This window comes from Mycobacterium sp. pW045, assembly GCF_041287085.1.
Lineage (GTDB): Bacteria > Actinomycetota > Actinomycetes > Mycobacteriales > Mycobacteriaceae > Mycobacterium > Mycobacterium algericum_A.
Genome location: NZ_JBGGKU010000003.1, coordinates 395,095 through 451,215, shown reverse-complemented (window position 1 = coordinate 451,215; position 56,121 = coordinate 395,095). Strand labels below are relative to the sequence as shown.

The 56,121-nt window shown below is 68.8% G+C and carries 53 protein-coding genes and 2 pseudogenes (2 of these 55 cut by a window edge); 26 read left to right on the top strand and 29 right to left on the bottom strand.

What is annotated here, in order from left to right; translation table 11 throughout:
* The 3 genes in view from ACAG20_RS07025 to ACAG20_RS07015 are tightly spaced (at most 9 nt apart) and all read right to left on the bottom strand, a layout consistent with a single transcriptional unit that may run on beyond the window.
* Window positions 1-819, bottom strand: the 5' portion of a protein-coding gene (locus tag ACAG20_RS07025) for a TrkA family potassium uptake protein (protein ID WP_013829844.1). 258 nt of this gene lie to the left of the window's left edge; the window shows 819 of its 1,077 coding nt (coding positions 1-819); the start codon lies at window positions 817-819; its stop codon lies beyond the left edge, outside the window.
* A gap of 9 nt (window positions 820-828) precedes the next feature.
* A complete protein-coding gene (locus ACAG20_RS07020; RefSeq protein WP_370492045.1) occupies window positions 829-4,146 on the bottom strand; it encodes an ATP-dependent helicase in 3,318 nt (1,105 codons plus the stop codon).
* Window positions 4,143-7,262, bottom strand: coding sequence for an ATP-dependent helicase (locus tag ACAG20_RS07015; RefSeq protein WP_370492044.1), 3,120 nt, complete (start codon window positions 7,260-7,262; stop codon window positions 4,143-4,145). Before ACAG20_RS07015 ends, ACAG20_RS07020 begins: the two co-directional genes overlap by 4 nt.
* Before the next feature lie 57 nt (window positions 7,263-7,319).
* Here ACAG20_RS07015 and ACAG20_RS07010 point away from each other — a divergent pair, with 57 nt between their 5' ends.
* Both ACAG20_RS07010 and ACAG20_RS07005 read left to right on the top strand, forming a co-directional pair.
* On the top strand, window positions 7,320-8,108 hold the full coding sequence (locus ACAG20_RS07010; RefSeq protein ID WP_370492043.1) for an alpha/beta fold hydrolase: 789 nt from the start codon (window positions 7,320-7,322) through the stop codon (window positions 8,106-8,108).
* A 10-nt stretch (window positions 8,109-8,118) separates the two neighbouring features.
* Window positions 8,119-8,415, top strand: a complete 297-nt coding sequence (locus ACAG20_RS07005; protein WP_112688644.1) for an MGMT family protein — start codon at window positions 8,119-8,121, stop codon at window positions 8,413-8,415.
* Between the two features lie 14 nt (window positions 8,416-8,429).
* Here ACAG20_RS07005 and ACAG20_RS07000 read toward each other — a convergent pair whose 3' ends face one another.
* From ACAG20_RS07000 to ACAG20_RS06990, 3 genes are all read right to left on the bottom strand, one after another.
* Complete coding sequence (locus ACAG20_RS07000; RefSeq protein ID WP_112688642.1) at window positions 8,430-9,284, bottom strand: TIGR02569 family protein; 855 nt, start codon at window positions 9,282-9,284, stop codon at window positions 8,430-8,432.
* Window positions 9,285-9,533: 249 nt separating this feature from the next.
* Window positions 9,534-10,712, bottom strand: a complete 1,179-nt coding sequence (gene moeZ / locus ACAG20_RS06995; RefSeq protein ID WP_370492042.1) for an adenylyltransferase/sulfurtransferase MoeZ — start codon at window positions 10,710-10,712, stop codon at window positions 9,534-9,536.
* A gap of 110 nt (window positions 10,713-10,822) precedes the next feature.
* Window positions 10,823-11,857, bottom strand: a complete 1,035-nt coding sequence (locus tag ACAG20_RS06990; protein ID WP_370492041.1) for a DUF3152 domain-containing protein — start codon at window positions 11,855-11,857, stop codon at window positions 10,823-10,825.
* Between the two features lie 203 nt (window positions 11,858-12,060).
* On the opposite strand from ACAG20_RS06990, the gene ACAG20_RS06985 reads away from it, so the two are divergent.
* Complete coding sequence (locus ACAG20_RS06985) at window positions 12,061-12,747, top strand: TetR/AcrR family transcriptional regulator (protein WP_112688636.1); 687 nt, start codon at window positions 12,061-12,063, stop codon at window positions 12,745-12,747.
* Between the two features lie 15 nt (window positions 12,748-12,762).
* Here ACAG20_RS06985 and ACAG20_RS06980 read toward each other — a convergent pair whose 3' ends face one another.
* Both ACAG20_RS06980 and ACAG20_RS06975 read right to left on the bottom strand, forming a co-directional pair.
* Window positions 12,763-13,020 carry a DUF3107 domain-containing protein gene (locus ACAG20_RS06980; RefSeq protein WP_112688634.1) on the bottom strand — a complete coding sequence of 86 codons (258 nt, stop codon included), beginning with the start codon at window positions 13,018-13,020 and terminating at the stop codon, window positions 12,763-12,765.
* A 100-nt stretch (window positions 13,021-13,120) separates the two neighbouring features.
* Complete coding sequence (locus ACAG20_RS06975) at window positions 13,121-13,816, bottom strand: ferritin-like fold-containing protein (protein ID WP_112688648.1); 696 nt, start codon at window positions 13,814-13,816, stop codon at window positions 13,121-13,123.
* Between the two features lie 255 nt (window positions 13,817-14,071).
* On the opposite strand from ACAG20_RS06975, the gene ACAG20_RS06970 reads away from it, so the two are divergent.
* Window positions 14,072-15,586 carry a DEAD/DEAH box helicase gene (locus tag ACAG20_RS06970; RefSeq protein ID WP_370492083.1) on the top strand — a complete coding sequence of 505 codons (1,515 nt, stop codon included), beginning with the start codon at window positions 14,072-14,074 and terminating at the stop codon, window positions 15,584-15,586.
* A 15-nt stretch (window positions 15,587-15,601) separates the two neighbouring features.
* Window positions 15,602-16,837: a hypothetical protein gene (locus tag ACAG20_RS06965; protein WP_370492040.1), complete on the top strand. Its 1,236-nt coding sequence runs from the start codon at window positions 15,602-15,604 to the stop codon at window positions 16,835-16,837.
* Window positions 16,838-16,926: 89 nt separating this feature from the next.
* On the opposite strand, the gene ACAG20_RS06960 is transcribed toward ACAG20_RS06965, so the two are convergent.
* On the bottom strand, window positions 16,927-17,727 hold the full coding sequence (locus ACAG20_RS06960; RefSeq protein ID WP_165825021.1) for a ParA family protein: 801 nt from the start codon (window positions 17,725-17,727) through the stop codon (window positions 16,927-16,929).
* A gap of 79 nt (window positions 17,728-17,806) precedes the next feature.
* Here ACAG20_RS06960 and ACAG20_RS06955 point away from each other — a divergent pair, with 79 nt between their 5' ends.
* Window positions 17,807-18,412, top strand: coding sequence for an acid phosphatase (locus ACAG20_RS06955; RefSeq protein ID WP_112686199.1), 606 nt, complete (start codon window positions 17,807-17,809; stop codon window positions 18,410-18,412).
* A 53-nt stretch (window positions 18,413-18,465) separates the two neighbouring features.
* Complete coding sequence (locus ACAG20_RS06950; protein ID WP_370492082.1) at window positions 18,466-19,524, top strand: isochorismate synthase MenF; 1,059 nt, start codon at window positions 18,466-18,468, stop codon at window positions 19,522-19,524.
* Here the strand turns inward: ACAG20_RS06950 and ACAG20_RS06945 are convergent.
* Window positions 19,472-19,876, bottom strand: a complete 405-nt coding sequence (locus ACAG20_RS06945; RefSeq protein ID WP_370492039.1) for a hypothetical protein — start codon at window positions 19,874-19,876, stop codon at window positions 19,472-19,474. The genes ACAG20_RS06950 and ACAG20_RS06945 overlap by 53 nt on opposite strands.
* 55 nt (window positions 19,877-19,931) lie before the next feature.
* Here ACAG20_RS06945 and ACAG20_RS06940 point away from each other — a divergent pair, with 55 nt between their 5' ends.
* Window positions 19,932-20,909: a diacylglycerol kinase family protein gene (locus tag ACAG20_RS06940; RefSeq protein WP_370492038.1), complete on the top strand. Its 978-nt coding sequence runs from the start codon at window positions 19,932-19,934 to the stop codon at window positions 20,907-20,909.
* A gap of 245 nt (window positions 20,910-21,154) precedes the next feature.
* On the top strand, window positions 21,155-21,409 hold the full coding sequence (locus ACAG20_RS06935) for a WhiB family transcriptional regulator (protein ID WP_019737187.1): 255 nt from the start codon (window positions 21,155-21,157) through the stop codon (window positions 21,407-21,409).
* A gap of 74 nt (window positions 21,410-21,483) precedes the next feature.
* Here the strand turns inward: ACAG20_RS06935 and ACAG20_RS06930 are convergent, their stop codons facing one another.
* Window positions 21,484-22,971 carry a sensor histidine kinase gene (locus tag ACAG20_RS06930; RefSeq protein ID WP_112686193.1) on the bottom strand — a complete coding sequence of 496 codons (1,488 nt, stop codon included), beginning with the start codon at window positions 22,969-22,971 and terminating at the stop codon, window positions 21,484-21,486.
* Between the two features lie 29 nt (window positions 22,972-23,000).
* Window positions 23,001-23,216 carry a biotin/lipoyl-binding carrier protein gene (locus ACAG20_RS06925; RefSeq protein WP_112686211.1) on the bottom strand — a complete coding sequence of 72 codons (216 nt, stop codon included), beginning with the start codon at window positions 23,214-23,216 and terminating at the stop codon, window positions 23,001-23,003.
* Window positions 23,217-23,486: 270 nt separating this feature from the next.
* On the opposite strand from ACAG20_RS06925, the gene ACAG20_RS06920 reads away from it, so the two are divergent.
* The gene (locus ACAG20_RS06920; RefSeq protein ID WP_370492037.1) at window positions 23,487-23,882 is read left to right on the top strand and encodes a hypothetical protein; all 396 of its coding nucleotides are present in this window, start codon (window positions 23,487-23,489) and stop codon (window positions 23,880-23,882) included.
* Between the two features lie 123 nt (window positions 23,883-24,005).
* Window positions 24,006-24,080 (top strand): 50S ribosomal protein bL37, encoded by a 75-nt coding sequence (locus ACAG20_RS06915; RefSeq protein WP_011728008.1) that lies wholly within the window; start codon window positions 24,006-24,008, stop codon window positions 24,078-24,080.
* Window positions 24,081-24,109: 29 nt separating this feature from the next.
* Here ACAG20_RS06915 and rsrA read toward each other — a convergent pair whose 3' ends face one another.
* From rsrA to ACAG20_RS06880, 7 genes and pseudogenes are all read right to left on the bottom strand, one after another.
* Window positions 24,110-24,406, bottom strand: a complete 297-nt coding sequence (rsrA, locus tag ACAG20_RS06910; protein WP_013829865.1) for a mycothiol system anti-sigma-R factor — start codon at window positions 24,404-24,406, stop codon at window positions 24,110-24,112.
* Window positions 24,403-25,050, bottom strand: a complete 648-nt coding sequence (locus ACAG20_RS06905) for a sigma-70 family RNA polymerase sigma factor (protein ID WP_370492036.1) — start codon at window positions 25,048-25,050, stop codon at window positions 24,403-24,405. Before ACAG20_RS06905 ends, rsrA begins: the two co-directional genes overlap by 4 nt.
* Window positions 25,051-25,287: 237 nt before the next feature.
* Window positions 25,288-25,827 carry an anti-sigma factor antagonist gene (locus tag ACAG20_RS06900; protein WP_370492035.1) on the bottom strand — a complete coding sequence of 180 codons (540 nt, stop codon included), beginning with the start codon at window positions 25,825-25,827 and terminating at the stop codon, window positions 25,288-25,290.
* Window positions 25,828-25,851: 24 nt separating this feature from the next.
* Entirely contained in the window at window positions 25,852-26,169 is a 318-nt protein-coding gene (locus tag ACAG20_RS06895) for an aminopeptidase (protein ID WP_370492034.1), read from the bottom strand.
* A 103-nt stretch (window positions 26,170-26,272) separates the two neighbouring features.
* Window positions 26,273-26,446 carry a CsbD family protein gene (locus tag ACAG20_RS06890; RefSeq protein ID WP_112686187.1) on the bottom strand — a complete coding sequence of 58 codons (174 nt, stop codon included), beginning with the start codon at window positions 26,444-26,446 and terminating at the stop codon, window positions 26,273-26,275.
* Window positions 26,447-26,540: 94 nt separating this feature from the next.
* On the bottom strand, window positions 26,541-27,284 hold the full coding sequence (locus ACAG20_RS06885; protein WP_370492033.1) for a TetR/AcrR family transcriptional regulator: 744 nt from the start codon (window positions 27,282-27,284) through the stop codon (window positions 26,541-26,543).
* A 135-nt stretch (window positions 27,285-27,419) separates the two neighbouring features.
* Window positions 27,420-27,629: pseudogene (locus ACAG20_RS06880) on the bottom strand (muconolactone Delta-isomerase family protein); the annotation flags it as partial.
* Window positions 27,630-27,753: 124 nt separating this feature from the next.
* Between ACAG20_RS06880 and ACAG20_RS06875 the strand changes: the two are divergent.
* From ACAG20_RS06875 to ACAG20_RS06855, 5 genes are read left to right on the top strand one after another with little or no spacing between them, the layout of a single operon-like run.
* Window positions 27,754-28,548, top strand: a complete 795-nt coding sequence (locus tag ACAG20_RS06875) for an enoyl-CoA hydratase-related protein (protein WP_112686185.1) — start codon at window positions 27,754-27,756, stop codon at window positions 28,546-28,548.
* Window positions 28,549-28,570: 22 nt separating this feature from the next.
* Complete coding sequence (locus ACAG20_RS06870; protein ID WP_370492032.1) at window positions 28,571-29,305, top strand: SDR family NAD(P)-dependent oxidoreductase; 735 nt, start codon at window positions 28,571-28,573, stop codon at window positions 29,303-29,305.
* A gap of 45 nt (window positions 29,306-29,350) precedes the next feature.
* On the top strand, window positions 29,351-30,526 hold the full coding sequence (locus tag ACAG20_RS06865; RefSeq protein WP_370492031.1) for an acyl-CoA dehydrogenase family protein: 1,176 nt from the start codon (window positions 29,351-29,353) through the stop codon (window positions 30,524-30,526).
* Window positions 30,527-30,552: 26 nt separating this feature from the next.
* Window positions 30,553-31,695, top strand: a complete 1,143-nt coding sequence (locus ACAG20_RS06860; protein WP_370492030.1) for an acyl-CoA dehydrogenase family protein — start codon at window positions 30,553-30,555, stop codon at window positions 31,693-31,695.
* Window positions 31,695-32,363, top strand: coding sequence for a TetR/AcrR family transcriptional regulator (locus ACAG20_RS06855; RefSeq protein WP_112686177.1), 669 nt, complete (start codon window positions 31,695-31,697; stop codon window positions 32,361-32,363). Before ACAG20_RS06860 ends, ACAG20_RS06855 begins: the two co-directional genes overlap by 1 nt.
* Here ACAG20_RS06855 and ACAG20_RS06850 read toward each other — a convergent pair.
* The 3 genes and pseudogenes from ACAG20_RS06850 to ACAG20_RS06840 all read right to left on the bottom strand — a co-directional run bounded on the left by ACAG20_RS06850 (window position 32,294) and on the right by ACAG20_RS06840 (window position 34,346).
* Complete coding sequence (locus ACAG20_RS06850; protein WP_112686175.1) at window positions 32,294-32,947, bottom strand: CoA transferase subunit B; 654 nt, start codon at window positions 32,945-32,947, stop codon at window positions 32,294-32,296. The two genes, ACAG20_RS06855 and ACAG20_RS06850, sit on opposite strands and share 70 nt — an antisense overlap.
* Complete coding sequence (locus ACAG20_RS06845) at window positions 32,944-33,720, bottom strand: CoA transferase subunit A (protein WP_112686173.1); 777 nt, start codon at window positions 33,718-33,720, stop codon at window positions 32,944-32,946. Before ACAG20_RS06845 ends, ACAG20_RS06850 begins: the two co-directional genes overlap by 4 nt.
* A gap of 49 nt (window positions 33,721-33,769) precedes the next feature.
* A pseudogene (locus ACAG20_RS06840) lies at window positions 33,770-34,346 on the bottom strand (3-oxoadipate enol-lactonase).
* A gap of 226 nt (window positions 34,347-34,572) precedes the next feature.
* Between ACAG20_RS06840 and ACAG20_RS06835 the strand changes: the two are divergent.
* The 3 genes from ACAG20_RS06835 to ACAG20_RS06825 all read left to right on the top strand — a co-directional run bounded on the left by ACAG20_RS06835 (window position 34,573) and on the right by ACAG20_RS06825 (window position 40,302).
* Window positions 34,573-35,448 carry a DUF222 domain-containing protein gene (locus tag ACAG20_RS06835; RefSeq protein WP_370492029.1) on the top strand — a complete coding sequence of 292 codons (876 nt, stop codon included), beginning with the start codon at window positions 34,573-34,575 and terminating at the stop codon, window positions 35,446-35,448.
* Window positions 35,435-38,923 carry a hypothetical protein gene (locus tag ACAG20_RS06830; RefSeq protein WP_370492028.1) on the top strand — a complete coding sequence of 1,163 codons (3,489 nt, stop codon included), beginning with the start codon at window positions 35,435-35,437 and terminating at the stop codon, window positions 38,921-38,923. Before ACAG20_RS06835 ends, ACAG20_RS06830 begins: the two co-directional genes overlap by 14 nt.
* Before the next feature lie 518 nt (window positions 38,924-39,441).
* A complete protein-coding gene (locus ACAG20_RS06825; RefSeq protein ID WP_370492027.1) occupies window positions 39,442-40,302 on the top strand; it encodes an SDR family oxidoreductase in 861 nt (286 codons plus the stop codon).
* 11 nt (window positions 40,303-40,313) lie between these two features.
* Here ACAG20_RS06825 and ACAG20_RS06820 read toward each other — a convergent pair whose 3' ends face one another.
* Genes ACAG20_RS06820 through ACAG20_RS06805 form a run of 4 tightly spaced genes read right to left on the bottom strand, consistent with a single transcriptional unit; the run spans window position 40,314 to window position 44,499 of the window.
* Entirely contained in the window at window positions 40,314-41,240 is a 927-nt protein-coding gene (locus ACAG20_RS06820; protein WP_370492026.1) for a phytanoyl-CoA dioxygenase family protein, read from the bottom strand.
* The gene (locus ACAG20_RS06815; protein ID WP_165825018.1) at window positions 41,237-42,307 is read right to left on the bottom strand and encodes a bifunctional 2-polyprenyl-6-hydroxyphenol methylase/3-demethylubiquinol 3-O-methyltransferase UbiG; all 1,071 of its coding nucleotides are present in this window, start codon (window positions 42,305-42,307) and stop codon (window positions 41,237-41,239) included. Before ACAG20_RS06815 ends, ACAG20_RS06820 begins: the two co-directional genes overlap by 4 nt.
* Window positions 42,308-42,346: 39 nt before the next feature.
* Window positions 42,347-43,759 carry a sensor histidine kinase gene (locus ACAG20_RS06810; protein ID WP_370492025.1) on the bottom strand — a complete coding sequence of 471 codons (1,413 nt, stop codon included), beginning with the start codon at window positions 43,757-43,759 and terminating at the stop codon, window positions 42,347-42,349.
* Entirely contained in the window at window positions 43,756-44,499 is a 744-nt protein-coding gene (locus tag ACAG20_RS06805; RefSeq protein ID WP_234825651.1) for a response regulator transcription factor, read from the bottom strand. Before ACAG20_RS06805 ends, ACAG20_RS06810 begins: the two co-directional genes overlap by 4 nt.
* A gap of 202 nt (window positions 44,500-44,701) precedes the next feature.
* Between ACAG20_RS06805 and ACAG20_RS06800 the strand changes: the two genes are divergently transcribed.
* Window positions 44,702-46,051, top strand: a complete 1,350-nt coding sequence (locus tag ACAG20_RS06800; protein WP_370492024.1) for a PPE domain-containing protein — start codon at window positions 44,702-44,704, stop codon at window positions 46,049-46,051.
* A gap of 5 nt (window positions 46,052-46,056) precedes the next feature.
* Window positions 46,057-47,496 carry a PPE domain-containing protein gene (locus ACAG20_RS06795; protein ID WP_370492023.1) on the top strand — a complete coding sequence of 480 codons (1,440 nt, stop codon included), beginning with the start codon at window positions 46,057-46,059 and terminating at the stop codon, window positions 47,494-47,496.
* 19 nt (window positions 47,497-47,515) lie between these two features.
* Here ACAG20_RS06795 and ACAG20_RS06790 read toward each other — a convergent pair whose 3' ends face one another.
* A complete protein-coding gene (locus ACAG20_RS06790; protein WP_370492022.1) occupies window positions 47,516-48,274 on the bottom strand; it encodes an SOS response-associated peptidase in 759 nt (252 codons plus the stop codon).
* A gap of 16 nt (window positions 48,275-48,290) precedes the next feature.
* The gene (locus ACAG20_RS06785; RefSeq protein WP_370492021.1) at window positions 48,291-49,025 is read right to left on the bottom strand and encodes a class I SAM-dependent methyltransferase; all 735 of its coding nucleotides are present in this window, start codon (window positions 49,023-49,025) and stop codon (window positions 48,291-48,293) included.
* An 89-nt stretch (window positions 49,026-49,114) separates the two neighbouring features.
* Here ACAG20_RS06785 and ACAG20_RS06780 point away from each other — a divergent pair, with 89 nt between their 5' ends.
* The 4 genes from ACAG20_RS06780 to ACAG20_RS06765 all read left to right on the top strand — a co-directional run bounded on the left by ACAG20_RS06780 (window position 49,115) and on the right by ACAG20_RS06765 (window position 53,138).
* A complete protein-coding gene (locus ACAG20_RS06780; protein WP_370492020.1) occupies window positions 49,115-50,164 on the top strand; it encodes an LLM class flavin-dependent oxidoreductase in 1,050 nt (349 codons plus the stop codon).
* A gap of 204 nt (window positions 50,165-50,368) precedes the next feature.
* Entirely contained in the window at window positions 50,369-50,668 is a 300-nt protein-coding gene (locus ACAG20_RS06775) for a PE family protein (RefSeq protein ID WP_193465251.1), read from the top strand.
* Window positions 50,669-50,677: 9 nt separating this feature from the next.
* Window positions 50,678-51,874, top strand: coding sequence for a PPE family protein (locus ACAG20_RS06770; RefSeq protein ID WP_370492019.1), 1,197 nt, complete (start codon window positions 50,678-50,680; stop codon window positions 51,872-51,874).
* Window positions 51,875-51,887: 13 nt separating this feature from the next.
* Window positions 51,888-53,138 carry a PPE family protein gene (locus ACAG20_RS06765; protein ID WP_370492018.1) on the top strand — a complete coding sequence of 417 codons (1,251 nt, stop codon included), beginning with the start codon at window positions 51,888-51,890 and terminating at the stop codon, window positions 53,136-53,138.
* Between the two features lie 60 nt (window positions 53,139-53,198).
* Here the strand turns inward: ACAG20_RS06765 and ACAG20_RS06760 are convergent, their stop codons facing one another.
* On the bottom strand, window positions 53,199-54,797 hold the full coding sequence (locus tag ACAG20_RS06760; RefSeq protein ID WP_370492017.1) for a serine/threonine-protein kinase: 1,599 nt from the start codon (window positions 54,795-54,797) through the stop codon (window positions 53,199-53,201).
* Window positions 54,798-55,096: 299 nt separating this feature from the next.
* Between ACAG20_RS06760 and aroA the strand changes: the two genes are divergently transcribed.
* Window positions 55,097-56,121, top strand: the 5' portion of a protein-coding gene (gene aroA, locus ACAG20_RS06755; RefSeq protein ID WP_112688581.1) for a 3-phosphoshikimate 1-carboxyvinyltransferase. The gene runs 268 nt beyond the window's last position; the window shows 1,025 of its 1,293 coding nt (coding positions 1-1,025); its start codon is at window positions 55,097-55,099; the stop codon falls past the right edge of the window.

The window sequence follows — 56,121 nt, the reverse complement described above, 5'->3', positions numbered from 1 at the left end:
GGCCGTCTCCGAGGACACCACCACCGAATTGGCGCCGGATTGTTCCAGCAGGTGCTGGTTCTCGGCTTCCCGGATGGCCGCCACGATGGTGGCCTCCGGGGCGATCTCGCGGGCGGTCAAGGTGACCAGCGCCGCGGTGTCGTCGCGGCCGGTGGCCACCACGATCGCGGCCGCGCGCTGGGCACTGGCCAGGCGCAGCACATCGGACTTGGTGCCGTCGCCGCGTACCGTCACCAGCCCCTTGCCCTCGGCCTGGTCGAGGACGGCCTGGTCGTTGTCCACCACGACGATGTCCTTGGGCGGCGACTCGTCGTCGCCACGCATCGCGGCGATGGCGGTCTTGCCCTTGGTGCCGTACCCGATGACGATGGTGTGGTCTTTCACCCTTCTCCTCCAACGCTGAATGCGGAACGCCTGCCGCGAATTCTCGGTGAACGCCTCCACGGTCGTTCCGACCAGCAGGATCAGGAACGCGATCCGCAACGGGGTGATGACCAGGACATTGATCATCCGGGAGAATTCGGTGACGGGCGTGATGTCGCCGTAGCCGGTGGTCGACAACGTCACCGCCGAGTAGTAGAGGCAGTCCAGGAAACTCAGCCGGTCGCCCTGCACATCCTGGTAGCCGTCGCGGTCGAGGTAGACCAACAGCGTCGACACCAGCAGCGCCGCAAACGCGATCGCGGTGCGCCGGTAGACGGTGCGTCCGGGACTGGATTGCCGCTGCGGCATGTGCATGCGGCCGACCAGCGCGTAACTGGGCTGGGCGGTCAGCGGTTCATCAAGGCCGCGCAGCCGGCGCCATCTAGCGCTCGCCACGACGAACGGTCACCGGTCAGCCTGACGCACGGACCCACTGTAACCATCCGGGTCGGCACCGGTGAGCAGTGCGGCCAGCTCGGCGGCATCGGGCAGCTCATCGGGGACGACGGTGGTCCCGGTGCGCACGTAGTGGAAGGCGGCCCGCACCCGCGACTCCGGGCAGCCGGTCAGCGCGGCCCAGGCCAGCCGGTAGACGGCGAGCTGGACGGCGGCGTGCCGGCGCGCCTCGGGGCCGTCGGGGGCCGCACCGGTCTTCCAGTCCACCACGGTGACCCCGCCGTCCGGCTCGGCGAACACCGCGTCGATGCGGCCCCGCACCACGGTCTGCCCGAAGGTCATCTCGAAGGGCACCTCGACGGCGGCCGGTGAGCGGGCCGCCCACGGCGAATCCAGGAACGCCACCTGCAGGTCCGCCAGCTCTTCGGCGTCGGTCCGGGCGATGTCGGCGTCGGCGGCACCGGGCAGGTCGTCGAGCTCGAAGAGCCGCTCGGCACCGTAGAACCGCTGTACCCAATCGTGAAATGCCGTGCCCAGCAACGCATGCGGGTCCGGGCGGGTGGGAAGCCGGCGGGTCAGCCGCTGGGCTGCACCGGTGGGGTCGCGGCTCAACTCGACCAGACCGCTCACCGAGACCTGGCTGGGCACCGGCCGGGCCGGTTGCGCTGCCACGCGCGCCCGCTCGGCCAGCAGCGCATCGACCTCGGCAGACCATGAGCCGGCCCGCGATCCGTCGACGGACTCAGCGTCCGGCGGCGGGTCGGCCCGGAGCGCCGCGCTGACCAGCGCCGCGCCACGTTCGACATCGCTTCGCCGGCCGGCCAACGGATCGACCGGCCAGGTCGCTTCGGTGACGTTGTCGCCGAGCGGGTTTCGCTCGCCGTCGGCCGGCGCGTCCACCCACTGCTCAATCGACCCGCACGGAGTCCCGGCGGCCGCCGAATTGTCGATCACCGCCTTGAGTTCGGTCAGGAACTCCGACGGGCCGCGCGGCTTGGTCTCACCGGTGCCCCAGTGGTGACCGGAGACCAGCAGGGTGTCCTCGGCGCGGGTGACCGCGACGTAGAGCAGCCGACGCTCTTCGTCGACACGGCGCTGATCCAGCCGGCGCAGATGCTCGGAGATGATGTCGGACAGCTGTTTTCGATCCGTGACCGCGGTCGTGTCGAGCACCGGGACGCCGTGATCGCCCAGCTCGGCGCGGTCGCCGCGCAGCAGCGGCGGCAGTTCGGCCGCATCCGAGAGCCAGCTGCGGCGCGACGCGGTCGACGGAAACACCCGCGCCACCAGGTGCGGCACCGCCACCACCTGCCATTCCAGTCCTTTCGCGGCGTGCACCGTCAGGATCTGGACCCGGTCGGCGGCCACCGCGGGTGCGGCCGGCGCCAATCCGTTCTCCACCACGGCAGCCGCATCCAGGTAGGCCAGCAGGCCCGGCAGCGATGCCTGTCCCACGCGTCCCTCCACGTAACCGGCCACCACGTCGGCGAACGCATCGAGCTGCTCGGTGCCAGACACTCCGGTCACCGGCTGCGCGGCGAGCATCTCGCAATCCAGCCCCATCACCCGGCGCACTTCGGCGACCAGGTCGGGCAGCGGATGGCACAGGTGGCCGCGCAGCACGGTCAGCTCGTCGGCCAGCGCGGTGACGCGCCGGTATCCGGTGGCCGAATAGCGCTCCGCCGGGCCCGGGTCGGCGAGAGCATCAGCCAGGCACGCGGTGTCGGAATCGGGTCCGGCCTGCGCGGCGATCTCGGCGGCCGACAGCGGCCCGCTCACCTGATCGGTGCGGGCCAGCTCGGCCGCCCGCCGCCACAGTGCGGCCAGGTCGGCGGCACCGAATCGCCACCGCGCACCGGTCAGCACCCGCATCGCCGCGGCACCGGCGGTCGGCTCGGACACCAGCCGCAGCATCGCCACCAGGTCGGCGACCTCCGGCACCGACAGCAGCCCGGCCAGCCCGACCACCTCGACCGGGATGCCGCAGGCCCGGATCGCCTCGGCGAACGGCGCGGCGTCGGCGTTCCGCCGTACCAGCACCGCGGCGGTGGGGGGAGCGACGCCGTCGGCCGCTGCCTGCCGGTAGCGCTGTTGCAGCGCCTCGGCCACCCACCGGTGTTCGGCGGCCACGTCGGCCAGCAGCGCCAGCCGCACCCCGCCCGGTGGCGCATCCGGCCGCGGCCGCAACGTGTGCACGGTGACCGAACGCCGGCGGGCCTCCGCGGAGATCTCATTGGCGACGTGCAGCACCTCCGGCGGGTTGCGCCAGCTGGTCCGCAGCTCCAGCGTCGGGGCCGGGGTGCCGTCGGAGAGCGGGAAGTCGGTGGCGAATCGGGGCAGGTTGGTCGCCGAGGCGCCGCGCCAGCCGTAGATCGACTGAATCGGGTCGCCCACCGCCGTCAGGGCCAGCCCGTCGTCGACGCCGCCGCCGAACAGTGACGACAGCGCGATGCGCTGGGCGTGGCCGGTGTCCTGATATTCGTCGAGCAACACCACCCGGTAGGTGGCGCGCAGCCGCGCGCCGACGGACTCGCCGGCCTGCGCCAGCCGAGCGGCCGTGGCCATCTGCGCACCGAAGTCCATCACCCGCTCCGCGCGCATCCGCTGGTGCAGTGCATCGATCAGCGGTACCAGCGAGGCGCGCTCGGTCTGGGTGTCCAGCATCTTGAGCAGCGACTGGTTGGGGTCGGCTCGCTGACGCGGTCCGGGTGGCAGGGTATGGACCAGCCGCTCCAACTCCAGGTGGGTGTCCCGCAGCGCATCGGTGTCCACCAGGTGTTCGGCCAACTGCCCGGCCAGGCGCAACACCATAGCGGTGATCGCTGCCGGGTCCCGGTCGGTGCGCAGTTCGCCCGGGTAGGCACTGACCACGTCGAACGCCAGCTGCCACAGCCCGGTCTCGGTGAGCAGCCGGGTATCGGGTTCGATCCCCAGCAGCAGCCCGTGTTCGCGCAGCAGCGCACCGGCGAACGCGTGGTAGGTGCTCACCGTCGGCGTTGCCGGACCACCGGCCGATCCGGCGGAACCCGGCTCGGCAATCATCAAGCCGGTGCCGGACAGCCGGGCCAGCCGGGAACGGACGCGGCGCAGCAGTTGGCCGGCGGCCTTGCGGGTGAACGTCAACCCCAGCACCTGGCCCGGATCGGCATAGCCGTTGGCGACCAGCCACACCACCCGGGCGGCCATCGTCTCGGTCTTGCCGGCGCCGGCGCCGGCGATCACCACCAGCGGACCCGGCGGTGCGGCGATGACCGCCGCCTGCTCCGCGGTGGGCTGGTGCAACCCGAGCGCTGCTGCCAGCTCGGCGGGATCGTAGCGGGCTTTCATGTGCCGCTCCCGCCGGTGTGGGCCGGGCAGATCGGCCGGATCGGGCAGTGCCGGCAGCCGTCGTTGACCCGGGCGGTGAACTGCGGACCGGCGGTGGCGGCGGCCGCCGCAGCGATGCGCTCCCGCCAGTCACGCCCGGACTCTGCGGTGAGCGGGTCCTGCTCGCGCGCGGTGGCGCCGCCGGCCGCGGCCTTGGCCGGGTAGACCAGCCGCGCGCCGCCGGGCTGCTCGTCGGAGCCGACGAGGCCGGCCTCCACTGCCAGCTGGTAGACGGCCAGCTGTGCGTGCTGTTGCGCGTCGTCCTTGCTGACCGGCGTCTTGGCGGTTTTGACGTCGACGACCACCAGCCGTCCGGCCGCATCGCGTTCGATGCGGTCGATCCGGCCGCGCAACCGCACCCCCTCACCGGCGTCGATCACGCCGTCGAAGGCGATCTCGGTGCCGACCTCGGTGAGTTCGTCGCGGGTCTGCGCCCGCCAGGCAAGGAACGTCTCGATCATGGTGCGGTGCCGGTCCTGCTCGTTGGCCGAGTGCCACGGCGATTCGAACGGCAGTTGCCGCCAGGCCCGGTCCAACTCGGCCAGCAGCTCTTCTCGGCTCACAGCGGACTCCGCGACCAGGGCGTGCATCAGCGACCCGATTGTCGAGCGCAGGTCACGGCCGTCGGTTCCACCGTGCCGTTCGGCCAGCCAGCGCAGCGGGCAGTCCAGCAGGCTCTGCAGCGCAGACGGCGACAGCGTAACGACCTGCCCACCATCGGCGCGCCACAGCGGTTCCTCGGTGCTCACCGGCGCCGTCCCGTGCCAGTCGGCCGGGTCGGCGCCCGGTACACCGGCAGCTGCCAGCCGAGCTAATTGTGTTGCGGCGTCGGCACGTTCGGAGTCACTGACAACACCGTCGGCAGCACAGACCACCGCCCGCAGCCGCCCGACCACCCCGGCCGCCGACAGCACCGGCGGGGCCGCAACCGGCGGTGCCGGTGCCGGCCCATCGTCGCCGGTGGCGCAGGCTGCGAGTTCGGCGTGGAACTCCGAGGGGAGCTGTTCCTCGGCCGCGCCGCCGTCCCCCTCACCGTCGACGGCGGTGATCATCAACCGATGGCGTGCCCGGCCCATCGCCGCCACCAGCAGCCGCCGCTCCTCGGCGAGCAGCGGCGCCCGGGCCGAGACCTCGTCACCGAGACCGTGCAGGCTGTCCAGCAGACGCTGGGTCCCCAGCACGCCGCCGCGCGGAACGGTATTGGGCCACAGCCCTTCCTGGACACCGGCGATGACCACCAGATCCCACTCGCGCCCGAGTGCGGCATGCGCGCTCAGCACCTCGACCGCCTCGACGCCCGCCGCGGCCTCGGTGCGCGGCATCACCAACTGCATGGCGGTGACATGCTCGATGAGGCCGGTCAGGGTGGCCCCGGCCGTGCGTGCGACATAGTGCTCGGCGAGATCGAACAGCGCGGTCACCGCGTCCAGATCCCGGCCGGCTTGGGCGCCGGCCGGACCGCCGCGCTGTGTGGCCGACAGCCAACGTTGTTGCAGCCCGGACCGATTCCAGGCCTGCCACAGCGTGTAGTGCGGATCCCGGCCATCCTCGTGGCTGCGCGCCGCGGCCTGCAACACCGCGCGCACCCGCCGCAGTGCGCGCGCGTGGGCGACCGGCAGCTGACCGGCCTCACCGCGCAGCACCGCCACCAACCGGCCACCGGGATCGGATTCCGGGTCGGCCGCGGCGCCGCGGCGCAGCACCCGCTGCAGCTGCCGCAACGAGATCGGGTCGATGCGCCCGATCGGGCCGGTGAGCAAGGTCAGCGCCCGGGGACCGTCCACACCCTCGGCCGCGCATTGCAGCACCGTCAGCAGTGCTGCCACCGCCGGCTGCTGGGCCAGCAGGCCGCCGGCGGCGGGAAGGGCCACCGGGACACCGGCGGCGGTCAGCGTGCGAGGCAGTCGGGACGCCGCGCGCGGCACCGACCGGACGATCACCGCCATCTGCGACCAGGGCACGCCGTCCACCAGGTGGGCGCGCCGCAGCGTATCGGCGATCAGGGCGGCCTCGGCATGGCCGGAGACCGCGGTGCGCACGGTGACCGACCCGCCGTCGGGACCGGCGCCCTCGAGGCGCCGGGTGGCGCTGACACCGGGCAGTCGCGCGGCGATGGTGTTGACGGCGTCAGCCACCGCCGGGGCGCAACGATACGAAACCGAGAGCTGCACAACGGGTGGGCCGTCGGAGAGCAGCGCGGCCGGTTCGGCGCCGCGGAACCCGTACACCGCCTGGTCGGGGTCGCCGGCGATCACGGTGCGCTGCGCTCCGGCGGCCAGTACCCGCACCAGCCGGGCGGCCTGCGGGTCGAGTAGCTGGGCGTCGTCGACCAGCAGCAGCCGCAACCGGCTGCGTTCCTCGAGCAGCAGGCCGGGGTCGGCGGCGAAGGCCTCCAGCGCGGCCCCGACCAATTCCGCGGCGCCCAGCGCCGGTGTGGTGGCCTGCGGTGCCGCGGTGCCCACCGCGGCACGCAGCAGCATCACCTGTTCGTACTGCCGGGCGAACCGGCCCGCGGCCGTCCACTCCGGGCGCCGGTACCGCTTGCCCAGCCGGATCAGCTCGGCCGGGTCGACGCCGCGTTCGGCGCAGCGCGCCATCAGATCCCGCAGTTCGGTGGCGAAGCCGTCGGTGCCCAGCGCCGCGTGCAACGACGACGGCCAGGCGCGGGCGCCGTCGCCGGCGAGCAGTTCCCGGATGACGCTGTCCTGCTCGGCCCCGGTGACCAGCCGCGGTGGCGCGGCCTCGGCCCGTCGCGCGGCGCGCTGCAGCACCGCGAACGCGTAGCCGTGCACGGTGCGGACCAGTGGCTCCCTGATCGCCCTGGCGGCCGCCGTGCCGCCCGCGGCCAGCAGCGTCGCGGTCAGTGCACCCCGGGCCGCCGCCGGAAGCCGGCCCGATCCGGTCAACAACAACAGCGAATCCGCATCGGCGCCGGCGGCGACGTGAGCCACGGCCACCTCGATCAGCAGGCTGGTCTTGCCGGTCCCCGGGCCGCCCCGCACCTGCAGCACTCCCCGGCGCAGCGGATCCAACGCCGCGGCGACCTCGCCGGCATACGGCTCCCAGTGCTGCGTCATGACGCCATGACACCACTACCCTCTGACAATCCCGGTGAGGGCTGGCACCATCGACGGGTGAATTCCGATCATCGGCTGCACGTGCACCGCTACGGTCCGGACGGCCCGATACAGCTGTTGGCCGTGCACGGCTTGACCGGCCATGGGGCCCGCTGGCGGCACGTCGCCGGGTATCTGCCTGAAACCACGGTCGCCGCACCAGATCTCATCGGCCACGGACACTCGTCGTGGGCGGCCCCGTGGACTATCGACGCCAACGTGGCGGCGCTGACCGGGTTGCTCGAGGGCGGCGCCGGCGGCCCCGTCGTAGTCGTCGGGCACTCCTTCGGCGGAGCGATAGCGCTGCATCTGGCCGCGGCGCGCCCCGACCTGGTCCATTCGGTGGTGCTGCTCGACCCGGCGATCGGCCTGGACGGCCACTGGATGGCCGAGATCGCCGCGGCGATGCTGGCGTCCCCGGACTATCCCGACGCCGCGGAGGCCCGCGCCGAGAAGGCCAACGGGGGGTGGTCGGACGTGGACCCGGCGCTGCTCGACGCCGAACTCGCCGAGCACCTGGTGGCACTGCCCGGCGGGCGGTGCGGCTGGCGGATCAGCGTGCCGGCGATGATGTCGTACTGGAGCGAGTTGGCCCGCCCCCTCGTGCTGCCACGATCGACGCCGACGACGCTGCTGCGCGCCACCCGCACCTCACCACCGTATGTGGGCACGCGCCTCATCGAGGCCCTGCAGACGCGACTCTGCACCAACTTCCAACTCGTGGACTTTGATTGCAACCACATGGTGGATCAGGCGCGGCCCGCCGAGGTGGCAGCCGTCATCCACGACCGGTTGGCCCGGAACTAGGAGGTCCACGGTGGCGACGGTGACCGACGAGCAGGTCGAGCGGGTACGCGCACTGATCCTCGGTATCCCGGCCGGCCGGGTCGCCACCTACGGCGACATCGCCTCCGCGGCAGGGCTTTCCAGCCCTCGCATCGTCGGCTGGATCCTGCGGGTCGACGGCGCCGACCTGCCGTGGCATCGGGTGATCAGGGCGTCCGGACGGCCGGCAACCCAGCTGCGCACCCGACAACTCGAACTGCTTCGCGCCGAAGGGGTGACTGCGGTCGACGGACGAGTGGATCTGCGCGCCGCGCGTCACCGATTCTGACGGCACCTGCGGTGTCAGAGCGCCAAGCGCACCAGTGCCGCGGTGCGGGCCAGCCCCGGGAATGCCTCGGCCGTCGAACGCGGGTGCAGCGCATGTACGGCGAGTCGGAAAATCAACGCGCGCAACAGCATCTGCGGCCACTCGGGCAGCGAATCCCAGCGTTCGATCAGCCCGTCATCGGCGTCACCCCACGACAGGGCGTCTACCACCACCACTCCGGCGGCCCAGGACGGCGGCCGCCAGTACGGCGTGATGTCGGTGATGCCGGGCGCCGCGGCGCCGGAGAACAGCACCGTGCCGTACAGGTCGCCGTGCACCAACTGACTGGAACCCTTGGTGGGCTTGCGCAGCGTGGCGAGCTGATTGATCAGGTCGATGGACCGCTGCCCGTCCACCGAACCCGGGGCCAACCGGGCGCCGGTCTGCAGTGAGGCGAACGGCTTCTCCTCCCACGCGGCCCGATCGGCGGCGATGAACACGTCGACGTCGGCCCACGGCGCCACCGGCGCCTGGGTGAGGAAGCGGGGTCGTTCCAACTTGGCGGTGGCCTCGTGCAACCGAACCCCCGCCGAGACCACTTCGTCGTGACGGGGTTCGGGAGTGCCCGCCACGAAAGTGTCGGCTCGCCACCCCGACACCACATAGCGTCCGTCGGTGGAGCGCACCGGCCGGGCCAGTCGGATGCCGTCGGCGAACAGCGTTTCGCGCACCTTTGCCGACCAGGCGGCCCTGGCATGGTCGGCAACCATCGACACCACCACTTCCCCGCACTTCCAGCCGTCCTCCCACCCGGCGTCCAGCGGAGTGGGCTCCATGCCGCGAAGGCCGAAAGTCGCCAGGACATGCTCAGGCGGCGGCTCGACAGTCACGCGACAACTCTATGTCGTCAGCGTCCGCGCGTCGGGGAGCCTCGCCGGGGTCATGCGGCGGTCCCAGCTTCGGCTCTCCTCCCTCGAGCCTCGCTGAACCGCCGGGGTTGATACGGCGGTCCCAGCTTCGGCTCTCCTCCGTCGAGCCTCGCTGAACCGCCGGGGTTGATACGGCGGTCCCAGCTTCGGCTCTCCTCCGTCGAACCTCGCTGAACCGCCGGGGTCATGCGGCGGTCCCAGCTTCGGGGGTCAGTACATCACCATGTCGGGCTGCATCGCCTTGGCCCACGCCACAATTCCACCCTGCAGATGGACCGCGTTGGCGAAACCGGCCTTCTTCAGAGTGGCCAGGGCCGCCGCCGAGCGCACGCCGGTCTTGCAGTACAGCACCGGAATCCGGTCCTGCGGCAGCGTCGCCAGCCCCTCGCCGGTGTTGAGCATCGACTGCGGCACCAGCCGGGCGCCCTCGATGTGGTTGATCTCCCACTCCGCCGGCTCCCGCACGTCGATCAGCTCCAGTTGCTGCCCGGAGTCCAGCAGCTCACGCAGCTCGGCCGGGGTGATGGTGGACCCGGCGGCCGCCTCGGCCGCATCCGCGGAGACCACCCCGCAGAACGCCTCGTAGTCGATCAACTCGGTGATCTTGGGCGTGGACGGATCCTTGCGGACCCGAATGGTGCGGTAGCTCATCTGAAGTGCGTCATAGATCAGCAGCCGACCCAGCAACGACTCGCCGATGCCGGTGATCAACTTGATCGCCTCGGTGCCCATCACCGACCCGACCGACGCGCACAGCACCCCCAGCACGCCCCCCTCGGCGCACGACGGCACCATTCCCGGCGGCGGAGGCTCGGGGTACAGGTCGCGGTAGTTGAGTCCCCGGCCGTCCGGTGCGTCCTCCCAGAACACCGAGACCTGGCCCTCGAAGCGGAAGATCGAGCCCCACACGTACGGCCGGTGCGCCAATGCCGCGGCATCGTTGACCAGATAGCGGGTGGCGAAGTTGTCGGTGCCGTCCAAGATCAGGTCGTACTGCTCGAACAGCTGCACGGCGTTCGACGCGTCCAGCCGGAAGTGGTGCAACCGGACGTCGACCAGCGGGTTGATCGCGTTGATCGAGTCGCGGGCGCTCTCGGCCTTGGCGCGGCCGACGTCGGCGACCCCGTGGATGACCTGGCGCTGCAGGTTGGATTCGTCGACGACGTCGAAGTCGATGATCCCGATGGTTCCGACCCCGGCGGCCGCCAGATACAGCAGCGTCGGTGCGCCCAGCCCTCCGGCGCCGATCACCAGCACGCGCGCGTTCTTGAGCCGTTTCTGTCCCTGCACACCGACGTCCGGGATGATCAGGTGTCGGCTGTAGCGCTCCACCTCATCGCGCGTCAGCTCGCCGGCAGGCTCCACCAGCGGCGGCAGTGATCTCGACACCGCACAATCTCCTCGAAGTCGTCTTCGTCATCCATCACAGCAGCTGGTGGCGGCAACGACAAACCCACCACGAAGCTTCCCGGGTCCGGCAGCCGGATCACTCGATCGGTTCAGGCGATGGGGGCCGGCCACGGGTTGAACCTGCAGGTCTTCCCGTCAGGCTTGACCCAGTCCGGGTCGAACTTCGCCGCGTCGTCATTGGAGGTGCCGAACGTCTGCTGCATCATCACCGGCGCCAGACCGTCCTGCCGCTCGCACGGCTCGTGATGCTGATAGCCCAGGGCGTGACCGACCTCGTGGTTGATCAGGTACTGCCGGTAGGAGCCGATGTCGCCCTGGAACGGCACCGCGCCGCGAACCCAGCGCGCCTCGTTGATGAACACCCGCGGTTCCGACCGCGCACCGTAGGACGGGTTGTAGCACGACGCTTCCAGCGGAATCTCGTACCCGCAGCCTTCCCGAACGGTCAGCGGCGAGGTCAGCGAGATCCGGAAGTCGGGTTCGACGCCGCTGGTCGCGTCGACCCGCACGAACCCGATCTGCGGGTTGTGCGTCCACCCCTTGGGGTTGCGCAACGTCTGGTCGACCATCCGGGCGAACGCCTCGTCGCCGCCGAAGGCGGTCGTGTCGATGCCGTTCTCCACCTCGATGGTGTAGGCGAACACCTTCTGGGTGCCCCGGCCGAATACCGGCTGGGCGCCCGGAACGACATGCCAGGTCATGGCGCCGGCCTCGGTGAACGGGCCACCGTCGGGCAACACCCCGGTCGGTAGGTTGACGTCGAATTCGGTGAGCCCCCGCGGCGGCGCGCCGATGATCGAGGTGCCGGCAGATCCGATCGTCGGCGGGCCCTGCACCGGCTCATCGAAGTCCTGGGCGCGTACCCCGGTGCCGGTCACGGTCTGATAGACCACCACCACGGTGAGCACCATCAGGACCGGCAGTGCGTAGGCACGCCAGCCGTAGGTGGACACGAAACTGCCCAGCCAGGTCTGTTTGCGCCACTGCCGATGGACGTCGCGGTCAGACCGCAGCCGGCCGGTGCCGGCGGCGAGTGGATCGCGCTGCGCGCGCAGGGGTTCGCGGAAACGATCCCGAAGTACCGGGGCTCGACCGCCGCCGCGTTGCCCCGGGTCGTAGGTCACCGTTCCAGAATGACACAACCTCTGCGAGCTGGGACTCTTCGCCGCGCCATGTCGGCGGGCCGCCAACCGTGCCGCAACGGGCCGGCGCCGTGTTGGTGGATGTCGCTGGCAGATCTGACGGGGGCAGCGCGTAGTCTCGCTCTCACGCACCGGCCGTCGGGCGCTCATTCCTGCCGGCCGGCCGAACCCGGATTGAGGAGTCGATGAGCAAACCGATCGACACGGCCGAGCGCGGTGGCGGCAAGTCGGCAGGCCGCGGCTCAGCGGCCACCAAGGCGCCGGCGGCCACCAACCGTCGGGGCAGCCGGCTGCCCCGCGACGAACGACGCGGACAGCTGCTGATCGCAGCCAGCGAGGTGTTCGTCGACCGCGGCTACCACGCGGCCGGTATGGACGAGATCGCTGACCGGGCGGGCGTCAGCAAACCGATCCTCTACCAGCACTTCGCCTCGAAACTGGAGCTGTACCTGGCGGTGCTGGCCCGCCACGTGGAAAACCTGGTCTCCGGTGTGCGGCAGGCCCTGCGGACCACCACCGACAACCGCCAGCGGTTGCGGTCGGCGGTGCAGGCGTTCTTCGACTTCATCGAGCATGACGGCCAGGGCTACCGGCTGATCTTCGAGAACGACAACGTCGCCGAGCCCCAGGTCGCGGTCCAGGTGCGGGTGGCGACCGAATCGTGCATCGATGCGATCTTCGATCTGGTCAGCCACGACTCCGGCCTCGACCCGCACCGCGCCCGCATGGTCGCCGTCGGGCTGGTCGCGATCAGTGTGGACTGCGCCCGCTACTGGCTCGACAGCGACCGTCCGATCTCCAAGGAAGACGCCGTCGAGGGGACGGTCGCGTTCGCTTGGGGCGGGCTGTCACACGTGCCGCTCACTCGTTGAGACGAACCGCCTCCGTCAAGAGGAATTAGCCCGGGCAATGGTTTCGGAGCCGATCCCGAACCCGACCCGCCGGCTGTCGGCGGCCCCGATCTCCACATAGGCGATCTTGGCGGCCTGCACCAGGAACCGGCGCCCCTTGTCGTCGGTGAGGGCCAGCAATTCCGTGCCCTTGCTCAGCGCGGCGACCACCAGTTCCTCGACTTCATCGGGCGTCTGCGCGCTGTTGATGACCAGTTCGCGCGAGCTGTCGGTGACCCCGATCTTGACCTCCACGCCAGCCCCTTTCGTTTGCGTCGGGCGTTGTCAAGCAGGCTAGTGGACGGGCCCGCGGTTGGTGCGCACCGGTCGTTCGCCCTTGGCGATACGCCGGCCGCTACGCCAGGCCCAGTTCGCGCATCCGCTCGTCATGGGTGTGCTGGATGCGGTCGAAGAACCCGGCCAGGTGTGCCAGCCCGGCCGCACCGGCGACCACCAGGTCGACGAGTTCGTCGTGGTCGGCCAACACGTACTGGGCCTGGGTGATCGCCTCTCCGAGCAGCCGGCGCGACCACAGCGCCAGCCGGCTGCGTTGCTTGGCGCTGGCCGTGACCGCGGTGCGCACCTCGTCGACGACGAACTGGGAGTGCTTGGTCTCGGCCAGCACCGCGCGCACCACGTCGGCCACCTCGTCGGGGAGGCCATGGGCGATCTGCAGATAGAAGTCGGCGGCCATCGCGTCACCGACATAGGTCTTGACCAGCGCCTCCAGCCAGGTGCTGGGCATGGTCAGCCGATGGTAATTGTCCAGGGCGGTGGTGTATTTCGACATCGCCTCCACCACATCGACACCGCGGGCGTCGAGGGCTTGACGCAGCAATTCGAAGTGGCCCATCTCCGCGGCGGCCATCGCCGCCATCGAGATCCGGCCACGCAGATCGGGTGCCATGCGGGCTTCGTCGGTGAGCCGGTAGAACGCCGCCACCTCGCCGTAGGCCAGTACCGCGAAAAGCTCGTTGACACCGGGATGATCGGCGGACAGTCGGGGCGGGGAAGGCTGCGCTTCGGCGTCGGTCGAGGGAACCGAATTCATCACCACACTGTAGGCGTTGCGCCGGACTGGACCGGTGCCCGGCCCGACCAGGTAGTATGACCGCAGGCAGTGCCGATTCGGCGCTGTCGCGCAATGTGCGTACACGCGGTTGGCCCGCCTCCTCGGCGAGTGCAGGGCCCCCCGGATTGGCAAGTCAGGTATCGACCGTCACAGCGTGTGCGCCCCGACCACACCGCGATCGACTTTCATACCGCGCCAACTCCGAAAGGCATCTGCCAGCGCATGACCCCCGTTATCGCCACCACTCGACCCACCTCCCCACCGACCTTCACCGAACTGGGCGTGCGCGACGAGATCGTCCGCGCCCTCGCCGAGGACGGCATCGAACGCGCTTTCGCGATCCAGGAGCTGACGCTCCCGCTGGCCCTGGCCGGCGACGACCTGATCGGCCAGGCCCGCACCGGTATGGGCAAGACCTACGGTTTCGGCGTCCCGCTGCTGCAGCGGGTCAGCACCAGCACCGACCGGCCGCTGACCGGCATCCCGCGGGCGCTGGTCGTGGTGCCCACCCGCGAGCTGTGCATCCAGGTCTCCGGCGACCTGGCCGATGCGGCGAAATACCTGACCGCCGGAGACCGTCCGCTGTCGGTGCAGGCCATCTACGGGGGCCGGCCCTACGAGCCGCAGATCGAGGCGCTCCAGGCGGGCGCGGACGTCGTCGTGGGCACCCCGGGCCGGCTGCTCGACCTGGCCCAGCAGGGCCATCTGCAGCTGGGCGGGCTGACCGTGCTGGTGCTCGACGAGGCCGACGAGATGCTGGACCTGGGCTTTCTGCCCGACATCGAACGCATCCTGGCCCGCATCCCCGATGACCGGCAGTCGATGCTGTTCTCGGCGACCATGCCCGGCCCGATCATCACGCTGGCCCGCAGCTTCATGAACCAGCCCACCCACATCCGCGCCGAGGCGCCACACTCCTCGGCGGTCCACGATGCCACCGAACAGTTCGTCTACCGGGCCCACGCGCTGGACAAGGCGGAGCTGGTCGCCCGGCTGCTGCAGGCCCGCGGCCGGGGCGCCACGATGATCTTCACCCGCACCAAGCGGACGGCGCAGAAGGTGGCCGACGACCTCGGCGAGCGCGGGTTCAAGGTGGGTGCGGTGCACGGCGACCTCAACCAGGTGGCCCGCGAGAAGGCCCTGAAGGCGTTCCGCACCGGGGACATCGACGTGCTGGTTGCCACCGACGTGGCCGCCCGCGGCATCGACATCGATGACGTTACCCACGTCATCAACTACCAGTGCCCCGACGACGAGAAGACCTACGTGCACCGCATCGGCCGCACCGGCCGCGCCGGTAAGACCGGTGTCGCGGTCACGCTGGTCGACTGGGACGAACTGGCCCGCTGGTCGATGATCGACAAGGCGCTGAACCTGCAGTGCCCGGACCCGGCGGAGACCTACTCCAGCTCACCGCACCTGTTCACCGAGCTGAACATCCCGACCGAGGCCACCGGCACCATCGGCAACGCGGGCCGGTCACCGGCCAAGCGGTCCGAGGGCGGCGACGGCGAGCGCCGCGAGAGCTCGGCCGACCGGCAGCGGGCGCCCCGCAACACCACCCGCTCCCGGCGGCGTACCCGCGGCGGCCGGGCGGCCGGCGGTGACACCTCGGCTCCGGCCGCCCGGACCGGTGAGCCCGGTGAGGCCAGGACGGCCGGGCCCTCGGACGACAACGGTCAGAGCGCGCCGCGCCGCCGCCGTCGCCGCCGGCCGAGCAAGACCGCCGCCGCGGTGAACGGCAACTGAACCGGACCCGTTGAGATGGTGCGACCGGAGCGCCGCACCGCCGGCGACATGCTGGCCGCAGTGGTGATCGCGGTCGTGGTCGTCGTCGCCGGCGTCATCATCTGGTGGACCAGTGACGCCCGCGCGACCGTCAGCCGGCCTGCGCTGGATGAAGCGACCACTCCGCAGCCGGCCGCCATGGTGCCGGCTGCCCTGAACCAACTGTGGACGGCGGCCAGCCCGGCCACCCGCGCTCCGGTGATGGTCTCCGGGACGGTGATCACCGGCGAGGGGCCGCAGCTGACCGGGCGCGACCCGGCGACCGGCGAAGAACGCTGGAGCTATGCCCGCGACGTCGACCTGTGCGGCGTGTCCTGGATCTACCGCTACGCCGTCGCGGTGTATCCCGACTCCCGCGGCTGCGGCCAGGTCAGCACAATCGTCGCCGGGACCGGCCGACGCGGACCGGCCCGGACCAGTTACGCCGACCGGAGCGTGAACGTCACCTCCGAGGGAAGCTCGGTGCTCTCGGCCGGCAGCACCCGGCTGGAACTGTGGCGCTCGGACATGGTCCGGGTGCTGTCCTACGGTGAGATCGATGCCCGGGTGAAGCCGACGGCACGCGGCCGCGGCCAGGGCTGCACCCTGGTGTCGGCGGCGGCGGCCTCGTCGGCGGTCTCGGTGCTCGAGGCCTGCCCCGGGCAGGATGACCTGCAGTTGACGCTGTTGCGCGCCGGCAAGGAAGAAGACGAACCGGAGACCCAGCATGTCCCGCTGCCAGGCGTGGCCGCCGATTCCGGCGCCCGGGTACTCACGGTGACCGACTCCGACTCCGGCGTCAACACCGCTGTCTATCTGCCCACCCCGCAGCCGCGGGTGGAAGTGGTCGACCAGACCGGCACCACGATCGCCAAGACGATGCTGCCGGCCAAGCCCAGCCCCGCCAGCGCCGCGCTGCAGGTGTCGCGACCCACCGGGTTGGTCTGCTGGTGGATCGGCGACGCGGTGATGGTTTTCGACTCGGGAACCCTCACGTATCGCTACACCATCCCGGCGGCGGGGGCCGCGGTTCCGTTGGGACCGGCGGCGATGATGGCCGACCGTCTGCTGATCCCGGTGACCGGTGGCGTCGGCGTCTTCAACCAGCGCACCGGCGCCGCTGAACGTGTCATCCCGGTCAGCCGCCCCGCCGGCGTGACGGCGGTGTTCCCGGCGGTGTCGGGCCCGACGGTGCTGGAGCAGCGCGGCGACACGGTGGTCGCGCTGGGCTGATGTCGGTGTCGGCGAGGTGCGAGCGTGCGCAAATCCGGGAATTCACTCGGCGTGTCGACCGGGGACGCGCACCCTCGCGCGACAATGCGCTAGATCTCCGGGGTGAAGGTGGGCAGTGCCTTGCCGTTTTGCCAGTACTTGAGCAGCGCTTCGGCCAGCTCCCGGTAAGCCTGGGCCCCTTTGTTCTTGCGGGCCGCGATAACCGATGCGCCCGACGCGCTGGCCTCGGCGAAACGCACGGTGCGCGGGATCGGCGGGCCCAGGACCGCCAGCCCGTACCGGTCGGCGATGTCGAGCAGCACGTCGCGGCTGTGGGTGGTGCGCGAGTCGTACAACGTGGGCAACGCACCGAGCAGACGCAGTTTCGGGTTGGTGATCTGCTGGACGTCGGCGACGGTGCGCAGGAACTGGCCGACACCGCGGTGGGCCAGGGTCTCGCACTGCAACGGCACGATCACCTCGCCGGCCGCGGTGAGCCCGTTGAGGGTGAGCACCCCCAGCGACGGCGGGCAGTCGATGACGGCCACGTCGAACTCGCCGTCCAGCTTGGCCAGCGCCCGCTGCAGGGCGTACTCGCGGCCGGCCCGCATCAACAGCATCGCCTCGGCGCCGGCCAGGTCGATGTTGGCCGGAAGCAACGTCATACCCTCGTCGGTCGATACCAGCGCCGTGTTGGGCTCCACCTCACCGAGCAGCACCTCATGCACCGACACCGGCAGCTTGTCGGGATCGTGTCCCAGGGAGAAGGTCAGGCAGCCCTGCGGATCGAGATCGACCAGCAGCACCCGCCGGCCCAGTTCTGTCATCGCCGCGCCCAGCGACGCCACCGTCGTGGTCTTGGCCACGCCGCCCTTCTGGTTGGCAACCGCCAAGATTCGCATGCCCGTCACACAGGCCATACTGGCACGGCTCGCGGCCCCGCAGCACCAAACGCTGGTCGGTGTCCGTCGTCGGGCAGAATCGACGGACGTGGGCATTGAGGAGCACCGACTGCTGCTGCTGCGCCACGGCGAAACCGAGTGGTCGAAAAGTGGACGGCACACCGGGCGCACCGAATTGGAGCTGACCGAGACCGGCCGGCGCGAAGCGGTCGCCGCCCGCGCAACGCTGGCGAGACTGCGGTTGGACAACCCGTTCGTGGTCTGCAGCCCGCGCCGCCGCGCCCAACTGACCGCCGAACTCGCCGGGCTGCACGTCGACGAAGTCTCCGACGACCTCGCCGAATGGGACTATGGCCGCTATGAGGGGCTGACCACCGCGCAGATCAGGGAATCGGAATCGGACTGGCTGGTCTGGACGCACGGCAGCGCGGGAGGCGAGTCGGTGGCACAGGTCAGCGATCGCGCCGACCGGGCGGTCGCGGCGGCATTGCGACTGCTGGTCTCCCGCGATGTGGTGTTCGTCGGACACGGCCACTTCTCCCGGGCGGTGATCACCCGCTGGCTCGAGCTGCCGTTGGCCGACGGTGCGCGGTTCGGCATGCCCGCGGCGTCGCTCGCGGTGTGCGGATTCGAGCATGGGGTGCGCCAGCTCACCGCCCTCGGGCTGACCGGGCCGAAGGCCGCGGGGCTTTGACGGCACCGACGTTCGTGCTGTCCGGGCCCGCCGGGACGCTGGTGGCCGACGGGATGGCCGCCGGCTTCTGCGATGTCGGCGCCGCGCGGACCGCGCTGGCCACCGGCCAGGCGCCGATCGTGGTGGGCGCGTTGCCGTTTCAGCCGGATGCCGCCACCGCGCTGTTCGTGCCGGGCCGGGTGCGCCGCGAAAAAGCGCTGCCGGCCGGGCCGGTGACGACCCTGCCGGCGGTGCGTATCGTCGCGGAGCTGCCCAAGCCCGACGAGCACCGCGACCGGATCCGCCGGGCCTTACGTGAGTTGAACGCAGCAGACGGCGTGCTGCACAAAGTGGTGTTGGCCCGCAGCCTGCGGCTGGCCGCCGACGCGCCGTTGCACCCGGGCACGGTGCTGCGCCGGTTGGCCGCCGCCGATCCGAGCGGCTACGGCTATCTGGTAGACCTGAGCGCCGCCGGGGACACATTTGCCGGGGCTGTCCTGGTCGGTGCCAGCCCGGAGTTGCTGGTGGCCCGCGACGGTGACCGGATCACCTGCCGGCCGTTCGCGGGCTCGGCGCCGCGCTCGCCCGACCCGGCCGTCGACGCCGCCAACGGGGCCGCGTTGGCCGAATCCGGCAAGAACCGCCATGAGCATCAACTGGTCGTCGACCAGTTGCGTACCGCACTCGGGCCGCTGTGCAGCGAACTCGACATCGCACCGGAGCCACAGCTGACCGGCACCGCCGCGGTCTGGCACCTGAACACCCCGATCACCGGCCGGCTCCGCGATACCGCCACCACTGCACTGGATTTGGCGTTGGCATTGCATCCCACGGCGGCGGTCGGCGGGGTTCCGACGGCGGCCGCGATCGATCTCATCGCGGACCTGGAGGGCGACCGCGGCTTCTACGCCGGCGCGGCCGGCTGGTGCGACGCGAACGGCGACGGCCGGTGGGTGGTGTCGATCCGCTGTGCGCAACTGTCCGCCGACCGGCGATCCGCACTGGCCCATGCCGGTGGCGGGATCGTCGCCGGATCCGATCCCGATGACGAACTGGCCGAAACCGTGGCGAAGTTCAGCACTATCCTGTCGGCGCTGGGCGTTGCGCCGCCCAGCGCAGCGCCGCGGGGCTGAACAGCGCCACCAGCACCGCCGCCGCGGCGATGCCGACGACCGCGCCGTAGGCCCACCGGTGCGAGCCGACCCCCATGTACCAGGCCACCGGAAGCAGCGACAGGTTGGCGAACACCGCAACGCCGCGGCCGATCCGCCGGCCCCGCAGCAACGCCCAGCCGGCGGCCAGCACCGCGCCACCCATCAGCGCGAACCACGCCGCGGTGCCGTAACCGCTGGCCATCCGCTGATCGGCACCGGTCACCGCCCGCCACACCAGCACCACCGCGACCACCAGCGAGGCCACGCCCTGCACCGCAACGATCAGGCCCGCAGCGAGCACGGCGCGGGGTGGGTCGGCGACGGCATTCACGTCGCCAGCCTAGCCACCCGGTCGCACTTCCCGGCTGCCCATAGACTGATATCCCGTGCGTGCCGTGTTGATCGTCAATCCCAATGCCACCTCGACGACTCCGGCGGGCCGTGACCTGTTGGCCCACGCTCTCAAGAGCCGGCTCGAGCTGAGCGTGGTGCACACCGATTACCGCGGTCACGCCATCGAGATCAGCCAGGCCGCTGCCCGCGACGGGATCGACCTGGTCATCGCGCACGGCGGCGACGGCACCGTGCACGGCGTCGTCAACGGACTACTCGGGGCGCCCGGTTCGGCGCCGCCGAAACACCTGCCCGCGGTGGCAGTGGTGCCCGGCGGCTCGGCGAACGTCTTCGCTCGCTCGCTCGGGATCGCCGCCGACCCGACCGTCGCCACCAACCAGCTGATCGGGTTGCTCAAGGGCCCCGGCGGCCAACCGAGCTGGCGTCGGATCGGACTGATCGACTGCGGCGAGCGGTGGTCGGTGCTCAACGCCGGCATGGGTGTCGACGGCGAGGTGGTGGCCGCCGTCGAAGCCGAACGTGAGAAGGGCCACGCCGTCACCGCACTGCGCTATGTCCGCGCCGCGGTGCCCGCCGTGCTGGCCACCACCCGCCGCGCGCCGACATTGACGCTGCAACTGGACGGGGCTGCGCCGGTCGCCGGTGTGCACCTGGTCTTCATCTCGAACTGCGCTCCGTGGACCTACGCCGACGAGCGGTGTGTGTGGACCAATCCGGACACCACGTTCGAGGGCGGGATGGGGGTGTTCGCGACCACCAGCATGAAGGTGCTGCCCACCCTGCGGCTGGTCCGCCAGATGCTGTCGAAGCGGCCGAAGCTGCGCGCCAAACAACTCATCCGCGACGACGATGTGACCGCGCTGCGCGTCGATGCCGGCGACACACCGATCGCCACTCAGATCGACGGCGAATACCTCGGATTGCGAAGTGAGATGACGTTCCGCGCGGTTCCTGACGCCCTCAACGTCATCGCGCCGCCGCCAAAAAGAGCTGCTGACCTGCACAGATAGTAGTTTCATCAGTTGATGAGCACACACTTGACCCCACTGTAGTACACGGCCGCGACCCGACAGTCAGCAGCCCCTTGCAAGCGTGATGTTGGCCACGTGATAACGCAAACTCTTGACATCTGTCCAGGCTGTGAAACGATCGAGCGATCGGAAGCAAGCCGTAATCATTTCTTGCCGCCGCTTATAACAGTCGAAAAGCAAACGTTGCGCGCCGTGCTGCGCTCAGAGTGAGGAGTTGGAGACCTATGGATTGGCGCCACAAGGCGGTCTGTCGCGACGAGGACCCGGAGCTGTTCTTCCCGGTGGGAAACAGCGGGCCGGCGCTCGCTCAGATCGCTTCCGCGAAGCAGGTCTGCGCCCGGTGTCCGGTGGTCACCGAGTGCCTTACCTGGGCGCTTGAGACCGGCCAGGACGCCGGCGTGTGGGGCGGCATGAGCGAGGACGAGCGGCGGGCGCTCAAGCGCCGCAACGCCCGGACGCGGGCGCGCAGCGGGGTCTGACCCAAGCAGACAACTTCGACGCGGCTCCGACCTGGTCGGGGCCGCGTCGTTTTGCGCCGGGCGCGCCCGGCGCCTCACAGCGCCTGGCGGGTTCGCCGGCTTCCGACCGGAATCCGGAGCACCATCTCGGTCCCGCCCCCCGGAGCGTCGCGTGCGGTCAGGGAACCGTTGAGCTCCGCCGAGACCAGGGTGTTGACGATCTGCAGGCCGAGCCGGTCGGCGGTCTCCAGGCTGAACCCGGCCGGCAGGCCGTGGCCGTCGTCGTGCACCACCACGTCCAGCCAGCGCGCCGACCGTTCGGCGCGGATCGTCACATCGTGTCGATCGGCGTCGGCGTCGAAGGCGTGCTCGATGGCGTTCTGCACCAGTTCGGTGATCACCATGGTCAGCGCGGTCGCCCGGTCGGCATCGAGAGCCCCGAACGTTCCGGTCCGGGCGACATGGATCGGGATCTCGACACTGGCGACGTCGTTCATCATCGGCAGGATCCGGTCGATCACCTCGTCGAGGTTCACCACCTCGTCGACCGACATCGACAGCGCCTCGTGCACCACCGCGATCGACGACACCCGCCGCACCGATTCCAGTAGCGCCTCGCGCCCCTCGCTGCTGGTTGTGCGGCGCGCCTGCAGCCGCAGCAGCGCCGCCACGGTCTGCAGGTTGTTCTTCACCCGGTGATGTATCTCGCGAATCGTGGCGTCCTTGGACAACAGTGCACGGTCCCGGCGCTTGACCTCGGTGACGTCGCGAACCAGCACGGCGGCCCCCGCCGGCCGGCCGTGCACGATCAACGGCAGGGTTCGCAGCAGCACCACCGCGCCGGCCGCGTCGACCTCGAACCGCATGCTCGATCCGCCGGTGAGAGAGTCGGCAATGTGCTCGGCGAGCTCGTCCGCCTCGAAGGTGTCCGAGATCAGCGGCCGAGTGACGGCCACCAGGTCGTGTCCGGCCAGCTCGGCGGCCAGGCCCATCCGGTGATAGGCCGACACCGCGTTCGGGCTGGCGTAGCTGACGGTGCCGTCAACCCCGAGGCGGATGAACCCGTCACCGACGCGCGGGCTGGAGCGCGACACCGCGATGTCACCGACGTTGGGGAAGGTGCCCTCGGAGAGCATGTGCACCAGATCAGCCGCGCAGTCGAGGTAGGCCGCCTCCAACCGGCTGAATTCGCGCCCGGCCCGCAACGCGGTCTGGTGGGTCAGCACCGCCACCACCCGGTCGTCGTACCGAACCGGAACGGCTTCCGTATTGCGTTGGCCCGCAATGCTTTCCCGGGCAATTGCGCCTGACTCGAATGCCCCGGCCACCAATGGCATCCAGTCCGCGGCGGCCACGGTGCCGACGGCGTCGCTGAGCAGCACCGTGGGAGCGGTGTTGGGCCGGCATTGCGCCACACACACCAGCGCGCCGCCGGCGTCGGCGTCGCGGCGCACCCACATCAAGTAGTCGGCGAACGACAGGTCCGCCAGCAGTTGCCACTCCCCGACCACGGCGTGCAGGTGATCCACCGCATTGCCCGGCAAGACGGTGTGTTCGGCTAGCAGGTCACCGAGGGTGGACATCGGTCACGACGCGCCGTGGAACGCTGCGATCAGCCGATCACGGCGATGAGATCGCCGGCCTGGATGACGTCGCCGACCTTCACGGCGACCTTGCTGACGGTGCCCCCGGTCTCGGCCAGCACCGGGATCTCCATCTTCATCGACTCCAGCAACACCACGGTGTCGCCCTCGTTGATCTGTTCGCCCTCGTGGACCACGACTTCGAGCACGCTGGCCACGATCTCCGCGCGAACGTCCTCGGCCATCTTCACCTCGTTCATCATCCAGTCAACGATCCCCTGGTCCCCGAAATCCTCGTCTTATGGAACCACAACCCCCGCCCTGGCCTGCGCGGGGCGCACGGGTAAGCGAACTCCAAGACAACTAAGAGGACGTAGAGAGTTCGATCCGTGATCGTGTCGTGTTTCTCCTGTGACATTTGCATAGCACCGTTACTCGAGTGTTTCGAACGCGTGACGTATTCGCCGTGACGCGGCCAACAGTCGAAGTCGAACTTGAGGAGTAGCGCGTTGATTGTGAACCGATTTTCCAACCCCCGGATCCGCTTGCCACTGATCTGCGCCGGCGCGATGACGCTGGCCACGCTCGGATTCGGCGTCGCTTCGGCCAAAGCCGCCCCGGCGCTGGTCGATGACCCGATGCCGATTCCGGCCCCGATCGGCGCCCCGGCGCTGCCTGGGCCGGCGGTGGGAGGCTCGTCGGCAGGCGTGAACGCCGCCAACTCCTTCCTGCAGGCGCTCAACGGCATGCTGAACCGCGTGGTGCCCGGGGTCGGCTCGATCATGCCCAACGACGTCAGTTCGCTGACCCCGCCCGGTGCCACCATGCCCGGCGCGCCCGCACTCGAAACGCCGCCGGCGCCGGTGGCACCCGTGCCGCAAACCCTGGCGGGGGCGCGGACCTTCCACTGAGGCGCCGGCACGTTTGGGCGCCCGACGGGCCGATGCGGTGGCGGGGTCGCAAGCCCCGCCACCGCGTCACACCCGGTCGTGTGAGAGACTTTCCAGCCGGAATACCTGCTAGGAGGGTGGATCATGGCAAAGCGTGGCCGCAAGAAGCGCGATCGCAAGCACAGCAAGGCCAACCACGGCAAGCGCCCCAACGCTTAAAACGTCGTCCCGCCGGGCGGGCCCCTCCCTCAGCCCTCGCGGTGGATGATCGTGGTGCGGCTGATCTCCAGCCGGACCCGTTCGTAGAGTTGCCGCGGCGCCCGATCGCCACTGCATTTACGGGCGATCAGCGCCTTGATCCGTTCCTCGACCCCGTAATGCCGCAGGCAGCCCGGGCATTCCTCGAGGTGTCGGCGCAGCTTCGCCCTGGTCTCGGCGGTGCATTCGCCGTCGAGCAACGTCCATACCTCGGCGATGACCTCGGAGCAGTCGGCAGCCGGCCCGTCGGGTCCCGGCGTGGTGCATCCGCTGGTTTGCTCGGTCACGACGACACCTCCTCCGACTGGCCGCCACGGACGAACCCCCGGTCGCGTGCGACGTCGGCCAACAGACTGCGCAACTGGCGCCTGCCGCGGTGCAGCCGCGACATCACCGTGCCGATCGGCGTATCCATGATCTCGGCGATCTCCTTGTAGGGGAACCCTTCGACGTCGGCGTAGTACACCGCCATCCGGAATTCTTCGGGAAGCTGCTGCAGCGCGTCCTTGATCTCGGTGTCCGGCAGCGACTCCAAGGCCTCTACCTCAGCCGAGCGCAGGCCCGTCGACGAGTGCTCGGCGGTCGCCGCCAGTTGCCAGTCGGTGATCTCGTCGGTCGGGTACTCGGCCGGCTTGCGCTGTTTCTTGCGGTAGCCGTTGATGTAGGTGTTGGTCAGGATGCGGTACAGCCAGGCTTTGAGGTTGGTGCCGTCCCTGAAAGACCGGAACCCGGCGTAGGCCTTGACCATCGTCTCCTGCAACAGATCCTCCGCGTCGGCCGGGTTGCGTGTCATCCGCAGCGCACCGCCGTAGAGCTGATCGAGCATCGGGATCGCGTCACGTTCGAAGCGCGCCGTCAGCTGCTCGTCGGTCTCGTCGGAACGAACGGGAGCCGTCGTCTCGGTTTCGGTCGCACTTTCGCCGTCAGCCATCTCGATCGCTGCAGTCCCTTCTGTCGCGGTGCCCACAACCGGCCCAGCCGATGGCTCGATTTCCAGCAGACCGATCGCCATTGACACCCCGGACTCCTTCCCGATCCTAGGACTGTGACCGATATCCATGCGCAGTGACCGCAGGTTGCCTTGGTCAACAGCGTCGGTCACGGCGCTATTTCCGGCCGTATCCTCCCCCGGTGAGTCGCGCGCCAACCCGGGCCACCCGGCCCGGCGCTAGGCGCTGGATCCGCGGACCGGTCCCGGGTCTTCCCGCGGTGTGTCGCCGAGCGCCTCGTCGATGGTCGCGCAGAACGCCAACTCGCGGTGCAACCCCGCTGCGTTCACGACCCGGGCCACCAGGGGTTGACCGCTCACCAACCGGAGGCTGACACCGCGTCGGCGACACCGGGCCGATTCCTCGACCAGCACGGCAAACGCGCAGACGCCCATGAACTCGAGCCTGCTGCTGTCAATGACCAGCGGCCCAGGGGCTTGCGTGACGGCGGCGGCCTCGTTGACCAGTCGCCGCCAGACCTCCACGTTGGAGGCGTCGACGCTGCCACTGGCGGTAACCAGCAGCGCTGGACCGCTGCGCTCCAGGACGACACGAAGTTCCAAGTCCGGACGGGCCGCCACGGAGGTCAACGCCTCGCCGAGCCGTACCCGAAGACCGGTGTCGGTGGCGATCGCACCGGCCCCGTTACTCGCCGACGTGGCCAGCAAGCCGAGCCATGCCGAACAGCGACCGAGTTTACGGCGTAAACCGAACAGCATGCGGATGAAGCTACGCCAGTTTGTTTACGTTGTAAACCCGACCGCGGCACCGATCGCACCGATGAACACCAGCGCCAGGGCCCAGGCGCGGCGGGTCGCCACCGAAGACCGGCATCCGGCCACGTAGTTGGTGTGCGGGCCGACCCGGCCGGCGATCACGGCGGTGGCCACGCTTTCGGCGTTGGCGTCCAGCGCGGCGGAGAAATCCGCGGCGACGGCATTGCCGCAGCCGATCGAGCCGCCGTCACCATCGGCGACCGACACCGGCGCCAGCAGCACAACCGCGCCCGCGAGCAAGACCAGCAGCGCCACCGGCCAGAGCAGTCGTCGCACCGCCGTCATCCCCGCTCCCTTGCTTTCTGCCGCCACCACGAGGCCGCTGCCGCCACCAGGAGACGCGCCCCGCCCGGATTCACCGTCGGGCGGGGCGCGCATTCTCACTGGCTCAATCCTTGAAGGCGTCCTTGATGTTCTCGCCGGCCTTCTTCAGGCTGGACTTGCCCTGGTCGGCTTTGCCCTCGTTCCTGAGCTCGTCACTGCCGGTGACGTTGCCGACCGCCTCCTTGGCTTTGCCCGCGACATCCTCCGCTGCGTTCTTCGCCTTGTCCGCCAGTCCCATGGTGAAACCCCTCCCGCACTCGTACCGACATTGCGACACGCCACATACCCACGTTGTTTACAACGTAAACCGGTGTAACTGGGGGGCGGGCGCCTCAGGCCCGCGAGTGCAGCAGTTCGAGCCGGTCGAGCATGGCTTCCAGCGCCTCTTCGAACTCGATGCCGCTGTGATCTTCGGACAACATCGGCTGCAGCCGCTGCAGGTTCGGGTAGCTCGTCAGGTCGCGCGCGGGACGCTCGCCCTCCTCGAGGATGGCCTCGTCAGGGTGCAGCTCCGCGCCGCGCGCAGACACCTCCAACAGCAGGTGGCCGATCAGGAACGTGGTGTAGGAGCGGTAGGCGTCCACGGCGGCGCCGTCGTCGAACCCGTAGGAGATCAGCGTGTCGAGGAAGCTTTCCATCCAGCGCAGGCTGCGCAGCGGCGGGCGAACCCACGGTGCCTCCGGGGCCTGGGTGGCCACCAGCGGGAAAACCTCCGGGTGGTCGAGGGCGATCTGGCGCACGCCGTGTGCCAGCCGCATCAGATAGTCCTGCCAGCCGTCCTCTTGTCGCCGAGCGGCGAGTTGGTCGGCGTAGAGCCGGTCGACGATGTGGTCGACGACGCCGGTCAGCAGGTCGCCGCGACTGTGGACATAGCGGTAGAGCGCCATCGCCTCGACTCCGCAGGCTGTCCCCAGCCGGCGCATGGTCAACTTCGACAGGCCCTGACGATCGATGAACTCGATGGCCGTCTCCAGAATCGCGTCACGGCTCAACTGCGGCAGCGGCCGGATCCCATCGACGACGTCGCCTCCCGCAGCGTCCTCCGGCCGCTGCGCACCGCGATCGTCGGCATCCACTCAGACCACCCATTTCACTCGGCAACGACTGCGGCGCCGATCGTCGGGGAGCCACGTCGCGCACCGACCGTTAGTTTACGTCGTAAGCGCGCCGGGGACGCCGGAAGCATCGACCTCGACCGGCAGCCGCCTCGGTCAGCGGTCGGCCGCCGCCACGTCGCTGGGATGGGTCGCCAGCGGTGTCACCCGGATGTCCATGTAGCCGAACAACGGTAGGCCCGAAAGCAGTTCGTGCAGCTCGTCGTTCGAGGCGACATCGAAGATCGAGATGTTGGAGTACTCCCCGACAATCCGCCAGATGTGCGGCCACTTTCCGGACCGCTGCAGCTCCTGCGAGTACGCCTTCTAACCCCGTCACCCCTTGACATCACCGGCGAGCGAACCTAAATTCACAACTAATGAATTATTATTCATTTCGATTGAACGTGATCTCATTACCGCGGCGCCGCCCCCGACACCCGGAGATGCCATGACCGCCTACGAAGACATCACCTACGAGATCGACGGGCCCGCCGCCGTCATCACCATCAACCGGCCGCACCGCTACAACGCCTTCCGCGGCCAGACCGTCGAGGAGATGATCAAGGCTTTCCGGGCCGCATGGGCCGACACCCGGGTCGCGGCAATCATCCTCACCGGCGCGGGCGACAAGGCGTTCTGCACCGGAGGTGACGTCAAGCAGCGAGCCGAGACCGGTGACTACGGCCCCACCGAGAGCGGCATGTTCGAGATCGGCTACCTGCACAAGCTGATCCGCGACGTGCCCAAGCCGGTGATCGCCGCGGTCAACGGCGTCGCGATCGGCGGCGGCCACGTGCTGCACGTGCTCTGTGACCTCTCGATCGCATCGGCACACGCCAAATTCGGCCAGGCCGGCCCCCGGGTCGGGTCGTTCGACGCCGGCTTCGGGTCGGCGTTTCTAGCCCGGGTCGTCGGAGAGAAGCGGGCGCGCGAGATCTGGTACCTGTGCCGGCAGTACGACGCCGCCACCGCCGAACGCTGGGGTCTGGTGAACTGGGTGGTCCCGGGCGAGCGACTCCTGGACGAGGCCAAGGCGGTGGCCACCGAGATCGCCGAGAAGAGCCCCACCGCGCTGCGCTTCCTCAAGCAGTCCTTCAACGCCGACACCGACCACCAGGCGGGCTTGAGCAACATGGCGATGTCCGCGCTGGAGATCTTCGTGCACACCGACGAGGGCAAAGAGGGCGCCGCGGCGTTCGCCGAGAAGCGCCCCGCCGACTTCGGCCAGTTCGTCACCGCCTGACGGCGAGAACAGGAGCACCCGAATGACCACAACGATCGCACTGGTGACCGGCGCCGGATCGGGCATCGGCAAGGCCATCGCCCTGGCGTTCGCCGCCCAAGGTGACCGGGTGATCGCCGCCGACCTCGACCAGGCGGCGGCCGCGGCCACCGCCGGAGAGCACCCGGGCCTCATCACTGCCCTGCCGGTCGACGTCGCCGACCGCGCCCGGGTGGACGAACTGCGTGACCGCACCCACACCGAGGTCGGTGTGCCCACCGTCGTGGTCAACGCCGCCGGCTGGGATCGAACCGACCAGTTCCTCAACGCCACCCCCGAATTCGCCGAGAAGGTGGTGGCGATCAACTATCTTGGCCCGGTGCACGTGTGCAGTGCATTCCTGCCCGGGCTGATCGAAGCCGGCGGCGGCGGGCGGATCGTGAACCTGGCCAGCGACGCCGGCCGGGTCGGCAGCGCCGGCGAGACGATCTACGCCGGGGCCAAGGGCGGTGTCATCGCGCTGACCAAATCGCTGGCCCGGGAGATGGCGCGCCATCACATCACCGTCAATTGCGTCTGTCCCGGCCCCACCGACACCCCGCTGTTCGCCGCCCAGCCGGAGAAACTGAAAGAGGCGCTGGTCAAAGCGATCCCATTCCGGCGACTGGCACGGCCCGAGGAGGTAGCCGCGCCGGTGCTGTTCTTCGCCTCGGACGCCGCGTCGTTCATCACCGGGCAGGTGATCAGCGTCAGCGGCGGCCTCACCATGGCCGGCTGATGGGGAAGAATTCAACCAGCCCACCCCCACAGTAAGGACGCACCCATGACCACCCCCGCTTTCGACGCGCTCGACCCCCTGAGCCTGGATTCGTTGCTGTCCGACGACGAGATCGCGGTGCGCGACACGGTCGCGAAGTTCTGCGCCGAGCACGTGCTGCCGCACGTCGCCGAGTGGTTCGAGATCGGGGATCTGCCCGCCCGCGAGCTGGCCCGGGAATTCGGCAAGCTCGGCCTGCTCGGGATGCACCTGCACGGTTACGGCTGTGGTGGCGCTTCGGCCGTGCATTACGGGCTGGCCTGCGTCGAACTCGAGGCCGCCGACTCCGGTATCCGCTCGCTGGTGAGCGTGCAGGGGTCGCTGGCGATGTTCGCCATCCACCACAACGGTTCCGAAGAGCAGAAACAGCGGTGGCTGCCGGGCATGGCCGCCGGGGACCTGATCGGCTGCTTCGGGCTGACCGAGCCCGATGTCGGCTCTGATCCGGCCGCCATGAAGACCCGCGCCAGACGCGACGGCTCCGACTGGGTTCTCAATGGCCGCAAGATGTGGATCACCAACGGGTCCATTGCCGACGTCGCGGTGGTGTGGGCTGCCACCGACGACGGCATCCGCGGCTTCATCGTGCCCACCGACACCCCCGGGTTCACGGCGAACACCATTCACCACAAGCTGTCGCTGCGGGCCTCGATCACCAGCGAACTGGTGCTCGATGACGTGCGGCTGCCGGCCGAGGCGATGTTGCCGCAGGCGCGCGGCGTCAAAGGGCCGCTGGAATGCCTGTCCGAGGCGCGTTACGGGATCGTTTGGGGCGCAATGGGTGCGGCCCGCTCCGCCTGGCAGTCCGCCCGTGACTACGCCATGGCGCGCACCCAGTTCGGCAAACCGATCGCCGGCTTCCAGCTCACCCAGGCAAAACTCGTCGACATGGCCGTGGAGCTGCACAAGGGTCAGCTGCTCTCGCTGCAGTTGGGCCGGCTCAAAGACGGCGTCGGACTGCGGCCCGAACAGGTCAGCTTCGGCAAGCTCAACAACACCCGGGAGGCGATCAAGATCTGCCGCACCGCACGAACCATCCTCGGCGGCAACGGGATATCGCTGGAATACCCGGTGATCCGGCACATGGTCAACCTGGAATCGGTGCTCACCTACGAGGGCACCCCGGAGATGCACCAACTGATCCTGGGCAAAGCCTTCACCGGCCTTGCCGCATTCAACTGACTCTGCGTTCAATAGGGGCAACTGCGATGGGTCTGACTTACACCCCCGAGCATCAACAGTTCCGCGAGATGGTTGCCGACTTCGTGCAACGGACCGTCGTCCCGGCCCACGAGGACTGGGAGCGTTCCAGCGCGTGGGACCGCTCGCTGTTCACCGAGGCCGGCAAGCTTGGACTGCTGGGCTTTCCGGTCCCCGAAGAACTCGGCGGGCCCGGCGTACACGACTACCGCTACCACGCAATCGTCATCGAGGAGCTGCAGCGGGCCGGAGCCGCCTCCGAGGCCGTCGCCTTCTCATTGCAGAACGACGTGGTACTGCCGTATCTGACCGATCTGGCCACACCCGAACAGCAGCGCCGTTGGCTGCCCGGGGTGGTGACCGGCGAGACCGTGCTGGGTATCGCGATGACCGAACCCGGCACCGGCAGCGACTTGGCCGGTATCCGCACCACCGCCCGCCGGGACGGCGACGACTACGTCGTCAACGGCGCGAAGACCTTCATCTCCAACGGCCAGACCGGTGATCTGTTCGTGGTCGCGGTGCGCACCGGCGAAGACCGACACCGGGGACTGTCACTGCTGGTGGTCTCCGGCGACACCCCGGGCTTTCACCGCGGGCGCAACCTGGAGAAGATCGGACTGCACGCCCAGGACACCTCCGAGCTGTCCTTCACCGACATGCGGGTGCCGGCCGCCAACCTGCTCGGCGAGGAAGGCCAGGGCTTCTATCAGCTGGTGCGCAACCTGCCCCAGGAGCGGCTGTCGCTCGGGGTGGGTGCGGTCGCCGCCGCCGAGGGCGTGCTGGCCGAGACCCTCGACTACGTCAAGGCACGCCAGGCGTTCGGCTCCCCCATCGCGAGCTTCCAGAACACCCAGTTCGTGCTCGCCGAGATCGCCACCGAACTCGATGTGGCCCGCACCTTCCTCGACGACTGCATCGCGGCACACCTGGACGGCGAGCTGACCGCGGCGCGGGCCGCCAAGCTGAAGTGGTGGACCACCGACCTGCAGGTCCGTACCGCCGACCGGTGCCTGCAGTTGTTCGGCGGCTACGGCTACATGCGGGAATACCCGGTGGCGCGAGCGTTCGTCGACGCCCGCATCCAGACCATCTACGGCGGCACGACCGAGATCATGAAGACGATCATCGCCAAGGATCTGGGCATCTGATGGCCGTCGACTATGGTCAGCTGCCCGTCGAGGAGGCGGTGCGGGCGGCCCGCACCGATTCCCGGCGCCGGCAGATCCTGGACGCCGCGGTCAAAGTCATGCAGCAGACCGGCTTTCACCAGATGTCGATGCAGGATCTGGCGGCCGAGGCCAATGTCAGCGTCGGGCTGATCTACAAGTATTTCGGCGGCAAGGAGGACCTGCTGCTGGCGACGATCGTCCGGATCCAGGATGCCTTCTGCGATCAGCTCGCCCCGGTGATCGCGGCGGCCGGTACCGATCCGGTCGCACAGTTGACCGCCGGAATCCGGCGTTACATCGAGATCGTCGATGAGAACCTCGACGCCGTCGTGCTGACCTACCGGGAGAGCCGCACCCTGGACGCGGCTGGGCGGTCCCAGATCAAAGAGCTCGAAATCGCCAGTGCGACACCGCTGCGGGACGTGATCGAGGCCGGGATCGCCGCGGGAACATTCGCCGAGGTGGATGTGGATCTGATGGTGTTCGACATCATGCTGCTGGCCCATGGCTGGGCGCTCAAGCATTGGCACTTCGGCGAGCTGTACAGCCTCGATGACTACATCGGCCTGCAGACCCGCTACACGCTCAACTCGCTGCTGCGCGCAGGGATGACCGGCGCTCCGGTTGCCGCCACCACCTCGTCGTAGCTCACGCCCGGCGCCAGTTCCACCACCTCGAACCCTTCCCCGGTCACATCGAACACCCCGAGGTCGGTGATCACCCGACTTACCACACCGCGGCCGGTCAGCGGCAGGTCGCAGCTCGTAACCAGCTTGGCGGCACCGGTTTTGGTGACGTGATCGGTGAGCACGATCACCCGCTCGACTCCGCTGACCAGATCCATCGCGCCGCCCATGCCCTTGACCATGGCGCCGGGCACCATCCAGTTGGCCAGGTCGCCGTTGCCGGCGACCTGCATGGCGCCCAGCACGGCCGTGTCGACGTGTCCGCCGCGGATCATCGCGAAGCTGGTCGCCGAGTCGAAGAACGATGCGCCGGGCAGCACGGTGACGGTCTGCTTGCCGGCGTTGATCAGGTCCGGGTCGACCTCGTCGTCGTACGGGAACGGCCCGACACCGAGGATGCCGTTCTCCGCGTGCAGCGTGATGGTCGAATCCTCGGGCAGGTAGCCGGGAATCAGCGTGGGCAGGCCGATGCCGAGGTTGACGTAGTCACCGTCGTGCAGTTCCTGTGCCGCGCGGGCGGCCATCTGGTCGCGGGTCCAGCTCATCGGATCGTCTCCTGCTGCCGGGTGGTGCGTTTCTCGATGTCTTTGCGGGCGGCCTGCTCCGGGGTGAGTTCCAGGACCCGCTTGACGAAAATCCCGGGCAGATGAACTGCGTCGGGGTGCAGTTCCCCTACCTCGACGACCCGCTCGGCCTCGACGATGGTGATCTGACCGGACATCGCTGCCGGCGGGTTGAAGTTGCGCGCGGCCGCATGGAATCGGCAGTTGCCCGCCCGGTCGGCGACCGCCGCGCGCACCAATGCGTAGTCGGTGACGATGCCCTCTTCGAGCACCATGTCGGTGCCCCGGAAGTTGCGGACCTCCTTGGGCGGCGAGGCGATGGCAATACTGCCGTCGGGGTGATACCGCCAGGGCAGGCCGCCGTCGGCGACGACGGTCCCGACCCCGGTGGGGGTGAAGAAGGCGCCGATGCCGCTGCCGCCGGCACGCATTCGTTCGGCCAGGGTGCCCTGCGGGGTGAGCTCGACGGTCAGTTCACCGGAGAGGTATTGGCGGGCGAATTCCTTGTTCTCCCCGACGTAGGAGGCGATGACCCGGCTGATGCGCCGCGCGTCGAGCAGCAGGCCCAGCCCGGCGCCGTCGACCCCGCAGTTGTTGGACACGATGGTCAGATCGGTTGCGCCCTGCTGCAGCAGCGCCTCGATGAGAAACCACGGGATGCCGGCCAGCCCGAAGCCGCCCACGGCCAGGCTGGCGCCGTCCGGGATGTCGGCGACCGCCGCGGCGGCCGATTCGACCACTTTGTTCAGTGCCATGTGCGCCTCTCCTCCTCGTCGCTGCGCTCCGCATCGCCGTCGGCGCGTCTCATGGTTGCTCCAGGTGTTCGATGAGGGCGGGGGTGATGATGTCGGGTTGCTCGGCGTTGGCCAGGTGCGCGGCGTGCGGAACGACCAGCAGCCGACCGGCTTTGACACCGGTGGCGATCTCATCGAGTTTGGCAGGTGGGGTGGCCGGGTCGTCGGCGCCGGCGATGGCCAGCGTCGGGGCGGTGATGGCCGCCAGGTCACCACGCACGTCCAGCCCGGCGATCGCCTCACAGCAACCGGCGTAGCCCTCGGCCGGTGTCGCCGCGACCATCGCCTCGCTCGCGGCGCGCACATCCGGGTGCGCGGCAAGGTAGTCCGGGGTGAACCATCGCTGTACGACGGCGGCGGCGACCTCACCGGCGCCCTGTGCGCGGACCGTCGATGGTGTACGGCCCGTCGGGGACCGGCGAGCCGCCGTGACCACGCGTGTCGTAGCGCACCACCGCAAATCGCTGCTCTAGTGCGCCGATCTGGGCGTCCCACATCCGGTGGGTGGAGCCCAGCGAGTTGGACAGCACCACGACCGGGCCGGTATCGCGTCCGGTCACCACGGCGTGCACGTCGACGGCGCTCATCGCACGGCCTCGAATACCGCGGCCGGCGCGCCATCGCTACACCCGATCACGTTCTCAACAGTAGTGACCAGTATTGATATTTCGAAATATTGTTATTTCGTTCATTAATACATCGTTTTTATCAATATCTCGGCCTCCGGCTGACGTTGCGGCGGACCGCGTCGACTGAGTCACTGGACATCTCCGGCGAGTGCGGGTGTCGGCCGAGGCGGGTATAGTCGAACGTATGTTCGATACAGAGTTGCCGTCGTTGGTCGCCATCGGCGGCCTCGGCGACGAGGGTCTGGTCGATGTCATGCAGAGTGCGGCTCGGCTGGCGTCGGCGTCGCTGGCGTGGGTGTTTGCCGCGGGCGCGCAGCTGTATCAGCGTCGGCTGGCGCAGCGCGACGTGGCGGATCGGGAGATCTGGGCTCTTGACGGGTGGGACGCGGTGGCCGCTGAGATCGCGGCCGCCCAGGGCATCAGCCGCGGGCGCGCCGCGGGACAGTTGCGGATCGGTCTGGCGTTGGCCGAGCGGCTGCCCAGACTCGGGGCGTTGTTCGCCGCCGGTGTGGTGGATTACCAGGTGGTCGCCGCGGTGGTGCATCGCACGGATTTGATGATCGATGCTGCTGCGATCCCGCGGATGGATCGGTGGTTGGAGCGCAATGCGCCCCGATGGGGCAGCTGGTCGCGCCACCGTATCGCCGAAGCCGTCGACTACTGGGTGCAGGTCTTGGAGCCGGCTGCGGTGCGCGAGGCCCATGCCTTCGAGAAGTCCCGCCACATCGGTGTGGCGCCGCAACATTCCGGCCTGGCGGAGATCTTCGGCGACGTTCGCACCCCTGATGCGCTGGCCTTCGATCAGCGGCTCACCGAACTGGCCACGACGGTGTGCAAAGCCGATCCGCGCACCACAGCACAGCGGCGCGCCGATGCGTTGCGGGCGCTGACCGCCGGGTCGGCCACCATGGCCTGCGAGTGCGGGTCACGCGATTGCCCGGCGGTCACCGGCGACGCCCCCGTGGGTGCGGTGATGATCCACTTGATGACCGGTGCCACGCGTTCCAATACGATGCCTCAAAGTCCGCCCACCAGAGATGGCATCGATGAACCTGATTGACCGGATCACCGCGGCGCTCGACAACTTCCGCGTCAAGATCAACCCAGACGTCTTTGAAGCATGCGCCACTGATCTGCTACAAGATCGGTATCCCAACCTGGTTCCCGTCAGGGGTGGATCCGACAGCGGCCGGGATGCCGACTCTCTCGAACAAGCGGGCGTGCCTCCGATTCGAATGGCGATCACATCGTCGCGAACCTACGAAGGGGCCAGGAAAAACCTTCGCGGAGCGATGAAATCGCTGAAACAACACGATATGCCTGGAACGAAAATTGTTTCTGTTAGCCTCGCTGAGTTGACCCAAGATAAGCGAAAAAGGCTGGAAACTCTAGCTAAAGAAAACGGTTACACGCTAGTAGCGATCGTCGATCGCGCTTTCTTCGCGGACCGTCTTAGGCAGAATGGCGACTGGCGAGAAAAACTCCTCGGTTTACCGGGTGGCCCCTTCTCACTCTCTAAGAACTCGATACGCGGTGATATTAAAGTACGCACCTTTGATCTAGTCGGCCGCACAGCCGAACTAGAATCCGTGCAAAGCTCACACAACGACTTGCTAGTTTACGGAGTTCCAGGAGTTGGAAAATCTGCGCTTCTTGAGAACGTTCCGGGTTTATTCTTTGTCGACGGGAGCCCGTCGGTTGAGAGGCTGATGGACGACATCCTAGCGACGCAGCCCGGCATACTTGTCGTCGACGACACATTACGGCGGATCGATACTCTGACCAATCTTCAACTTATCCGTCGGCAAGAAAGTCTCACATTCCGAATAGTCGCGGTATGTTGGCCACACCAACGTGAAGAGATGCAAGCCTACATTCCCCAAGCCGCCGAAGTGCAGATACTGCCGCTAATTCGGAAAGACATCGGCAAGATCGTCCGAAACGCAGGTATAACTCGCGAGTCGCTCATCGGGCGGATTCTCGACCAGGCGCAAGGCCGGCCAGCGTGGGCTGCGCATCTCGCTGACCTACTAAAGAACGAGGTCGAGTGGCGTCAGGTTCACACCGGCGAAGCCATACGCGGCGAAGTCTCGCAATACTTGACACGTTCCGGGCTCTCCAAAGAAGCGAAGGACGTACTCGCTGCTATCGCAATCTTGGGATCACTTGCCGAGAGCGAAATAAGCGCCTTGTCAGGTCAACTAGGCGTTCCCCGAGTGACGGTAGTACACCTAATCCACGGTCTAGCCGTCGGTGGCCTCTTGGATGTGCGTCAGCAGTGGACAAAGTATGGAAGCCAGGAAAACGTTTATGGCGTAGCTCCGCAGGTCCTTGCGACGAGCATCGTCGTAGACGCGTTCTTCGGTTCGGGGCCATCCATATTGCCTATCGATGAGATTTTTGAGTCGTGGCCGGGAAAGCAGATAGCTATCGCCACCCATTGCATCAGCGCAGCGCTCCTCGGCGAACAGAGTGCCTATCCTCCGGCTCACTCCCTCTTCAACGCACTAGTGGATCAAGGTGTGATCGGAGCCAAATCAGATATCTACCGCTACTACCTGCATCTTGGAGCGGGCGAGGCCCGAGAAATCCTGCAGCGGTCCATCGCGGAATGGCGCGCGTTAGCGGCTGATGAAAGCGAATATCAGCGCAAGGCGATGTTAGAGCGGGTTGCAACCTTCGTAGCAGATGCAATCCGCGATATGAATGATGTTGCCATCGTTAATGATGTTCTTGATTTCGCGAACTCCGTCCAAAACACATCGCTTGCGCGGAAGCTTTTTTCCGATGCCATCAATGGCATAAGAAATGCGTATATCCCTGATGGATCGCTGAACTTGGGGCCTCTATTCCAGATCTGGGAGGCAGCCGCACAATGGTTCACGACCGCACCATCGCCAGAGAGAACCCGCACCCTAACGCGGCTAATAAGTGAGTTGCTGAACCCCGTCTTTGAGGCAAGCAGTCTGAGCCCAGAGGACAATCGATTACTTAGGCTAATTTCCGTCACACTGCCGTCCGAATCCATGCGGCAGTTCAAAGACAGTATTTGGACGCCGTTCGCTTCGCTCGTAGTAGACCTAAGCCACGACGACCTCGTTCTATTGACTAGCCTTTTTAAGATTTGGGCGCAGATTGCGCAGGGGTTTAACCCCGGTTTCGGCCAAGAACTTTCGGCAGATCAGATCTCGGAAGCGAAAATCATCGCTGCAAATATGGCCGATTATATTATCGCCCACAGCGGCGATTTCCCGGGCATACGAGCTTCCATCAGACGGCATTCGAACGCCATCGATCGAGAGTTTTCTGAACACGATCCCCTTGTTGCGGCAATCTTCTTTATATCTGACGAAGAACTAAACTGGCATGAACGGAGGGCGCGGCTCGAGGACGCCCTCCGTGAACAGGTGCGGCAAGGCTTGAATCAGCCATTGGAGTTTATTGCTCGACTCGCAGCGCTCCGCCCTCACATGAACGATTGGGATCAACCGTTAAGCAATCCACTCCATAGGGTTTTCCAGTTAATCACTGAGGAAGACACCGACTTTCTGCCGCTGCTTTTGTTCGCGAAGGATAGCGGGATGTTCCCCGACGCAGGGCCGCTAGTGCCCGCGACGCTCAATCCTTCCGACCTCGACGAGAACGTCCTAGCTGAATTACTCGCTGACGGGATGACTAGGCCTCATGTCGTGCAGTATGCGCTGACGACAGCGCCTGGCGAGCGTTACCTCGACCGCATCGTCGAACACCTAACGCCAGAAGACGTGGCGAATGTTGTTGTTCCTGCTTCTGTGGCCGACCGCCTACTTCGACATACCGATCCCGCGGTTCGTGCAAGCGCTGCTGCAACCATCCTGGTCAGTACGGACGGCGAGTTGGAATCAGACCTACCTGGCGCCACGGTTGACCTTGTGGGTGACGCGCTCAAAGACCTCATCTTGCCGGTTCCGATTCATGGACGGGATTCGACTTATTTCTTCGAACGCCTCGTCGCGTGCCTTCCAGAAGTCTACGAGCACTTGTTTGCCAAGGTCATCGCCGAACCTCCCGACGACAACCTCTATGAGGCTTTGCGGCCGTTCGAGGATACTGCGCCGGTACTCATAGCCGATGCCAAGACACGTTTGCTTTGTGCGTGCGAACCCGGCACGCGGGAGAGAAGTCATGTACTTGCAGTGTTGCGCGGCAACGATACCGACTGGCTGGAAAGCCTTCTAGAGGCCGGGCAGACAGATATCGACGACGTCGAATCCACATTTAATGGGTTAGGCGCGCCAGCACCAATCGAAGCTCTAGCCCGAATGCTCGTTCCCAAGGGTGTAGATCCCTTAAGGATTGCTACGAAAGTGCAACTCGGTACCCAGTGGGGCGAAGAACACGAGCGAATACAGGGTTACATTGACCGCATGCGCGACCTAGCGCAATCGAGCGAACCAGCGATTGCTGCCGTCGGCCAAGCGGGCTTGGAGTATTTCGTGCCGCAGCTGGAGGCTGCGCAAATGCGGTTCCGTGAAAGCCAAGTCAGGGGCCAATAGCAGGCTCCGCATCGCGATGAGATGCACTTCTTACCGAAATCTCGCGCAAAAAAATTTCTGACTACCGCGCGGCAGTCAGGTGGGGGGCTACCCGAATATTTTCGGGGGTGGGGGTGCCGTGACGGCACCGGACATCAGAACCGCCATTCGGTCGGTCGCAGGTCGTCGGCCGCGCGGGAACCGCTCGACCGCGGTGGCGTGGAGCCGAGGCGGCAGGTGTTGGCGTGGTGTCGGGATCAAACGACGCGGTGCCCGCAAGTGCAGCAGGCGAGGTCGCGGGCACCCCGGCCGGTTAGGAGGACGGCCGAAGTGCCCGCGGTCGGCCGCCGGCGCGGGTTCCAAGCCGCACCAGAGGAGGGCCTACCGGATCCGGCTGGAGCGCAACCACAACCAGAACCGCATCGCCGCCCAAACCGCCCAAGCCGCCCAACAACGCGCCCTGGCAGCCTGCAACGACCCACCGCCCTTCTAGTCAGCACGCGAACATTGCCGGCGGCGGTTAGGCATAGGCTGACACCATGGCCCATCCAGCTCCGCTCTCCGGCAAGACCATGTTCATCTCGGGTGCCAGCCGCGGCATCGGCCTGGCGATCGCCAAGCGGGCCGCGCGCGACGGCGCCAACATCGCGCTGATCGCCAAGACCGCCGAACCCCACCCGAAGCTGCCCGGCACCGTCTACACCGCGGCCACCGAGATCGAGGAGGCCGGCGGGCAGGCGCTGCCGATCGTCGGCGACATCCGCGACGATGACTCGGTGACCAGTGCCGTGGCGGCCACCGTCGAGCGGTTCGGCGGCATCGACATCTGCGTCAACAACGCCTCGGCGATCAACCTCGGGTCCATCCTCGAGGTCCCGCTGAAGCGCTTTGACCTGATGAACGGCATCCAGGTGCGCGGCACCTACGCGGTGTCGCAGGCCTGCATCCCGCACATGATCGGTCGGGAGAACCCGCACATCCTCACGCTGTCCCCGCCGATACGACTGGAATCGAAGTGGCTCAAGCCCACCGCCTACATGATGGCGAAATTCGGGATGACGCTGTGTGCGCTGGGCATCGCGGAGGAGCTGCGCTCGCACGGCATCGCATCCAACACGCTGTGGCCGCGCACCCTGATCGCCACTGCCGCGGTGCAAAACCTGCTCGGCGGCGACGAGGCGATGGCCCGGGCCCGCACCCCCGAGGTCTACGCCGACGCCGCCTACGCGGTCCTGACCAAACCGGCGGCCGAATACACCGGGAACACGCTGCTGTGCGAGGACGTGCTGGTCGAATCGGGTGTCACCGATCTATCGGTGTATGACTGCGTGCCCGGCAGCGACCTGGGCGTGGACCTGTGGGTGGACTCCGTCAACCCGCCGGGGTATGTGCAGCAGTAGCGCACATCCGGTCAGAACGACACCGCGGTTCTCACCGACGGCGAATCCCCCATCGGCGCGACACCGGGCATGAAGCGCTCGACCAATGACGTGGCGATGGCGGCGACGTCATCGCTGAGTGGATACATGTGCCGATACTGCAACACCTGCTTGCCGATCAGCCCGAGTCGTTCACCGAACGTCGGCAGCCGGCCCGGGTCGAGCAACGGAGAGTTGAACGCCGGCGAGTCGGCGCGCTGGAACTCGAATGCCGCACTGATCCGCGGGGCTTCACCCAGGCTGCTGGCCCGTCCACCCCAGTGCAGCACCGCCTGGTTCCAGGCCATCAGGGTGCCGGCGGTGGCCGGTACGGCGCGGATGTCTTGCAGGTTGTGGACCAGGGTGTTGTCGGGGCCGTCCCAACGCCGTTGCCGGAACCGATCATCGAGGTGGGCGGGCAGGAAGTACATGCACCCGTTGAGCGGGGTGGCGTCGCTGAGCGGCAGCCACACGGTCAGCGTGTGCGGCGAGTTGTCGGTGTCCAACGTCGGCATCACCCGGTCGCGGTGTGGACCCCAGCCCGCCGCGCTCTCGTCGGGCTTGACATGCCAGACCCAGAAGTCGGGCAACGCCCGATAGCCGTCACCGAGCACCGCCGTCAGGAACTCCGAAAGCCCTTGGAACGCCCGCCATAACTGGTCGTAGACAAACACGAACGGCAGCGGAATACCCAGCCCGAACAGCGTCGACACCGCGTCGCGCATCGGCGCGACCACCGCTTCCGGCAGCGCACCGGGCACCCGGATATAGCCCTCGCGTTTGAGGGTCACCAGCAGCGGGTCGGTCGGTCCGACCGCCGCGGGTACCGCCACGGCGTCGCCGTCGATCGACAGCTGGGGGCACAGTGCGCTCCAGAAGTCGCGCCGTTGCGCGTCGCGGGCGGTCAAGGTGACGCTCATCGCGTCATCGTAGCCTCGTCGGCCCCGGCAGGCTTGCGATAAACCAGCCAGCGCATCTCGATAGGGCAGGCGTCCGGTTCGACGTCGAACACGTCTTGGCCCCGGGTCCACTCGGTGTACCAACCGGTGGGTGGCCAGGCACCCTCAGGCAGATGGGCCTTCTCGTAGTCGTGAACCGAATCGTCGGCGACCAGCTGCAGGCCCAACCCGGCTGCCGCATCGTGCATCTGGTCCCAGGTGAAGAACATGTTGTAGCACTGCTGGCTCAGTTCAACGGCGGCCGCGTCGGGCAGATAACCGTCCCGGGCCAAGAACACGTTGAACACCAGCCGCCCGCCCGGTGCCAGCCGCCGAGCGGCCAGGTCGAACATGTCGCGAAGCTGCCCGGTGCTTCGGAAATCCGGCGTGACCTCCGAGAGCACGATCAGCTGGTAGTCATTGCCCAGTTCGTCTCCGGCGGTGAAGACATCGCGTTGAATCACGCGGACCCCGAGCCCGTCGCGCTGCGCGTCCGCGCGAATGCCGTCGGCGAACAGCGGCGTCATCTCGACCGCGTCCACCGGGTGTCCGCGCCGGGCCAGCGCCAGACTGTTGCGTCCGGTACCTGCTCCGATGTCGAGCACCCGGCAGCTTGCGGGATCGGTGGCCTCGCCGGCCAGCGCCCAGACGCGGGCATCGGGCTCGGTGCCGAACAACGGCGGTTCGCGAAGGGCGACCCAGCTCTCGTACCCCGCTTCGATCGACTGCCATTCGGCACGGACCCAGTAGTTGAGGACGCTGCCGACCGGCACCTCATAGCTGATGATGATGTGTGACCGCGGCGAGCCCGCAAACGCCGCTTCCGTCTCTGATTGCAGGACTTTTTGCAGGTGATCCCGTTGCTGGGCGTCCAGCGGGGTACCCAGCGCTGCGAACATCGTCTCGCACATCCGGACATACTCATCGAGCATGCCCGGAACCGCCGGCAGCTTGATTCGCCCGGTGGCCTCGGACCTGCGATACAGCCGCCGAGCCATCGCCTCCTGCAACATCGGCGAGCGACTCCACATCTGTGGCCAACTTTCCATCGCACCGTTGTACCCAATCCGCCCGCAATCTGCCAGCTATCAACCGGAATCTGCGCGCAGCGGCAAGACCAGCTGGAAACAGGCGCCACCATCCTGCGGGATACAGCTCAGCCGGCCGCCGTGTGCGTCGGCAAGTGCCCGCGCGATCGGCAGGCCCAGGCCGGCTCCCCCGTGATCCCGGCCGCGGGCACTGTCCAGGCGCACCAACCGGTCGAAGATCCGCTCCGCGTCCTCACTGCGGACGCCGATCCCGGTGTCGGCGACGGTTACCTCAGCGCGCTCGCCGAGACCCGCCACATGAACCGTGATGCTCCCGCCCGGCGGGGTGTAACGGCGGGAGTTGTCCAGCAGATTGGACAGGATCTGGGCCAGCCGGGTCGGATCGGCCCGGACGGTCAGGGTGTCCACACCGGTGCGGCCCAGGTGCAGTTGCGGCGCCAGCAGCGCCGCCCGGTCCAGCTGGGTGTCGACGATGCCGACCAGATCGATGTCCTTGAGTTCCAGGGGCAGCCCGGCGTCGATGTAGCTCAGGTCGAGCATGTCGGTGACCAGCCGGGTGGCGCGGCGCGCCTCGGTGAGCAGCAGGGTGGCGCGGCGGTGCTGGCGGAGCACTTCGGGCTCGACGGTGTCCAGCCCGACGTCCGGCCCGACGTCCTGGCCGACATTGCCGGCGATCTGCTCGGCGGCGGCCTGCATGCCGGCGATCGGGGTGCGCAGTTCGTGGGCGGCATCGGCGAGGAATCGCCGGACTGCGGCCTCGGCGCGCCGGGCAGCTTCGGCGGCCCGCTGCGCGCGCTTCTCGGAATCCTCCAGCTCGTCCAGCATGTCGTCGAAAGCGCTTGCCGCGCGGCCTAGTTCGGTTCGCGGCCGGTCGGGACGCAGCCGCCGGCCGCGGTCACCGGTGGTGATGTCACGGGCCAGGTCCGTGAGCCGATCCAGCGGGGCGAGCATGGCCCGGCTCACCCCGGCCAGCAGGATCGACGCGATGAACAGGATTCCCAGGCCGGCGCCGACCATCAGGCGCCGCAGCCGGCTCAGCGTCTCGGCGGCCTCGGTGGTGTCGGCGACCAGGATCACCCGCCCGCCGTCGGCCAGCGGGTGCACCAGTACCGTCGAGGTCTCGTCGGGCTCCAGCGGCGGGGGCGCCACTCGCGATCCGGTGGTCGCATCGGGCTCGATAGCGGGGTCACCGTAGCTGGACCCGTCCACGTCGACGACGAGTGCGCTGATGATGCCGCCGTTGAGTTGATCGGCCAGTTGTTCGCGTGAAACACCCAGTGCGACGAGGGAATCCGCGCGCTGCGTGGCCAACGCCAGCCGCTCCTGCAGGCTGTGATTCTCCAGCGCGGTGAGCGTGGCGTTGATCACCAGCCCCATGGTCAGCATCAACACCGCCAGCAGCGCCAGCACCATCACCGTCAAACGCCGGCGCAACGACGGGGTGGCGGTCATGAGACCGACAGCTGCAGCCGGTAACCGATCCCGCGCACGGTGTGCAGGATCCGCGGCCCGTGCGTCTCCAGCTTCTGCCGCAACCCGCTGATGTGGACCTGGACCAGGTTGGGGTCGTAGGCCTCATACCCCCACACCGCATTGAGGATCTGTGCGCTGCTGACGATGCGGCCACGCTGTTCCACGAGGTAGACCAGCACCCGCAGCTCCGTCGCGGTCAAGCCCAACGGGGTCCCCGAGCGGGAGGCCACCCCGGCGTCGACATCGACCATCAGATCGCCGAACTGCACGGCCGACGGCAGCCGGCCCCGCCGGCGCAGCACCGCACCGACCCGCGACACCAGTTCGGCCAGCTCGAACGGCTTGACCACGTAGTCGTCGGCACCGCTGTCGAGTCCGCGCAGCCGGTCGGGCAGTCCGTCGCGAGCGGTGAGCAGCACCACTCCGACCTCACCCCAGCGCAGGATCACCTCCATCAGGTCGAACCCGTCGCGGCCCGGCAACATCACGTCGAGCACCACCAGATCCGGCCGGAAGCCATCCAGCACCTCCTCGAGCCCGCGGCCGTCGGGCTGGGTTTCGGTCAGATAGCCGGCGTCGGCCAGCGCCTCGCTGACCATCTCGCGGATCGTCTCGGAATCCTCCACCACCAGCACCCGCGGTGTCCCCACGCTGAAGGTCTCGGCGCCGCGCGCCGAGGGAATGCCGCCTCGCCGATCGGCGGACCGCGAATCGGCCATGGTCCATTGATAACACCGCAGCGCCCGGATGGGGAGCATCCGTGCGCCGGTTCTCGTTGACCGGCAGCATCTTCAGGTTCACTTCAAGTTCACCATCTAGCGTCGCCGTTACTCGGTCAATGCTGCGTCCGCGTGGCGGCCGCAGCGACCCCGGCGATTCAGGAGGCATCATGACGCCTATCACTGACGGGCCTGGCTAGCAATGGATTTCGCAACACTTCCACCAGAGATCAACTCGGCCCGGATGTACACCGGAGCCGGCGCCGGACCGCTACTTGCCGCCGCCACCGCCTGGAGCGCCCTGGCCGCCGAACTGAACGCCGCCGGCGTGGCCTATGACTCGATGATCGATGAGCTGTCCGGCGGCTGGGCCGGGCCCAGCGCCACCGCGATGGCCGCCGCCGCGGCGCCGTACGCGCAGTGGATGCACGCCACCGCTGCACAAGCCGAACACGCCGCGTCGCAGGCCAGAACCGCAGCCGCCGCTTACGAATCCGCATTCGCCATGACGGTCCCGCCGCCGGTGATCACCGCCAACCGGGCCCAGCTGATGACCCTGCTGGCCACCAACTATCTGGGCCAGAACACCGCCGCGATCGCGGCCACCGAAGCCCACTACGGCCAGATGTGGGCCCAGGACGCCACCGCGATGTACGGCTACGCAACGACCTCCGCGGCGGCCTCCCGGCTTACCCCCTTCACGCAGGCACCGCCCACCACCAACACCGCCGGCGCCAGCAGCCAGGCAGGCGCGGTCGGGCAGGCGACCGCGACCGCGGCCGGAAACCAGGCCAACACCGTGGCCGCCGCGGTCACCCAGGCCCTGCAGGGCCTCGCCGCCCCCGGCTCGGCAGCGGCCGGAACCAATGCGTCGCTGCTCAGTTCCATCGGGTCGGCGGCGGCGATCGAGCCCGGTCTGGCGGCGTCGTACGCGGCGTTGGCGGCGAGCCTGTTCGGCACGTTCGTCATCGACTCCGCCGGCACATTCGGCGTCGACGCGGCCGGTTCCTTCGGCATCGACCTGATCGGCGTCGGCGAGATCGAGAACGAACTACTGCCGGAGCTAGCACTGGCCAGCGCGGTGACCCCGGTCAGCGCCGAGATGGGCGAAGCCGCCACGCTCAGCGGGCTGTCGGTACCGCAGACCTGGGCCACCACCGCACCGACAACCACGGTGATCCAGCAGGTGGGCGGCGCACTGCCCACCGCCGCCGAAGAAGCCGTCCCCGCCGCGGCGGGGGCCGCCGCGCTGCCACTGGCCGCGATGGCCGCCGCCGGTCTGGCCGGCCGGGCCACCGCCGGCGTCGGGCGCAGCCGCGGCGGCGCCGCGACCGCAACGACGAGCACGAAAGCAACCGCCAAGCAGCCGCCCCGACCGGTAGTCAAGCAACGCGACCCGGCTCAGAAGCCGGCGTCACCGCCGGCGCGGCCGTTGAACGGGCCGATCACGCGGATCTCCGGCGAACTGCGGGAACTGGCCGAACTGCGCGACGCCGGGATCCTCACCGAGGACGAGTTCACTCAGGAGAAACGGCGCCTCCTCGGCCGGTAACACCTATGGATTTCGCGTTCTTGCCACCGGAGGTCAACTCGGGCCGGATGTATGCCGGCGCGGGCGCCGGTCCGCTGCTGGCCGCGGCATCGTCCTGGGACGCCCTCGCCGCCGAATTGAACGCCGCGGGCCTTGCCTACGAATCGGTGCTGACCGAACTGTCGTCCGGCTGGGCCGGGCCCAGCGCCGCCGCGATGGCCTCGGCCGCCGCACCGTATGCCCACTGGATGCGTACCGCCGCGACCCAGGCCGAGGAAACCGCCATCCAGGCCAGGGCCGCCACCGCCGCATACGAGGCAGCGTTCGCCATGACGGTGCCACCGCCGGTCATCGCCGCCAACCGCAGCCTGTTGATGACGCTGGTCGCGACCAATTTCCTGGGTCAGAACACGGCCGCGATCGCGGCCACCGAAGCGCACTACGGCGAAATGTGGGCCCAAGACGCCACCGCCATGTCCGGCTACGCCGCCGGAGCCGCAGCGGCGACCAGGCTCGACCCGTTCACCACACCGCCGCGCACCACGAACACCGCGGGGGCGGCCGCACAGGCCGCCGCGATCGGCAAAGCTGTAAGCCACGCCGGCGGACTCGGCAAAGCCGTGGGCCACGCCGGCGGACTCGGCAAAGCCGTGGGGCATGCCGGTGGACTCGGCAAGGCCGTGGGGCATGCCGGCGGACTCGGCAAAGTCGTCGGTCAGGCCGCCGCCACCGCGGTCGACGGGCAAGGCGAGGGACTGGTCGTCGGATTCACCCAGACGCTGCCGGGCTCCACCCTCCCCGCCGCCGGTTCGTCGACGGGCGCGTCGGCGCTGGCCGGCATCATCGGCCCGGTCACCGCCGCAGCCGCGGCCAGCGCACCCGGCATCGAGCTGTCCAACGCCGGTCTCGAAATCATCGTCGACTCGGCGGGCTCGTTCGGCATCGATGCGCTCGGCTCTTTCCTGATCGATCCGCTGGGGGTCGCCGGAATAGGTGAGGAACTGCTGCGGGTGGCCGGCGTGCTGCCGGTGACGGTCAGCATGGCCTCGGCTACCTCGATCAGCGGCCTGTCGGTGCCATTGGCATGGGCCTCGGCGGTGCCGGCAGTGGTCCAGCAGGTCGGAGTGTCGTTGGCGTCCACGGGAACAGCCGCCGGCACCTCGACCGCTCCCAGCCTCGCCAGCGCCGAGACGGTGATCCCCGGAGTGGGTATGGCCGCCGCGAGCGTTGCCGGCCGGGCCAGCGCCGGTGCCACCCGGGGCCACCGGGTCCCGACCACCGGCGCCACCACCCCGCGACCACCGGAACGCCCGCCGAACGAGCTGCCGGCCCTGACACGCGAATCGGCATTCGGCCTGTTGATGGGCGCCGATGTCGAACTGCGCGAGCTGGCCGAGTTGCGCAATGCCGGCATCCTCACCGAGGAGGAATACGCCGCCGAGAAGCGGGCCCTGGTCGGTCACTGACCCAGCCGCCGGCGCGTGGCTACAGCAGATAGCCCTGCTCGGGCTGTGGCGCGGCTTCCGCGATCAACTCCGGTCCGTTGTTGCGCACGCTGTTGACCAGCGTCGAAACCTCACGCAACACCAGCCCCGGCGCCTGCGGCGAACTGGCCAGCAGCGCGGTGTCCAGCGGTGCGTCCGGATCCAGCCAAGCGTCCCAACGCTTTTCGGGAAGCAGCAGTGGCATCCGGTCGTGAATGCCGGCGATCTCTCCGGCCGCCCCGGTGGTGATGATGGTGACGCTGAGCAGCGGGTCGGATCGAGGGCCGCCCCGCCAGACCGACCACAGGCCCGCCGCGAACAGCATCCCGTCGTCGCCGTGGATGTAGAACGGTGTCTTGCGCGGCTTCTTCCCGACGGGGGCTTCGGCGCGCCACTCGTAGAAGCCGTCCATCGGAACCAGGCAGCGCCGGCGTTCGGCGGCCGAGCGGTAGGCGGGCGAGGTGGTGAGCTTGTCGGCGCGGGCGTTGATCAGCAGCGGGCCGCCGGCAGCCGGGGCGCCGTCGGGGCCGGCCTTGGTCCACGGCGGCACCAGTCCCCACCGCATCAGCCGGACTCGGCGGGTCGGCGCTCCCACGTCTGGGCCGGGATGGGTATGCCTGCTGACCACGGTCGCGACGGCATCGGTCGGTGCCACGTTGTAGTTCGGGGCCGGATCGGCGTCTGCCGGAACCTCGTTGATCGCCCCGATCCGCTCGGCCAGCAGCGCCGGGTCGGTGGTTACCGCAAAACGCCCGCACATGCCTCCATGGTGGCAGCTAGTCGAGCCGGGTGGCAGTCACGGCCCAAAACGGCATGTGCACGACGTTGTCCTCGAGCAGCGGTTGCAGGTAGGCGAACCGCTCCGCCAGCGCGCGCACGCCGTCGAGCAGATCCTCCCGGCCGAGCGCCTCCATCACCGTGATCATCTCGGTGAAGGAGTTGGGGTCGAAGGTGCCCTGATAGGTGGTGGGCCCGATGTGGTCGATCCGCCACCCGGCCTCGGCGAGCAACGGCCCGAAACGCTCGGGCGACAGCCCGTCCAGCTGCCAGCCGTTGACGTTGTGACGTCCGGCCTCGAACATGTACAGCCGCGCTTGGGGTTTGGTGGCCCGGTGCAGGCTGCGGGCATACCGCAGCTGGGTCTGCTCGTCGTCCTGGAACACGTGGTAGAACGCGCTGTCGACGACCGTGTCGAACCGGCCGTCGAACCCGGCGAGCTCGACCGCGTCGGCCACCTGGAAGTTCACCGTCACACCGGCTTTCGCGGCGTTGCGTTGCGCCACCGCGATCGCGGCCGGTGCCACGTCGATCCCGGTCGTGGGATAGCCCTGCGAGGCATAGTGGATCGCGTGATGCCCCGGGCCGGTGCCGGGATCGAGCACCTCACCGCGCAGCGCACCGTAGGCCACCAGCTGCTGCACCACCGGCTGCGGTCGGCCGATGTCCCAGGGCTCCGGGGGTCCGGCGGCCTCGGATGGCGCCGCGCCGGCGAACTCGGCGTCGCTGCTCATCGGCCCACTGTGCGTGACCGAAGTTAACGAAATCGGAACGCCGGGTTACCGGCGTCGATACCGGACCGGGGAATGGCAAGATCGCCGATGTGCGGCTCTCCGTCCTCGACCTAGCCCCGGTACGCACCGACCAGTCCAGTCCTGACGCACTGGCGGCGACCATGCGGCTCGCGAAGCTGGTCGACGGTCTGGACTACGCCCGGTATTGGGTCGCCGAGCACCACAACCTGCCCTCGGTCGCGGCGACCAACCCGGCGGTGTTGGTCGCAATGCTCGCGACAGCGACCTCCCGGCTGCGAGTGGGCGCGGGCGGGGTGATGCTGCCCAACCATGCGCCACTGGCGGTGGCCGAACAGTTCGCGTTGCTGGAGGCCGCCTACCCCGGCCGCATCGACCTGGGCATCGGACGTGCCCCCGGTGCCGACCCGGTTACCTCGACGGTGTTGCGCGGCGGCCGCGACGACCGCGCCGTCGATCAGTTCCCCGATCACCTCGATGACGTGATCGCCCTGCTGGGGCCCGCCGGGGTGTCGGTGCGACTGCCCGATCGCGACTATGTGCTCAAGTCGACGCCGCATGCACTGACGCGGCCTCGGGTCTTCGTGCTGGGTTCCTCGGTGCAGTCGGCCCGGGTCGCCGCCGCCAAGGGGCTGCCCTATGTGTTCGGCCACCACCTGTTCGGCGAGCAGACCGACGAGGCACTGGCGTGCTACCGGTCGGAATTCATGCCGAGCGAGCTGACCACCAAACCGACCGCATTCCTGACCGTCAACACCGTTGTTGCCGAAACACACCAGGAGGCAACGGCTTTGATACTTCCGTACCTGCAGCTGCATGCCCGGACTGCCACCGGGCAGCGGCCCGGTCCCGTGGAACTCGTCGAAGAGGCCCAGCAGGCCACGCTCACCCCGGAACAGCACCGTATCGCCCAAGCCGAACTGGGGCGCGCGGTGGTGGGAACGCCCGAGGAGGCGCTGGCGCAGCTGCGTGCCCTCGCCGAGCGGTTCGGCGTGGACGAACTGATGCTCAACCCGGTCGCCTCGGCCCGGCAGGGAACCGATCCCGCCGCCTCGCCGGGCCGCGAAACCACCCTGAAATTGGTGGCCGACGCCCTGCCACGCAAGGTGAACGAAGAGTGACGCCAAGGCAACATCGGCGGGCCGCTCGGTGAATGATTCGGGTGCCGTTCCGAACGGTCGATGAACAACTGTTGACAGTCTCCGAAAAGCCCGCCTCCCGACTGTGTCTCGGGGGTCAGATCGCTTAGCGTCGGAGCTGCGCCCAACCGCGCCTGCTACTCGCAAACTTTGCGATCGCAGATCATGAACTCGATGAGGAGCGTCATGTCGTTCGTCACCACGCAGCCCGAGGCACTACTGGCTGCGGTCGCCAACCTGCGGGTCATCGGTTCGTCGCTGGCCGCCCACAGCGCCGCGGCCGCGAGCCCCACCACCGGTGTGGTGCCGGCCGCCGCTGACGAGGTCTCCGCGCTGACGGCAGTCCAGTTCGCCAATCACGGCCAGTCCTACCAGGCGGTGAGCGCCCAGGCCGTGGCGGTGCACGAGATGTTCGTCAACGCACTGAGCAACGGCGCAAACGCGTACGCCGCTACCGAGGCTGCCAACGCAGCCGCGGCCGGTTAGGCGACAACAATGGACTATTTGTCTTCACCGCCGGAGGTCACCTCCACGCTGATCTACGCCGGGCCCGGCTCCGAGCCGATGATGGTGGCGTCCTCGGCGTGGAGTTCGCTGGCCGCCGAGCTGAAATCCATTGCAGCCCAGTACCGGGCGGTGATCAGCCAGCTGACCTCGGAGGAATGGCTGGGGCCGGCTTCAGCGACGATGGTCGCCGCGGTCACGCCCTACGTGAACTGGATGGAGCTCACCGCCGCGCAGGCCGAGCAGGCCGCCAGCCAGGGCCGCGCCGCCGCGGCCGCCTATGAGACGGCACACGCTCAGACGGTGCCGCCGGTGGCCGTCTACGCGAACCGCGAGCTGCTGCAGGAATTGGTCAACACCAACGTCCTCGGGCAGAACACCCCGTCGATCGCGGCCACCGAGGCCGAGCACGGCGAGATGTGGGCGCAGGACACCATGGCGATGTACGGCTACCAGGCCCAGTCCAGTGCTGCCACCCAGCTCAACGAGTTCGCCCCGCCGCCGAACCCGACCAACCCGGGCGGCGAGGCCGCCACCGGGAACGCGGCAACGGGGCAGGCGGCGAGAGCGTCCAGCGCCTTGCAGAACCTGTTCCGCCCGTTGTCGGCCGAGAGCACGGGCAGCCCCGCGGAGGACATCCTCAACGACCCGAACTACCAGCTGGGTGGCCAGGCCGTGGACCAGGTCACGGGCCAGATCAGCATGTACTCGAACAACCTCTGTGCGGTCTGGCGTGGTATGAGCGGTCTCACCGGCCTGCAGAAGATGTTCGCCGACGCCGCCAAGGACGCCGCCAAGGGCGCGTCCAGCGCGGCGTCGGGAGCCGCCAGCGCGGCCTCCGGAGCCGCCTCGGGTGCCGCCAACGCCGCCTCCGGAGCCGCCTCGGGTGCCGCCAGCGCCGCCTCGGGTGCCGCGGGCACGATCGGCGGTCTGTCGGTGCCCCCGGCTTGGGCTCCGCCGTCAGCGCCGTTGAGCGCCCTGGGCCCGGTGTCGGGCGGCACGTGGCAGCCGATCGGCGGCGCGGCCGGCAGCGGAATCCTGGGCAACACCCCGATGGCGCCCCCGATGGGGATGGCCGGCATGCCGGCGGGAGCCGCGGGTGCGGCCGGCGCCGGCTTCAAGGGATTCGGCGCGCCGCGCTACGGCAGCCCGTTGACAGTCATGCCACGTCGTCCGTTCGGCGGATAGACCGAGGAGTTCAGTGATCGACTACGGGGCGCTGCCGCCGGAGGTCAATTCCGCACGCATGTACGTCGGAGCCGGCTCCGGTCCGCTGTTGGCAGCCGCGGGGGCCTGGGACGTCCTGGCCCAGGAGTTGAGCATCACCGCGGCTGCGGTCCATATGACCATCACCGACCTGACCAGTGGTCCGTGGCGGGGGCCGTCGGCCACCGCCATGGCGGCGGCCGCGCTGCCCTACACCACCTGGTTCCAGACCACCGCCGCGCAAGCCGAGCAGGCGGCCCTGCAGGCCAAGGCCGCGGCGGCCGCCTACGAAGCCGCGTTCGCCATGACCGTGCCGCCGCCGGCGGTGCTGGCCAACCGGGTCCAGCTGATGACGTTGGTCGCCACCAACTTCTTCGGTCAGAACACCCCGGCGATTGCGGCGACCGAGGCCCAGTACGCGGCGATGTGGGCGCAGGACGCCGCGGCGATGTACGCCTACGCCGGTGGTTCCGCGGCCGCCACGCAACTGTCGGAGTTCACCTCGCCGCCGCAGGTGTCCAATCCGGCCGGGTCCGCCGAACAGGCCGCCGCAACCAGCAATGCGGCCGGGAACTCGGCGGCGACGCAGGCGCTGAACCAGTCGATCGCCCAGGCCGGCACCGCCAGCGGGACGCCCACCACGCCGGGCACCCCGGTGCCCCCGGGCACCGCGCCGCCCGGAGAACCGGTGTCGCCGCTGACCGCGTTCCTGCAGAAGTTCGTCGATGCGATGAAGCCGCTCGACAGCATGCGGGGGAACCCGCTGCTGCCGACGCGGTACATGCATCCGGCCGGTGAAGTTTTTAAAGGCTGGCAGCACGCGGGCTCCGGCCCCGCCGGTGTGCGCGATGTCCTGAAAGACGCGGCGAAGGCGGCCGAGTCCGCGGCCAAGAGCGCCGGCTCCGCCGCCACGCGCACATCGGGTTTCACCCCCGCGTCGCCGTCCGCCGCGGTGGGCCGGGGTATCCAGCTCGGCGCGTTGTCGGTGCCGCAGAGCTGGCCTGTCGCCCCAAGTGGCGCCAATCAGGCTGCGGCGACACTGGTGTCCCGGATGGCCGTTTCCGGGAGCACCGCGGCCTCGGAGGTCGCAGCCATGCCCCGCGGCGCCGGTATGGGCAGCATGGCCGGCCTGGCGGCTCTGCCCGCGGCCGCAGCCGGCGCCGGTGGCGGGCCCGCCGGTTTTCGCTTCGTTCCCCGCTACGGCTACCGCCACCGCGTCATGAACCGCCCGCCCAGCGCCGGCTGACCGATCGATCACTGCGCCGGCGCACCGCAAGCGGCGGCAGGCCTTGACAGCGGCGGGAACTCAGGCGGGTTTGGCGGGTTTGGCGGGTTTCACGGGTTCGACGGGGTCGACCGCTCCGACGACCTCGGCCGGCGCGTCGCCGAAGCGACTGGCGACCACCGGAACCCAGATCTGGGCGCCGCGCTGGGAACACTCGTTGGTGTCGACGGTGGCGACCATCGCGCCGTGCAGCACGCCCGGGATGGTCGGCGACAGTGTCAGCACCTGCGTGGTGGTGTGGGTGCCCAACCGCCCGTCGGGCGCCATGCACGGTCCCTCCAGCTGCTGCGGCTCGGACCGCCAGGTCTCGTTGGCGTATTCGAGCACCATGTGGGTGCCGCCGCCGGGCAGCGTCGCCGGTTTCCGGTGATCCTTCTGGTCGAGCATCCTCGCCGAGGCGGTACAGGCCTTCTCGTCGCATGACGTCCGGATCGCCCACCAGGTGCTCACGTTGGGCGGGTGCGGGTTGGGGACGCCGTTGTACTTCTCCCCCGCCCGGTTGGCGTCCACCCGGTAGGTCCCGTCGAACGCCGGCGCCTTGACCGGCGGCACCACCGCGGCCGCCGGCTCGCCGCCGGCGGCGGCCGTGTCCACCTGCTCGTCGGCCAACATGCGCGGGACGACGGTCGCCACCGAGCCGACCAGCACCAGCGCCAGCGGCACGACGAGGGCCGGCCGGGCCAGCGTCGCCAGCCGGCTCCGCGGCGCCGGGTTCGGTACCGCTCGCGGAACGCCCCGAACGACGGTGCTGGCGGCGTCGGGTGCGTCCGCGGCATCCGGATCGCCCAGCCGCTCGGCGAGCGCCGCGACGAAGTCCGAACAGTTCCGGAACCGCTCGGCGGGGTCTTTGGCCAGCGCCGCGGCCAGCACGTCGTCGAGTTCTTCCAGCTCGGGCCGCTGCTCGCTCAGCGGCGGCGGCGGCGTGTTCAGATGGTGGCTGATGACGGTCACCGGGTTGTCGTGCTGGAAGGGCGGCGTACCGGTGAGCATCTGAAAGGTGGTGGCGGCCAGCGCGTACTGGTCGGCGTATTGCAGCGCCTCGGCGCCCATCAGTTGCTCCGGCGCGGCATAGGCGACGGTGCCGATCGCCAGGTTGCTCGCGGTCAGCCCGGTGGGCCCGCTCAGTTGCCGGGCGATGCCGAAGTCGGCCAGCACGGCGGTCAGCTCACCGGCTTCGGACTCGGTCACCAGGATGTTGCTGGGCTTGACGTCGCGGTGCACCACACCTTGCCCGTGGGCGTAGTCGAGCGCGTCGGCGATGGTCGCGACGATCGGGACCACGGCTTCTGGGGGCATACCGGCCGGAAACCTGCGGGTGATCAGCTCGGCGAGACTCTCGCCGTCGACGTACTCCATGGCGATCCACAGCCGTCCCCGAAACTCGCCACGATCGTGCACCCGCACGATATTCGGGTGGTCCAACACCGCGGCGGCTTCGGCTTCCCGCCGGAAGCGCTCCTCGTACTCGTCGTCGGCGCTCAGCGAGCGGCGAAGCACCTTCAGCGCATCACGACGCGGGAGCCGGGGATGCTGCGCGAGGTACACCTTGCCCATCCCGCCGGCACCCAACAGTTTGAGGATGGTGTACTCAGCAAAAATGGAGCCCGCTGCCAGAGCCATGCCGCGATGGTAACGATCCCGGGTGAACGGCCGGGTGCTGCAAAGCGGCCAATCGGCAAAGAACGCGCCCAGCACATCCGGTACGCCGGGCTCCATGCGGCGGCCCCAGCTTCGCCTCTCCTCCGTCGAGCCTCGCTGAACCGCGGTGTTGATGCGGCGGCCCCAGCTTCGCCTCTCCTCCGTCGAGCCTCACTGAACCGCGGTGTTGATGCGGCGGCCCCAGCTTCGCCTCTCCTCCGTCGAGCCTCACTGAACCGCCGAATACCAGCGCCGGAGCAAAACGCTGGCAGGATGAAGCCGTGACGACTTGGCCGGCACCGACCGCTACCACCCCTGTCGACGCCACGGTCACCGTGCCGGGTTCGAAGTCCCAGACCAACCGGGCGCTGGTGCTGGCGGCGCTGGCGGCCGCGCGCGGCGGCGGGGTCTCCACCCTCTCCGGGGCGCTGCGCAGCCGCGACACCGACCTGATGCTCGACGCGCTGCGTGCACTGGGTCTGCGCGTCGAGGCGGTGGCCCACCAGGTGACGGTCAGCGGCGAGATCGACCCCGAGCCGGACACCTGGCTGAACTGCGGCCTGGCCGGCACCGTATTGCGGTTCGTGCCGCCGCTGGCCGCGCTGGGCACCGCGACCGTCACCTTCGACGGCGACGAGCAGGCCCGGGCCCGGCCCATCGCTCCGCTGCTGGATGCGATGCGCAGCCTGGGTATCGCCGTCGACGGTGACACCCTGCCGTTCACGGTCAAGGGCACCGGGTCCGTCGCCGGCGGCACCGTGGCGATCGACGCCTCGGCCTCCTCACAGTTCGTTTCCGGCCTGCTGCTGGCCGCGGCGGCGTTCGACGACGGGCTGACCGTGGTGCACACCGGCGCGTCGCTGCCGTCGGCGCCGCACATCGCAATGACGGTCACGATGCTGCGCCAGGCCGGGATCGACGTCGACGACACCACCGCCGACCGCTGGCGGGTGTCGCCGGCCACCCCGACGGCCCGGCACTGGGAGATCGAGCCAGACCTGTCCAACGCCACCCCGTTTATGGCCGCGGCCGTGGTCACCGGCGGCGAGGTGCGCGTCGCCGACTGGCCGGCGGTCGGCGTTCAGCCGTCCGACACCATCATCGACGTCATCGGCAGGACAGGCGCGACGGTGCGCCACACCGATTCGCAGTTACAGGTACAGGGACCGCCCAGCTATGCCGGATTCGACATCGACCTGCGAACCGTCGGTGAGCTCACCCCGACCGTGGCCGCGCTGGCCGCGCTGGCCGCGCCGGGATCGGTGTCGCGGTTGAGCGGTATCGCGCACCTGCGCGGGCACGAGAC

Bases quoted from the DNA above. Each gene is read 5' to 3' on its own strand.
- ACAG20_RS06905 (WP_370492036.1), bottom strand. From the start codon at position 25,050: ATGGCTGACGGCGAAAGTGCGACCGAAACCGAGACGACGGCTCCCGTT.
- ACAG20_RS06760 (WP_370492017.1), bottom strand. From the start codon at position 54,797: ATGGCTCTGGCAGCGGGCTCCATTTTTGCTGAGTACACCATCCTCAAA.
- ACAG20_RS06800 (WP_370492024.1), top strand. From the start codon at position 44,702: ATGGATTTCGCAACACTTCCACCAGAGATCAACTCGGCCCGGATGTAC.
- ACAG20_RS06930 (WP_112686193.1), bottom strand. From the start codon at position 22,971: ATGTCCACCCTCGGTGACCTGCTAGCCGAACACACCGTCTTGCCGGGC.
- ACAG20_RS06845 (WP_112686173.1), bottom strand. From the start codon at position 33,720: ATGGCACTGAACAAAGTGGTCGAATCGGCCGCCGCGGCGGTCGCCGAC.
- ACAG20_RS06870 (WP_370492032.1), top strand. From the start codon at position 28,571: ATGACCACAACGATCGCACTGGTGACCGGCGCCGGATCGGGCATCGGC.
- ACAG20_RS06890 (WP_112686187.1), bottom strand. From the start codon at position 26,446: ATGGGACTGGCGGACAAGGCGAAGAACGCAGCGGAGGATGTCGCGGGC.
- ACAG20_RS06895 (WP_370492034.1), bottom strand. From the start codon at position 26,169: ATGACGGCGGTGCGACGACTGCTCTGGCCGGTGGCGCTGCTGGTCTTG.
- ACAG20_RS06985 (WP_112688636.1), top strand. From the start codon at position 12,061: ATGAGCAAACCGATCGACACGGCCGAGCGCGGTGGCGGCAAGTCGGCA.
- ACAG20_RS06770 (WP_370492019.1), top strand. From the start codon at position 50,678: ATGGACTATTTGTCTTCACCGCCGGAGGTCACCTCCACGCTGATCTAC.
- ACAG20_RS06825 (WP_370492027.1), top strand. From the start codon at position 39,442: ATGGCCCATCCAGCTCCGCTCTCCGGCAAGACCATGTTCATCTCGGGT.
- ACAG20_RS06900 (WP_370492035.1), bottom strand. From the start codon at position 25,827: ATGCTGTTCGGTTTACGCCGTAAACTCGGTCGCTGTTCGGCATGGCTC.
- ACAG20_RS06785 (WP_370492021.1), bottom strand. From the start codon at position 49,025: ATGAGCAGCGACGCCGAGTTCGCCGGCGCGGCGCCATCCGAGGCCGCC.
- ACAG20_RS06925 (WP_112686211.1), bottom strand. From the start codon at position 23,216: ATGGCCGAGGACGTTCGCGCGGAGATCGTGGCCAGCGTGCTCGAAGTC.
- ACAG20_RS06855 (WP_112686177.1), top strand. From the start codon at position 31,695: ATGGCCGTCGACTATGGTCAGCTGCCCGTCGAGGAGGCGGTGCGGGCG.
- ACAG20_RS06795 (WP_370492023.1), top strand. From the start codon at position 46,057: ATGGATTTCGCGTTCTTGCCACCGGAGGTCAACTCGGGCCGGATGTAT.
- ACAG20_RS06850 (WP_112686175.1), bottom strand. From the start codon at position 32,947: ATGAGCTGGACCCGCGACCAGATGGCCGCCCGCGCGGCACAGGAACTG.
- ACAG20_RS06790 (WP_370492022.1), bottom strand. From the start codon at position 48,274: ATGTGCGGGCGTTTTGCGGTAACCACCGACCCGGCGCTGCTGGCCGAG.
- ACAG20_RS07015 (WP_370492044.1), bottom strand. From the start codon at position 7,262: ATGACGCAGCACTGGGAGCCGTATGCCGGCGAGGTCGCCGCGGCGTTG.
- ACAG20_RS06805 (WP_234825651.1), bottom strand. From the start codon at position 44,499: ATGGCCGATTCGCGGTCCGCCGATCGGCGAGGCGGCATTCCCTCGGCG.
- ACAG20_RS06935 (WP_019737187.1), top strand. From the start codon at position 21,155: ATGGATTGGCGCCACAAGGCGGTCTGTCGCGACGAGGACCCGGAGCTG.
- ACAG20_RS06975 (WP_112688648.1), bottom strand. From the start codon at position 13,816: ATGAATTCGGTTCCCTCGACCGACGCCGAAGCGCAGCCTTCCCCGCCC.
- ACAG20_RS06830 (WP_370492028.1), top strand. From the start codon at position 35,435: ATGAACCTGATTGACCGGATCACCGCGGCGCTCGACAACTTCCGCGTC.
- ACAG20_RS06835 (WP_370492029.1), top strand. From the start codon at position 34,573: ATGTTCGATACAGAGTTGCCGTCGTTGGTCGCCATCGGCGGCCTCGGC.
- ACAG20_RS06860 (WP_370492030.1), top strand. From the start codon at position 30,553: ATGGGTCTGACTTACACCCCCGAGCATCAACAGTTCCGCGAGATGGTT.
- ACAG20_RS06775 (WP_193465251.1), top strand. From the start codon at position 50,369: ATGTCGTTCGTCACCACGCAGCCCGAGGCACTACTGGCTGCGGTCGCC.
- ACAG20_RS06875 (WP_112686185.1), top strand. From the start codon at position 27,754: ATGACCGCCTACGAAGACATCACCTACGAGATCGACGGGCCCGCCGCC.
- ACAG20_RS06865 (WP_370492031.1), top strand. From the start codon at position 29,351: ATGACCACCCCCGCTTTCGACGCGCTCGACCCCCTGAGCCTGGATTCG.
- ACAG20_RS06815 (WP_165825018.1), bottom strand. From the start codon at position 42,307: ATGGAAAGTTGGCCACAGATGTGGAGTCGCTCGCCGATGTTGCAGGAG.
- ACAG20_RS07020 (WP_370492045.1), bottom strand. From the start codon at position 4,146: ATGAAAGCCCGCTACGATCCCGCCGAGCTGGCAGCAGCGCTCGGGTTG.
- ACAG20_RS06950 (WP_370492082.1), top strand. From the start codon at position 18,466: ATGGCCGCCGGCTTCTGCGATGTCGGCGCCGCGCGGACCGCGCTGGCC.
- ACAG20_RS06820 (WP_370492026.1), bottom strand. From the start codon at position 41,240: ATGAGCGTCACCTTGACCGCCCGCGACGCGCAACGGCGCGACTTCTGG.
- ACAG20_RS06965 (WP_370492040.1), top strand. From the start codon at position 15,602: ATGGTGCGACCGGAGCGCCGCACCGCCGGCGACATGCTGGCCGCAGTG.
- ACAG20_RS06810 (WP_370492025.1), bottom strand. From the start codon at position 43,759: ATGACCGCCACCCCGTCGTTGCGCCGGCGTTTGACGGTGATGGTGCTG.